Raw genomic sequence first — 57,307 nt, 5'->3', positions numbered from 1 at the left:
AACTCTATTATCCAACTAACCTGCCGTTGTTGTTAAATGTAAAGAGTCTGCATGCCCGCATTGTTAGCACCTTGCAACACTTTGATCCGGAGGGAAAGACTGCCGCCGCTTCGGAGATGGTGATTATCGGCCACAGTATGGGCGGTGTGCTGGCGCGATTGCTGGTGTCGGACTCCGGCGATCAGATCCTGCAATCAATAAGTCAGCAGCGGCATCTGGACTCGCGGCGACAGCAGCTGTTCTTTCAGCGCTTCCAGGAAGATCTGACCTTTAGCGCTTTACCTGGGGTGAGCCGGGCGATCTTTATTGCTGCACCACACCGGGGCACTACTGTGGCCGACTACCGGCTCGCCCGTTGGTTAGCTGGCTTGATAACCTTGCCGGTCACCGTGTTGGAACGTTTTGCTCAGGCCGCTGAGCTGCTGGCTGATCCGGATAATCAGGAACAGCAGCGCGCGGTGCGCTTTACCAGTATCGAAAACCTCAGTGAAAAAGACCTTTTTATCCGGGCGGCGGCTAAGCTGCCAATTAATCCGGCAGTACGTTATCACTCCATTATCGGTGTCGAGCAGCCAAATTTACCGCTGGAGCAACAAAGTGATGGTGTGGTGCCTTATCTTAGTGCCAGTCTGGCTGGTGCCGAGTCAGAAATGGTGATCCGTTCCGGCCACAGTGTGCAGGAAACCTCGGCGGCGATTCTGGAGATCCGCCGTATTCTGTATCAGCATTTAACAGAGCTACCCTAAGCGGTATTCAGGTGCGGGCTTTACTGGCTACCAGATAATAGGTCACCCCCAATGCCAAAACGACCACCCCGATAGCAAAGACATATTCGGCAGCAATAGTGGCAAAATCCAATACAATCACTTTACGGGCGATGGCCATTAGCGCTGTTGCGATCACCAGCTTAACGTGAATTACATCGTCACGCAGGTACAGGATAATATTTGCGAAGATTTCTATTGCGATCAGCACAGCCAGGAAGGAAGCAAATACCGCAAAAATATCGTTCAGCTCTAATAAAAAATGTGGCGGGTTGGAGAGTTTTTCATATAACACCAAGCCGACATCCAAAATACACAGGATGATTACAAGCACCATCATTATAGCCAGCAGCCGGATACAATGCCCAATCACGCCATTTAACTTGCTGATTAGCGGGTCGGCTTCCTTTGGGCGCAGATGATTATCGGTTTTTTGTTGCTCTTGCATGGACGTGGCTGCCGGTCATTACACTTGTACTTTAGTGTAGCGGGCCGGCAGCTGGTTGCTTTGCTCTGGCGCAAATAATGCAGGATTAAGCATCAGCTGTTGGGACTAATATGCCATGCACTATCAAAAATAAGACTGGCAGAGCGCTGCCGCTTAACCTGAAAGTGCAGTATAAGTCGGTGTTACGAAGCCCTGCGTAAGGCTATCGCGCTACTGACAGCTACCACAGCAGTGCTGATCACCATGGCCGGGGCGCTTGGGCTCAACAAACAAAATTTCGTTCTCCAGTAAAATATGCTGCATTAAATCCTCTTTCAGTTCGCGCAGCCCCAGATAGAGTGCGGTCCAGGTGTTGCAGGCACCGGGATGCAGTTGCTGGCCAAAACTCAGTTCGTCCAGTTTTCGCAGTGCCTCACCATGCTCCTGATGCTCTTCCAGCATCACACTGATGGGCCCATAGGGATAAACACCGCGCACCAGCATCGGAAACAGGATTTGCTCCTCTTTCAGCATATGGCTTTCCAGCTCCTGCTGCATCTCGGCCAGATGATTGGCCAGGCCATGCGGGCAATGCGGGCTGTCGCTGTGTACCGTTTCTACCCGCCGGGCCAGGCGAATCAGCTCCGGCAATTGTTCGCGATGGCGTTGATGGAAGCGGTTTAGTACATACTCGGCCAGCTTGGCAGTGGGTTCGCTATGCCAATCTACAGCAGGCTGCGGTTGTCGTTGTAATTTTTCCAGAGCGGCCAGTACCTCCTGTTGGTTTAAACCACGTTTGGCGATAGCGGCGCCCAGGCTTTGCTGACCGCCACAGCAAAAATCCAGTTTAAACTGATGAAAGACGGCAGTGGCACCGGCGATACGGGTGGCTAATTGGCCTAAGGGTTGTTCAAGTAGCATGATGTTCTCCTGAGTAAACAAAGGTTTGCCCCAAGCGGGCGTTAGCCCGGTACAGCAAGGCAGATGCCAGAACTACCACCTTTGATTTATATCTGTTTTTTTTGACCGATGGTAAATTAAACCCAGAAAAATTCGGGTGCTTTTCACCCTGTGGGTAAAATTAACCATGCTTGATGCCGTGTTATTTGCTGATCTGGTCACCGAGTTGCCTTCGGCTGTGCGCTTACAGCGGCTGGTCAATACACTGCGTAGCCATTTTGGTTGTGGTGCTGTGGCATTGTTGCAGTTACAGCAGGCGCAGTTAAAGCCAGTAGCGGTGCAGGGACTGCTACGGGAAACGCTGGGCCGGCGTTTTCAAGTGGCACAGCATCCACGTTTGGCGGCGATTTTAGCCAGCCGCCAACCCGTACGTTTTCCGCCGGGCAGTGAATTACCCGATCCCTATGATGGCTTGCTGGCTGAGCAACCAGGAGCAGTGGTGCCGGTGCATGATTGTATGGGCGTATCGTTATATGTGGAGGGGCGCTGCTGGGGCGTATTAACACTGGATGCCCTGTCGCCGGCTAACTTTGATGCCCTGGCGGTGTTGCAGTTACAACAATTAAGCTTGCTGGTAGAAGCCGCTATTCGTATTACCGAACTGGAGCAGGCGAACCGGGCGCTGCGGCAGGGTGGCTTGCCTACTGTTGGCACCAGTACAACAGCAGCGCAACAGTATGAAATTATTGGTCAAAGCCTGGCGCTGCAGCAGATTTTACAGGAGCTGGATGTGGTAGCCGGCTCGGAGCTACCGGTGCTGCTGTTGGGGGAAACCGGGGTCGGCAAGGAGCTGTTCGCCCGGCAACTGCATCGCCGCTCCGGCCGCGCCGAGCGCCCCATGATCTATGTTAACTGTGCAGCCTTACCGGAAAGTCTGGCAGAAAGTGAGCTATTCGGGCATAGCAAGGGCGCGTTTTCCGGCGCGTTAAGTGAGCGTGCCGGCCGCTTTGAGGCAGCAGATGGCGGAACCCTGTTTTTAGATGAAGTCGGGGAACTAGCATTATCCGTGCAGGCAAAGCTGCTCAGAGTGCTGCAGAACGGTGAAATTCAGCGTTTAGGATCGGATAAGCTGCGGCGGGTGAATGTACGGCTGGTTGCCGCGACCAATCGCGATTTACAGCAGCAGGTGAAACAGGGCGAATTTCGTGCTGATCTCTACCACCGTTTATCAGTGTATCCGATCCCGATACCGCCGCTGCGGGAGCGCAGCGAAGATTTACCCTTATTAGCCGGGCATTTTCTGGAGCAGAACCGCAGCCGTTTGGGGCTACGTAGCTTAAGGCTGGCACCAGCAGCAGAGCTGGCTTTACTGGGTTATCACTGGCCGGGGAATATCCGCGAGCTGGAGCATGTGATTAGCCGCGCGGCAATCAAGGCGCTAAGTCAGGGCGCCCAGCGCAGTGACATCGTGATCCTGCAGCCAGAATTGCTCGATTTGCCCGGTAGTCAGCCGCAAGCGCCGGCGCTTGAGCATATTGAGCTGCCGGTACAGGGGTTAAAGCAGGCAGTAAATCAGTTTCAGCAACAGCTGATCCGGCAGGCATTGCAGCAGCACCAACAATGTTGGTCGAAAGCGGCCCGCGCCCTGCAACTGGATGCCAGTAATTTGCATAAGCTGGCGCAGCGTTTAGGGCTGAAGTAACAACAGGAGATGGCTTATGAGTGAGATACTGAGCCCGCAGCAGGCGTTGCGTTATAGCAGGCAACTGATGTTACCGGCGCTGGATTTTCGTGGTCAGGAAGCCTTACTGGCCAGTAAGGTGTTATTGGTTGGTATGGGCGGGCTTGGTTGTGCTGCGGCGCCGTATCTGGTGGCTAGCGGTGTCGGGGCGCTGACGCTGGTTGATAATGATGTGATTGACCGTAGCAATCTGCAGCGCCAGATCCTGTATCGCGAACAGGATATTGGCCAGCCTAAAGTCGTTACGGCATTACAGCAACTGAAACAGCTAAATAGTGAGATCCAGCTCAGTGCGATCCAGCAGCGGCTGGATCACACTGCGCTGGCGCAACTGGTACCGCAATTTACACTGGTGCTGGACTGCACCGATAATCTGCTGACCCGTAATGCCATTAACAGCGCCTGTGTGCAGGCCGGCATACCGTTGGTGTCTGCCGCCGCTATCCGCTTTGAGGGGCAGTTACTGAGTTTACGGAATCAACCGGGCGATCCCTGCTATCAGTGTTTAAGCCGCTTCTTTGGTGAACAGCAGCTAAGCTGCATGGAAGCGGGTATTCTGTCGCCGGTTGTCGGCGTGCTGGGCGTGATGCAAGCACTTGCCGCGGTGAAGATCCTGGCAGCAGTGGGTGAACCTGAGTATCACCAGTTAAAGTTGTTTGATGCGCTAAGTGGTCAGTGGCAGCAGTTCCAATTGCCTGCCGATCCAAACTGCCCGGTATGTCGCAGTAGGAAATAGTACTGAGTTTGTGGGTTGTGTTGCCCCGCCCCGGTACTGTCAGTGTTTGGTATCTTGTACCCGGAACAGAACCTTAGCGCCAGCAGCTTCATTACCGGGCGTTTTGCCAAGTTGTGGCAGGATATCGCAGTGCACCTTTTGCAATAACTTATAGGCGTCGGCCAGATCGCAATTTTCGTGATCGCGCTTTTTATAACCCAGGCTGGTCAGCTCAAGATGCCAGGTTGGCACTACCTCAACCGTGGCCAGGGTTTGTTTAACACAATTAAGCGGGCAACCATCCACTGCCAGGATCGGCCGACCAGACTGTGCAACCTTTAGTAACTGCTTGACTCTACCGCCAACGCCGGCGATACATGACATCTCGGCCAGACCTTCCCGATCCAGGACCACAGCTAAATCATTGGCCAGCTGCGCCACATTGGAGCAGCCGGAGCAGGCATAAACCAGCGGTTTCGTTTCGTAATCGTGACTCATAACAGCTTCCTGAAACTGACGATATGTTCAGTTTAGAAGCCTGCTAGCCAGCCAGCTTGATGTAAATCAAAACGCCGGCAGCTTTACCCCATCAGGGGTAAGGGGTTAACCCGGCCGCCCATCTGCCCTAGGCGTGGTTAACACCGGAAAATACACCAGCACATAGCAGCCATAAGCCAGCACCCAGCTGCCAATCCCCAGCCATAACAGACTAAAGGTATGCTCCGGCAACCACCAGATCAGCAGGGTCCGGCTAATGCCGGCAACAGCAACCAGTAAAAAGGCCCAGCCCATAATGTGTTTCGGCTGCAGCAAGCGACCACTGTGGCCAAGCGAAACCCGCGCCATCATCGATAGGATCATCGAGCCCATGGCGCCGGCAGTCAGTGCATGTAGCGCAATGCTCTGGCTGACCGCAAAGCCGGCATAGCGTAGCGCAAACAAGGCCAGGCCCAGAGGAATAAACCAATAGGCCAGATGCAGCGACCACAGCAGCGGCACCCGTAGCGTGAGCCAGATTTTCCAGCGGGCGCAGCGGATGGCGGTTAGCAAAGCACTCAGGGCAAAGAGAGCACTTAGCGAACTGGCGGGTAGCAGAGGCACTAAACTAAAAAAGTGCAGCATAAAAATCAGCCATAGACTGGCCAGTGCCGCCCGATCCAGCCAGGGCCAAGCCTCGACCTTAGTGGTTTTAGTGCCATTGGCAGTAAACATCGGGATCACCCGGCCGCCGACAATTGCCATCAGCAGGGTAACAAGCCAGATCGCGTTCAGGCTACCAAGCTGTTGTATATCGTAGCGCTTAAGATAAAGCCCGAGATACATCATCAGGTTGCAGGCGGTTAGCAGCAGTAACACCGGCACAAAAAATAAATTGCGGTATTGTTGTACCGCCAGTAGCGGCTTCGCCAGTAACCAGGCGGCCAGTGGTAAAAAGCTCAGATCCACCAGGGCGACCAGCCACAGGGGCAGCGCCTCGCCAAAGAGCAGAAGCAGACGGGCGGCCAGCCAGAGCAGTGTTAGCAATAACAGCGTCGGGCCATGCGGTGCGCGTAGTGAGGTCCAATTTTGCACCGCAGTTAATAAAAAGCCGATGACGATGGCACAGGCAAAGCCAAAGATCATTTCATGGCTATGCCAGAATAATACCTGACCAACAGGTTGCAGCTGCAGCTGACCGCCCAAGATCAGCCCCCACAACAGCATGGCGATAGCGCTAAAGGCGGCGCCGAATAAAAACAGCGGCCGGAATGCCTGGCGCAATAGCGGCAACAGCTTTTGCTCGGTCGCCAGATCGGTAATTTGCATCATTCGTCGTCATCCAATAAAAAATTATTACTACGGGCATCCTGCAGGCGCTGTTGATATTGCGCTGCCTGATTGGCGAAAAACATGGTGATCATGCATAGCGCCAGCACGCCATACAGAATCATAAAGCAGCCGGTGACAATACCCAGTGCATCCTGCGCCAGGCCAAAGAGCACCGGCAGGGTACAACCGCCCAGACCGCCAATGGCGGCAACAAAGCCACCGACTGCGCCCATATGCTTAGGGTAGTAATCGTGAATCACTTTATACACGCTGGCGCGGCCAAAACCCTGAGCTACGCCAATGACAAAGATCAGGGCCGTAAACCACCAGACATTAACGGAGATCTCCAGTTGGACATCTTTTTCCAAGCCATGAATAATCAGGGTAGTGGGGGGGTAACTCAGAAAGAACAAGCACACCAGGCAGACCCAGAACACACTCCAGTTTACGGCCCGGCCACCATAGCGATCGGCAAACCAGCCACCTAATGCCCTGACCATACTGGAAGTCGCGACAAAAAACAGCGTAAAGGCCATTGCCTGCTGGGCGTTCATCGCATAGGCCTGCATATAATATTGTGGTAACCACAGCAACAGGGCTAAAAAGCCACCAAATACAAAGTAGTAATACAGTGAAAAGCGCCAGACCCGGGCATCTCTGACTAACTGACGTAGAGTCAGTGGTCTGGCGGTGGGGCCTGCAGTTTTTGGCGAGGGCGGTGACAACAACCAGAATAACACCAGCAATAAAGCCAGCCCAACGGCATACACAGGCCCAACCCACTGCCAGCCCCACCAGGCGACAATAATGGGCACCAGAATAAAGGTGATGGCGACGCCGGCATTGCCTACGCCAAACAGACCCATCGCCAGGCCTTGCTGGCGCGAGGCAAACCAGTCGGTCACATAGCGGATGCCGAAGGTAAAGGAAACGCCACTTAAACCAAACCAGAGGCCGGTGGTCAGATAACCATAAAAGCTGCTTACCAGTGGCAGCAATGCCAGCGCCGGAATGCAGCTGAGCATTAACCCCAGCCACAGCAGTCGGGCATTATAGCGATCGGCCAGCAAACCCAACGGAATACGTAGTAGCGCCCCGCTAAAAATGGGGGCTGCCAGTAAAATACCGTATTCGGTGGCGCTCAGGGCCAGCTGTTGTTGGATATCCAACCCCATCACCGCGTATAGCGTCCACACCGAAAAGCAGCCGGCAAAAGCCAGGGTAGCCAGTAGCAGCGCCCGGCGCGCCAGAGGATGGGTTGCCTGCATGCGTTACTCCCCAAATAAGCGCCTGTACCAGGCGCAAGACTCACTGCGCCTAGCATAGCGAAAAGCTTAGCGGCCTGCCCGGCCAAAAAGCAGTACCCCCTAAGTTCTGCGGCTAAGGCTGCGGCAAGGCAGGCTACCTCATAGGGGGTAGTGATGGCGTTGGGCTCGGCTTTTAGCGCTAAATTGCTGGCTACTCCAAAGGAGGTAGCGGCCCTCAGTGCAGGCCCGGCGCGGGCTGGCGGCTGTTGTGCCAGATCAATTTTTCCGGCCTAAAAACCCCTAGACTTGTACTGGAATATCATTCTATGACTCTTTCAGGAGGTCTGTATGGCTGGCGCAGCGTCTGCGGCAGGGCAAAGCAGTAAACTCAATCTGCTTAATTTTGCTGAACAAAAAATAAAAATGTTACACCTGACCTGGTTTGCGTTCTTTCTTACCTTTGTGATTTGGTTTGCTCATGCGCCCTTACTGATGCATATAAAAGAAGCGCTGGCGTTAACCGATGCCCAGATCCGGGCTTTGCTGATATTAAACGTGGCATTGACCATTCCGGCGCGCATCGTAGTGGGAATGATGGTGGATAAATATGGCCCGCGTATTATGTATTCGGTGTTGTTATTTATCTCGGCCTTGCTCTGTATCGGCTTTGCTTTTGCCAATACCTATGATGCCCTGGCCTTATTCCGCTTTTTACTGGGCTTTGTCGGCGCAGGTTTTGTGGTAGGGATCCGGCTGGTTGGTGAGTGGTTTCCGCATAACCAGGTTGGTACCGCTGAAGGTATCTACGGTGGCTGGGGTAATTTTGGCTCGGCGGCAGCCGCGATGACGCTGCCAACAGTGGCGCTGATGTTCGGTGGTGAAAATGGCTGGCGCTATGCGATTGCCTCAGTTGGGGTGATCAGTGCGGTCTATTCGCTGATTTTCTATAAATTTGCCCGCAATACGCCCAAAGGCTCGACTTATTTTAAACCGAAAAAAACCGGTGCCATGGTGGTTACCAGCTGGGGCGCATTGTGGGCCCTGATTCTGATGAATATCCCAATGCACCTGGCACTGGGGATCCTGGCCTGGCGTTTATCACCGGCTGGGGTGAATTTGTTCTCGGAAACTGCCATGTACGGCATCTGGGGCGCGCTGGTGGTATTGTTTATCTTCCAGACGCAACAAACCTGGAAAATCAACGCCGAACATTTACGCGAAGGTGTGCCGGAGCATGACAAATATAGCTTTAAGCAGGTCGGGATCTTAAATATTGCTTACTTTGCGACCTTTGGCTCTGAGCTGGCGGTGGTATCGATGCTGCCACTGTATTTCCTGGAAACCTTCGAGGGGATGACGGCGGTAAAAGCGGGTTTGCTAGCGTCTGCGTTCGCCTTTATGAATCTGGTGTCGCGGCCAATGGGAGGCTGGTTCTCTGATAAATTTGGCCGGCGTAAGAGTATGGTGATCCTGATTGGTGGTCTGGCTGCCGGCTATTTTCTGATGGGCTTGATGGACAGCCACTGGTGGATCCCGTTGGCCGTATTAGCGGTAATGGCCTGCTCCTTCTTTGTGCAAGCCGGCGAAGGTGCGGTGTTTGCGATAGTGCCACTGATCAAGCGCAGTATGACCGGCCAGATCGCCGGAATGGCAGGTGCTTACGGTAATGTGGGGGCTGTGGTGTACCTGACCGTACTAAGCTATGTCGATTTTAGTACCTTCTTCTATGTGATTGCCGCCTCAGCATTGATTGGCTTGGTTGCGGTGATGTTCCTCGACGATCCTAAGGGACATATTGTCGAGGTGGCGGAAGATGGTACAGTACATAGAATTAATGTCGGTTAAATAAGGGCGTGCCGCTGTGGCAGAGTTAGCACTGCAATTACAATATGGCGCTCAGACTGCGGCCGGCGTAAAAGCGGCCAATGAGGATGCGGTTGCCTGTCAGTTGCCTGACTCTGCCTACTTACTGCAACATAAGGGTGCCTGTTTTGTGCTGGCCGATGGCGTCAGTACCGCTGAAGCTGGCGCTCAGGCCAGTAAACTGGCTACCGAGCGTTTTTGTCAGGAATATCCGCAAACTCCGGATAGTTGGTCGGTGGCCTACAGTGCCGAGCAGTTACTGGCCACCATCAACAACCAGCTGTATCAATTCAGTCATAAGTTTGCCCATGAACAAAAAGGCTATTTATGTACCTTTAGTGCTTTGGTGCTGAAGTCGCGCACTGCGCATTTCTTCCATATAGGTGACAGCCGTATCTATCTGTTGCGTAAAGCCAGTTTGCAGCAGCTGACGCAGGATCATATTACGGTATTGTCGGAGCAGCGGCAGTTTTTAGGCCGGGCACTGGGCATGGATGCCAAGGTCGCAGCGCAGCAAGGTGCATTGGCGTTGCAAGCGGGTGATCGTTTTTTACTAACCTCGGATGGCATTCACGACTTTTTAAGTGAGGCCGAATTAACTCAGCTGCTGACGACAGTAACGGATCCGGAGCAATGTAGCCGGCAGTTACTGGAGCAGGCATTAGCGCATGGCAGCGATGATAATGTCAGCGCGATAGTGGTGGATGTGGCGCAGTTACCTGAGCAGAGCCTGGATGATTTAAGCTCCGAGCTGACCCGGTTACCCTTCCCGCCGGCGTTAAGCCCGGGTATGAAACTGGATGGTTATCGGGTAGTGCGTGAGCTCTATGCCAGTAGCCGCAGTCACCTGTATCTGGTGGAAGATGAAGCCACCGCAGAGCAGCTGGTGCTTAAGAGCCCATCGCAGAATTATGCCGATGATGTGCTTTATATCGATCGCTTTATCCGCGAAGAGTGGATTGGCCTGCGGATCCAGTCGCCGCGCGTAGTTAAGGTGATCCGACAAAGCCGGCCACGGACCTTTCTGTACTATTTAATGGAGCATTTGCAGGGCCAGAGTTTAGAGCACTGGCTGGCAGAGCAGCCACAGCCGCTTAAACCCGCGTTGGCAATTAAACTAGTGAAACAGATAGCCGAAGGCCTACAGGCGTTTCACCGCATGGGCGCCATTCATCAGGACCTGAAACCCGGCAATATTATGCGCCTGGCCGATGGCAGCCTGAAATTGGTGGATTTTGGTTCGGTGTTTGTTGCCGGTCTGGCGGAAATCTACAGCCCACTGCACCACGAAGGCGCTTTGGGCACCGCGACCTATTCCGATCCACACTATCTGCTGGGACATAATTCTGGCGTGCAGGGGGATGTGTATGCTTTGGCGACTATTGCCTATGAACTCTTTAGTGGCGGTCATTTACCCTATGGCCCGGCGGTAGAAGAATGCCGGGTGGCGAGCGATTATGACCGGCTGCGCTATCGCAGTGCCAGTCAGTTTAACCCGCTAATCCCGACCTGGTTTGACAGGGCCCTGCAAAAGGGAGTGAGTTTGGATCTGAGTTACCGCTATCAGAGTATCAGCCAGTTACTGACCGATTTGCAGCAACCCAACCCGGCGTTTTTGCATGAAGAGGTCAAACAGCAGAATAAATCCAATCCACTGCTATTCTGGCAACTGCTGTCCGGTTTCTGGTTTATTACCCTGTTATTGGTGATCTGGTTGTTTCTGCTACGCCGTTAACTTGCTTTTTCGCGGTTGCAGGGGTATAACTGCCTAAATTCTGAAAAGTCCGACGGCGTTAGCCGGCGGGCTTTTTTCTTTTTTTACTTGGGAGTGTCATATGTCAGCTACACCTATCGTCGTTTCCAGTTTAGATATGGATCGGATTGAAGCCTTACTTGAGAAGATGCCCCGGCTGACGCCGGAGCTGGAAAAGCTGGAGTCAGAGTTGGATCGGGCTACCGTGGTTGAGCCTACTGCGTTACCTGCGAATGTGGTCAGTATGAACTCGACGGTGCGCTTTAAGTTTGCCGGCGATAACAAGGTGTTTGAGAAAACCCTGGTTTATCCGCATGACCTGAAAAACGATGAGCAAATTTCGATTTTTGCTCCGGTTGGCAGTGCTCTGCTCGGGTTAGCGGTGGGTCAAGCACTGGAATGGCCGATGCCACATGGCCAAAGCCGCACCGTTGAAATTCTTGACGTGCTATATCAACCAGAACGCGCCGGCGAATACCAGCGTTAACCGCTAAGCCTGCAGCGACTCTGCGCTTCGGCTCCGGTAGTCTTGCCTAACGGAGTCGAAGCCTGGGGTAGAGGCTGGCACTAACTTTTGGGTCTAAAGGCCTGCATCACTGCTTCGTTACACTGCAGATAAGGGCCGTCCATCAGATCGATGCAGTAAGGCACCGCCGGGAACACCGCATCCAGACACTGGCGGATTGCCTTGGGTTTGCCCGGTAAGTTAATAATCAGGCAGCTGCCACGTAAGCCAGCGGTTTGCCGTGACAAAATAGCGGTTGGCACATACTTTAACGACTCCTGACGCATCAGCTCACCAAAGCCCGGCATCAACCTGTCACAGACGGCCTCTGTGGCTTCTGGCGTGACATCGCGTTTAGCAGGCCCGGTACCGCCGGTGGTGACAATTAAACAGCAACCTTGTTGCTCGGCCAGTTCTATCAGGGTTTGTTCAATCAGAGGTTGTTCATCCGGGATCAAACGGTACTCGGCGTGCCAGTCGCTGCTTAGATACTCTGTTAAGGTATCGATTATCGCCTTGCCGGATAAATCTTCATATATACCGGCACTGGCGCGGTCGCTTACCGTAACAATGCCAATTTTTGCCTGTTGCTGCGTCATCTGCGCTCCGGATTAAAATTCAACATTCAACATTCAACATTCAACATTCAACATTCAACATTCAACATTCAACATTCAACATTCAACACTTAACCTCACCCCGTCGCCATCCCTGCCAGCTTTAGCCAATAACCATTACTGTCGGTATCACTCAGTTGTTGTGGCGCGGCGCCATGCTGGTTCGCCTTAAATCTATTCAACCAGGCAAAGGTCCCCTCGGGCTCTGGGCTTAACCGTACTACATCAACCAACCCCTGCATAGCCGGTAGCTGATTAATCAGGTTATACCGATAGCCAGATTGGGTTTGAATACCGTTCAGCACAAAAACCTGGGTACCGTCCTGGCTATGCACTGTGCGCCCCTGCGGATATTTAATGCAACAGAGCTCGCACTGATCTTTAGCGCGATTCTCGGAGCGGGCGGTAAAGCAGCGACCGCTCCAGGCCAGTGGTAAATGGCCAAAGGCAAATACCTCGGTTTGAAAGCAATCGCGGATATCCTGAATAATGCCCTCGTTTAACACCTGTTGTAGCCAGTCGCCGGATAGTTCAACCGGCATTACCCAGCGTAATAAACCCATACCTACTAAGCGGCGCAGGCTATGCTGGTTATAGCAGTTAATGGCGGCTCCGGCGACAAAGGGCAGACCCTGTTCGTACAGCATAGCAATAGCGCCAACATCATTAGCTTCCAGCATAAAGTCGCCGTTATCGACGTACTTGCGCAGCTCGCGCAGTTCAGACGGTGACTCCAACAGTGTCATGCCAGATAAACACACCTGTTTGCCGGCTTCGCGCAGCATATGCGCCAGCTTAAGATAGTCTTCCAGTTTTAGCTCGCGTCTTTTGCTGCAAACGGTTTCGCCCAGATAAACAATATCCACGGCTGAGTCGGCGGCCTGGCGGTAAAACTCCAGCATCTGTGCTTTGGGCCAGAAATACAGTACCGGGCCAAGTGAGAATTGCATAGGTTATTTCCATTTCCGATGATAGGCACCGAGGGTGGTTTGGTTGCCCTCGGCCAGATTATTCAGTACCTGCTGCCAGTGTTGTTGCACCAGAAAATGCGCTGGATCCTGCATTACCGCATCAATAGCCGCCCGCCAAACCTGGGTGATCTGGGTAACATAAGCCGGGCTGCGCTGCCGGCCTTCAATTTTCAGTGAGCTAATGCCCTCGGCATAGAGCTGTGGCAGTAAATCCAGGGTGTTCAGGCTGGTTGGCTCTTCCAGCACATGGTAGGTATCGGCATCGACTCTGAAACGTCCTTTACAGAGGGTCGGGTAGCCGGCGGTTTCATCCGCGGCGAAGCGGTCAATCAACACCTCATTTAAGCGCGACTCCAGTACGCCGTCTTGCTCTTGCCAGCGAACAAAGGCCGCCGGTGAGCAGGCGCCGGCGGTATTCGGTGACTGCCCGGTTAAGTAAGAACTCAGATAGCAACGCCCCTCAGCCATAATGCATAAGCTGCCAAAGGCAAAGACTTCCAAATCGATATCACAGCTGCGGGCCAGCGCGCGCACCTGTTGCATCGAAAGCACCCGTGGTAACACCACCCGGCGGATATTAAATTGCCGGTAAAACTCAATGGCGGCGGCATTGGTGGCCGAAGCCTGCACCGACAGATGTAATTCAACCTGCGGATAGCGTTCGGCGGCATAGGCCAGCACTGCCATATCGGCCAGAATCAGTACATCGGTGCCAGCCCGTACTGCACTGTCGACCGCCTGCTGCCAGCGCGACCAAGCCGCGGGGTGAGCAAAGGTATTAATGGCCACATGCAATTTACGCCCCGCCTGATGCACATAGCGGGCAACCTCAGTCAGTTGCGACTCAGTAAAGTTTAAGCCGGCAAAGTGCCGGGCATTGGTGTCATCTTTTAAGCCGACATAGATCGCATCGGCCCCCTGACTAATTGCTGCTTTGACTGCCGGCATACTGCCAGCCGGACAGAGTAACTCCATATCAGCCTCATTACTGTGACCCTGCCTGCTGTACCCCGGAAAGGCTATAGGCAGCGCCGTAGAACTATGCTTTTATTATAGGGAATTTAGCGGGTGGGTGGCTTCTATATGTTTGATATTAAAAGGGTTAGTCATAAATTGGTAGCGCTGCTACCTACTTTGGCGCAGCGGGTGCAACAGCTGACGCCCAAGCGTGTGCAGCAGCAGGGCTTAACGCTGCTGCTAAATAAGTTTTTTCAGCCAGAGCTAACTGCCGGCAGTCTGGATTTTCTGGCACAGCGATACTTAGTGTTACAGGTAAGCGACTGGCAGCTAAGCTTTGCCATAACTTTAAAAAACAAAAAATTACAGGTTGAACTGGCACCTGTGCAGCAGGATCTGCTGATTAAAGCCAGCAGTCAGGATTTTCTGGATCTGATCTGCGGCAAAGTCGATCCGGATACCTTATTTTTCCGACGTCGCCTCAGTATGTTAGGGGATACCGAGCTGGGACTGTACTGCAAGAATCTACTCGATACTATTGAGTTAAGCCGCTTGCCGCCGCCACTGCCGGCCTTGCTGCTAAGCTGGCAAAGTCTGTTGGCAACGGCAGAGGTTGCGGCAGATCAAACTGCTACAGTACCTGGCAGCTTATAATTGTCCTGAGTTTTCCGGAGACAGCAGATGCAAAGCATACAGTGGGACGCGGCGTTAATCGCCAAATACAATATTAACGGGCCGCGTTATACCTCTTATCCAACCGCGCTGGCGCTTAACACTGCCTTTCCGCAGACAGCGTTGTTTCAGGCGCTGGCCAGCAGTGGCCGTGAGTTAAGCCTGTATCTGCATATCCCGTTCTGTCATAAGCTGTGTTACTACTGCGGCTGCAATAAAGTTGTCACCCGCCATCAGCATAAAGCCGATGCCTATCTCGATGCCCTGGCTGCAGAAATGGCACTGTATAGCCCGCATCTGCGGCAGAAAGTGATTAATCAGCTGCATCTGGGCGGTGGTACCCCAACCTTTTTAACCGAAGCACAGCTCAGCCGCTTAATGGCGTTGTTACACCAGCACTTTACGATTTTGCCGGCTGCCGAAATCAGTATTGAAATTGACCCGCGCAGCTGCAGCGACGACAAACTGCGGCATTTAAAACAACTGGGTTTTAACCGCGTTAGCTTTGGCGTGCAGGATCTGGACGAAAAAGTCCAGATTGCGATTAACCGGGTGCAGGACACTGAGTTGATCCGGCATCAGGTGGCATTATGTCGCGAGCTGGGGTTTAGTTCGGTCAATCTGGACCTGATCTATGGTTTACCCTATCAGCAGCCGGCCAGCTTTACCGAGACGGTCGCTGAAATTATCCGGCTTGATCCGGATCGAATTTCATTATTTAGCTATGCCCATTTACCGGAGCGCTTTGCCGCGCAGCGCAAAATTCCGGATAGCAGTTTGCCGGATGCGCCAGCGAAGCTGGCGCTGATGCAGCTGGCGATCACACAACTGGTGGCAGCCGGTTATCAGTTTATCGGTATGGATCACTTTGCCAAGCCAGATGATGCACTGGCCAAAGCCCAGCAAGCCGGCAAATTACAGCGTAATTTTCAGGGCTATACCACGGCAGGGCAGGACGCGCTACTCGGTCTGGGCGTATCCAGTATCAGCCAGGTAAACGGCGTGCTGTGGCAAAATAGCAAAGACGTTGCCAGCTACTATGCGGCTATTGCACAACAGCAGCTAGCGGTTGAGCGAGGCTTTGTGTTATCGGCAGATGATCGGCTACGTGCGGCGCTGATTAGCCAGTTAATCTGCCATTTTGAGCTGGATATTGCCGCCTTTAGCCAGCAGTGGCAGTTGCAGAGCTTCTGGCAGTACTTTGACAGTGCGCTGAGCTTACTGCAGCCCTTTATGGAAGATGGCCTGGTGGAGATCTACGCCGAACGGATCCGGGTTACGGATGCCGGCCGGCTCTGGGTGCGCAGTATCTGTGCCTGTTTTGATGCCTATCTGCAGCAAGGGCAGCAAAGATACTCGAAAGTTGTATAATTCTTTGGTACTATATCCGGTGCGCTAAGCTAATGTTTAGCTGTATATAATTACCATAGCGCTCAGTTACTTTCTGTACTGAGGCTGCCATCGTGTTTTCGGCCGGATTATTCCGGCAAACTCGCAATTTAGCATATATACTCACTTCCAAGGATAGCTGCCGACAGGTAGCGCTATAGTCTGACACCGCGAGTCGATTTGTCTGGACAGGGAATGACACCTCTATATGCTACTGAAAAACTTTAACGTCCTGGTTTTAGATGACGTTGTTCTGATGTGCGACTTTTTGTATGGCGTGGCCAACAAAGTGCCGGGCTGCAAAGCTTTTAAAGCACTGGATGCCAAAACTGCCAGCGAGATCCTTGAACACGAAACCATCGATTTATTAATCACTGATATTGAGTTGAGAGGCACCAGTGGCCTGGACTTGTTGTCCAGAGTGCGCGCTGGGGTTTTTAGTGCTACAGCACATGATATTCCAATTATTGTATTTTCCGGCAATGCCTACCGCGAATTGATTCAGCAATGCATCCTATTCGATGTAAACGACTTTCTGGCCAAGCCGCTGTCCGCAGAGCAACTAACCCGGAAAATTCAGCACCATCTGGCCCATGAAAAGCTTATTTTGCCTGCTGCGCATTACCAGGAAATGAAAGCACGTTTAGAGGCACCCAAGGCAACTGATGACGAGGTCGGGCAGCAGCGATTAAGGGTTGCGATAGTGCGCGAACTAGAGCAAAAAGCTGAACAACAACAGCAAGAGCTTGATGATTCAAGACCTGAAGTTGAACGCCGTGATTTTCTGTATTGGCCGGAGGATGCCACCAGCGGGTATTTCCAGTTAGATCGCCGGTTACGCAATTTAGCTTATAACCTTAGCTGTTTTCATAATGTATTTATTAATAATTGCAGAACCGTCGCGATTGATGCCGAACGCAAACGCGCATGCGCCGCAGCGGATTATTTAATCCATATCGCTAAAACGATGCAGCAGCGTGAACAACGCCCGGAATTTTGGGCTATGTTGCAGCAGCGCTTGCAAAAATTGCAGCCACTTATTGCAGAGTTGGCAGAAGTGAATGTGAAGCACCATAAGCAAGTACTGGCATTACTAAAAAAACTGGCCTATTGGTGGATGCAAACCTGTAACCGACCGTTAATCAACAGAACGGAAACAGAAGATGAGTCCAGTTTGCACTGAACATCCCATTCTGGATTTGACGGTGCTGATCGAGATGTACGGTGATGACAGCAGGGAGACTATTCACAATGCCCTTAGCGGTTTTATGCAGTCCGCACCGAAGTATATCAATACTATTCTTGATGCCAGTGCTATCCAGCAACTGGCGGCACTGGCCAGCGCCGCGCACAGCTTAAAAAGTATCGCAGCATTAATTGGCGCCAATCAGCTAGCTGAAATTTGCCGGCAATTAGAAGAGTCGGCCAGGATGGCTGAGTGGCAAAGATTAGCTTCAGTACTGCAAACCTTACCTGAAAGTTGGTTGCGGCTACAACAGCAGCTTGGTGAACAGCTACAGCAGTTGGAGAGAAGCGATGGCTAAGGTGCTGCTTGTTGATGATGAACCACTGCTGCTTGATGCCTATCAACGGATGTTGCGGCAGACAGCTTTTGACTGTCAGACTCTCAGTGATAGCACCCAGGTGCTAGATTACCTAAACCAACATCAGGTGCAGATTGTCGTTGTTGATCAATTGATGCCGGGTTTGCAAGGCAGTGATTTATTGTTGCTGTTGGCGAAAGAACACCCAGCGATTAAGCGCGTATTAATCAGTGGCAACCTTAACTTGGTGGAACCGGTTGCCAAGGCGGCAGCCCACAGTTTGCTGGAAAAACCCTGTAGTAAGGCAGTATTACTCTCGACATTACAGGCGTTAATAGAGCAAGCATGAGAGGACTAATGCAAAACCGATCTGCCCGCTTCTTTGGCCCGATGCTGGGTTACAGCTTATTTTATGCCAGTACCGGTGTACTACTAATCAGTGTCTTGTTGGTAAGTCTGGATTTGCTGTTTCATTTTGATGCCTATAACTACAGCGTGATTTTACCGTTTTCATCAATTCTTCTGTTCGCCTATGCGGTATTCATCTTATTGGCGATGATCGCAAAGAAACGGCAACTGGTTGCGGTGTTTACGTTACTTTTTTGGGGCTCTTTATTCAGCCAGTGGCTGTTGCTGGGAGCCGAGCGACAGGCAGAGATTCCGGTTTTACAGCTGTTCGCCTGGGGACTGTTGTTGTTCGGGTGGTTGGGTTGGCTTGCTAAACCATCTATCTGGGGTCGTTATCTGGCGCTGACCAGCAATACGTTATTATTGCTATTAACTCTGGTTATTATTTGGCAGGACACTGGCAATTTATTTGGCTATGCCTTTGGTATTTCGCCTTCGGTGGCGATAAACACCGCTATTTTACTGCTATTTTGTGCCACTGCCGGACTAAGCGCCCGCTATATCGGCAACTTTCGTCTTGGTGAATATCGCGGCAACTTCGGTAGTTGGTTAGCGTTAATGCTGGCGACTGCAGCGATCTTACTGTGGCTGAGTTTTATGCATCAGGTCGCACAGGTTAAAAAGGAGGTTATTGCCACGACGTTATCTGCAATTCAGCAGCAGCTGAATCAAATCTTCAATGAGCAGCAAGGGCTGATGTATCGTCTTGCCGACCGGTTGGCTCACTCGGAAAATCGCTATAACAGGACCCTACTTGAACTTGAACTGCAAAGTTACTTGCGGGACTTTGCCTACCTTGATTATCTGTCCGTTATCAATAGCAGTGGTGAAATTATGTATTCGGTGAGCGGTACAGAGAAAGTAAGACAATGGTTTGACCATTATCTGTTGGTCGCGAATCCCTTACCTGTGGTCGGAAGAGAAAGCAATAACCGCCCCGAAGTCAGTTTTTACTATGATGGAAAGGTTGATCATGCGTTTATCCGTGCTGCTTTGCCGCACCCAAACGCCTCTGAAATTGTGCTGGTGGTTGCCAGTTTGAATTTCCGGGATGTGATTACCAAATTGTTACCTGTCATAGTCGCACCTGGTTACGCTGTGAAAGTCTCCTATCAAGATATGACCGCGCCACTGGTTGATCAGAGGCGTAGTGGTTTAGAGTATTTTATGTTGGGGGACTACCCCATCAACTTATTTGGCGATTTGCAGTGGCGGCTACGACTGTACCGCGATCTGGAAAGTGAGCTGGATTTTGTGCGTCAGATTGCCGAAGTCGTGTTATTAGCCGGTTGGCTGGCGGTTGTGCTGGCTTTGCTGAGCCAGCAATTTCAGCGCCAACTGCAGCGACAGCAACGACGTTTAGAGATATCAAACCGGCGCATCCAGCATAGCTTGGGCGTGCAAAGAAAACTGCAGCTGCAACATCAACAAATTATGGAGCATTCCGGCGATATCCTCTGCATGGTGGATGGGCAAGGACGTTTTTTGGAAGTCAGCCGGTCAGCCGAGTGGGTACTCGGTTATGCGCCGGCCGAGCTAACTGGTCGGGCCTTTATGGACTTTGTGCATCCTGAAGATAGGCTAATTACTGAGCGGGAAGCCGAAAATATTCTGGATGGCCAGCATACACAGTATTTTCGTAACAGGTATCTTCGTAAAGATGGCAAAATTGTCTATCTGATGTGGTCGTCGCGTTATGTAAAAAGCGTTGGCATTATGTATGCCGTGGCGCGCGATGTGACGGAGCAGGTTAAAGCTGAGCAGTTACAGCAGGCACAGCAGCAAGTATTGCGAATGATTTCGAGCGAACAACCCTTGGCGGAAATTATCCGGCAAATTTGTTTGCTGGCCGAGCTACAAAATTCGGCCTTGCTTACCAGTATGATGTTAAAAGTGGGCGAGCACTTAGAGCTGCTCGCCGCGCCATCCTTTAGTGAAGCCTACCGCGAGTTTTTTGCGACCTTAGCTATAGCCGATAATGCTGGGTCCTGCGGCACGGCAGCCTTTCAAAAAAGCCTGGTACTCGTCGACAATATCGCTACCGATCCTAAGTGGCAGCATGGGGCAGCAATAGTACTGGCCGAACAGGTACAAGCCTGCTGGTCGATCCCGATGGTGTCGTTACAGGATGAAGTCCTGGGTACCTTCGCCATTTATTGCACTGAAGCCAGAGTACCAACTCATCGAGAGCTGGAGTTGTTAATTAGCTGCAGCCGGTTTGCGGCTATGGCAATTGAGCGTTCACAGCAAAAACGGCAATTAACTGAGAGTGAGCAACGCTTCCGCTCACTTTACCAATACAATCCTGATCCAGTTTATGTATTGACTGAGAATGGCTACTTTCAGCAGATTAACGCGGCCGGTTGTCGATTACTGGAGTGGACACAAGCCGAGTTAAAACAAATGCATTTCGGCCGTGTTATTTTGCCTGAGCAACTACCTCAGGTATCCCATTATTTTCAGCGGGCACTGGCTGGTGAGTCAGTGAGCTTTGAGGCCAGTATTCTCAATCGAAGTGGTTTGCAACTGGAGCTGCAAATTACCATAGTACCTACCCACATCGACGGTCAGATTGCCGGGGTAATTGGTATGGCTAAGGACGTAACGCAGCGTTTGCAAACTGAGAAGCAGCTGCGCTTATTTAAGCGTGCCGTCGATGCCAGTTCCAGCGGTGTCATTATCGCGGATATTACCTGGCCGGATATGCCTATCACCTATGTGAATGCAGCCTTTGAGCGCTTAACCGGCTATACCAGTGAAGAGGCGATCGGCCGAAACTGTCGCTTTCTACAGGGCACAGAGCGGGATAGTCTGGCCATTCAGCAAATTCGTAATGCGATATCAGGCCGGCAGGAATGCGGTGTGGTGCTAAAAAACTACCGCAAGGATGGTAGCATTTTCTGGAATAATTTGTTTTTAGCGCCAGTACCGGATGAACAAGGCGTTATTACCCACTATATTGGCATTCAGACTGATATTACGGCGCAAAAAAATTATGAGCAGGAACTCGCCTATAACGCCTCCTACGATTTACTGACTGGTCTGCCCAACCGCACCCTGCTTAAAGATCGTCTGACCCAAAGCTGTAAAATCAGTGCCCGGCATCAGGAAAAGGTGGCAGTGCTCTTTATTGATTTGGACGGTTTTAAGCTGATTAACGACAGCAAAGGCCATGCCGTCGGCGATGAGGTATTACGGCAAATCAGTAATCGCATACAGAACGAATTGCGTGCCGGTGATACCTTGGCGCGTTTGGGTGGCGACGAGTTTGTGTTAATGGTACCGGATCTACGGGAAAAAGCCGTATTGGGTGTGTTGGCGCAGCATTTACTAACCGTTATCGCGCAGCCAATCTTCGTTGAGGAACATGAATTACAAGTTACCGCCAGTATTGGCATCAGCCTGACCGATAATGTTTTTGATGAACCAATGCAGCTGGTGCAACAGGCCGACCTAGCGATGTATCAGGCTAAATTACAAGGCCGCAATAACTATCAATGGTATCAGGCGGAAATGGAAACCAGCCTGAACAAGCGCTTGAATTTACGGACTATGCTGAAAAAAGCGGTCGCTAATCAGGAGTTTGTGCTGTATTACCAACCGCAGGTTGAAGCGGGTAGCGGCCGTTTAATTGGTTTAGAAGCACTGCTGCGCTGGCCCCATCCCGAGCATGGCATGATAGGCCCGGATGAGTTTATTCCGGTAGCCGAAGAAACCGGGCTAATTGTCGATATTGGGCAGTGGGTAATTGCACAGGCCGCAGCCTTTAATGCCTCATTACAACAGCGTGGTATTGCGCATCTGGTGATGGCAGTGAATCTATCCTCACTGCAATTCCAGCGCCCTGGCTTTGTTGAACAGCTGCAGCAGACTCTGCAACAGCAGCAGTTGGCACCGCGCTGGTTTGAGCTGGAGTTAACCGAGTCTTTGTTGCTACAAAATATCGAACAGGTCGTTACCAAGTTACAGCAACTAAAGAAATTGGCGGTAAGTATTGCCATTGATGACTTTGGTACCGGTTACTCCAGCCTCAGTTATCTAAAGCGGCTACCGATTAATAAACTGAAGATTGACCGCAGCTTTATTCGCGAGCTAGTAACAGATCAGCGCGATGCCGCCATCAGCCGCGCCATCATTGCTATGGCGCATCAGCTGGGCGTCAGGGTAGTAGCAGAAGGCGTTGAAACCGAAGCCCAGGCCAGCTTCCTGGCCAAAAGTTTATGCGACGAGCTACAAGGTTACTACTTTGCCCGGCCAATGCCGGGGCCGCAGTTAGAACAGTTTCTGATCCGCTATGCCCCGGTGAGTCATAATACTGCTGCAACGCAACAAACCTTGTTGCTGGTTGATGATGAAGAAAATATTTTGCACTCGCTAAAACGGTTGCTGCGCAAAGAGCCCTATCTGGTATTGAGTTGCAGCAGTGCCGCAGAAGCCCTGGAATTGCTGGCAATACATCAGGTGCAGGTGATTATTTCGGACCAGCGGATGCCCGAGATGAATGGCACTGAGTTTTTAAGCCGGGTCAAAGAAATGTATCCGGATACCGTGCGTATTGTACTCTCTGGTTATACCGATTTACGTTCGGTTACCGAAGCAATTAACCGCGGGGCTATCTATAAGTTTATGACCAAACCCTGGCAGGATGACGAGTTAAAAACGGAGATTGCTGCCGCGTTCCGGCGCTATCGTGAGCAGCACTTGCAGAGTGCTGGTGAGTAGCGGAGCAGGCAAAGTGGCAGAGCAGGATATTACTTTATTAAAGCAGCAGCTGGCTGAGCTTACCGAGCAATTGGTGCGCTCAGAAAAGCTGGCTTCTATTGGCCAACTGGCGGCGGGAGTGGCGCATGAAATCAATAATCCAATCGGCTATGTGGCTTCTAATTTATCGGTACTAAAGGAGTATACCAACAGCCTGACTCTTCTGGTGCAGCGTTTAAGTGCTCTGTTGCCGCCGGCGCAAAGTCAGCTGCTAAAAAGCCAGTTTGATTTCGACTATATCTGTGAAGATTTGCCAAAGCTATTGCAGCAATCCGAGCAGGGGTTGCTGCGGGTAATTGAAATTATCCGCGATTTAAAAGACTTTTCGCATATCGATCAGGCTGAGTTTGTCATGGCCGATCTGCATCAGGGGATCCAGAGTACTCTGAATATCGTTGCCAATGAAATCAAATATAAGGTTGAAGTGGTGAAGCAGTTTGCCGAATTGCCGCTGGTATTTTGTATTCCATCACAGCTAAATCAGGTATTGCTTAATTTGCTTTTGAATGCCGCCCAGGCAATTGTTGAGCGTGGCATTATTACTATCAGCACCGGCTGCGATGCGCAGTGGGTGTGGTTTAGTGTTGCCGATACCGGGCCCGGCATAGCTCCAGAGCAATTGGAGCAAATTTTTCAGCCTTTCTATACGACTAAGCCTAAAGATCAGGGAACTGGCCTTGGGCTAGCCTTGTCGCGCAGTATTGTGGAAAAACACAAAGGGCTATTAGAGGTGCAGAGTACGCCCGGCGTGGGCAGTTGCTTTAAGGTTAAGATTCCGCGCAGCATGGCGAGTGCATGAATGACTCTTTACTCTGTAGTGTGCGCCAGCCGGGCAAAGGCCGACCGCAGCGCTGAGCTATTCGCTAATACAGTGCCACCAGGTCGCCATTTTTATCAAAGGTCAGAAAGTCGGCAATCATGCCGCCCTGAATTTTCTGCATCATCATTTGTAATGGCTGTACGGCCTCGTCGCTATTCGGCGGAAAGCCGCCACGGCCACCCATGGCCGAGACAAAGGCGATATCCCAGTCGATGCCGGTGTGAGCCGATTCAGTTACCAATTGCTGAAAGGCGCTAACCTCTTCCGGTAATTTATCGACACAGAGTACCGGCGCCAGAGCGCCGCCCTGACCCTGCTCAAAGTTTTGTTTTTGGCTATCGGTATAGCCATTAGGCAGTTCAGCTTTAGCAAACACAAATAACAGCCGTTGTGGCTCGGGTTGCATTGCTGCGGCCTGCAGTAAGTCCTGGTATGACTGAATATTCATGCTGTTGGCTCCAAGCGGATGATCTGGTCGCTATGCTAACAACAGTGGGGCAGTGCCGCTATCCGGCAAAGGAGGGGGCGCCTTACCTCTGATGGGGTAGCCTACTTTGCATCGAACGAAAGTGGGTACCTTTCACCTATAAAGCAGTGGGTAGGATTCTATTTCGCACCAAATTACGATGCACGCTTTGGCATAGCTTGCCAAAGCGGCGCAATTCATCAAACTTAGGGATGCGACCTTGTTTTAGCGCGCTTTCCCAAAAGCAGAGTTCAGAATCGACCAGTTCCAGCATTTTCTTCGGACAGCCCTGACAATCGCTATTGGTAATGCCGCAAACATAGGTTGCCGGTTCGTAGAGCGGCAGGGTGGCTTTAACTTCGCTAATCAGCTGCTGCATGGCGGTTTGCAGCTTGGGTTTGTTACTCATTGCGCTTCCGCTGGGACTGATAAAGCAGTTTACGGTGGGTAAGGCCTGCGCGCTATGCCTCCACAGTAGTAGCTAAGCTAAGAAAAAAGGGGGCCAGCAAGCCCCCAAACCGCCTCCGCTTAATTGCGCAAGGGGCCAGGAACGCCTTAACCGGTTTTCTGTAAGCGGGTACTGGCCTGGCGGTGATAATGCCGCAGGCTATGTTCTTGCCGGCGGCCGGCGCTAAAGGCGGAGATACGTTTTAAATAGCCAATGACCCGGGTGCCGTAATCAATATCCTGACTACCACATTGGGTACAGCGGCATAGAGTGCGCTTATCTATGGCGTCACACTGATTACAGATAGTGATTTTGACGTTAACACAAAAATAATTACAGCCGGTATGAGCAGCAATATTCAGCAGTTGCAGATAGCCCTGCAGATCCAGCTTTTCTTCCAGGTTCAGGTGCAGCGCTGAGCCACCATCCAGATAATCCAAGAGCTGACGGCCATGTAGTTGAAACTTGTCCAGCGTGTTGCTTTGCTCGTCTTCTACCACGTAAAAATAGGAGTTATAGCAATCACGCGGCACAACATAGCCATCTTCGCGATCCCACTTAGCGTTCTTTACCCCCAGATTTTCCGCTGGCACAAACTCGGTATTAAACAGATAACCGTATTCGGCTTTTGCCGCCTTATTAGCCTCAAAAATCACTTTTAGCTGTTGCTGCACAAAGTTGATATAGGCGGCATTATTGCCAGCGCTTAGGCCCTGGGATTCGGCGGCTTCAACCATGCCGTTAATGCCAATGGTCAGAAATTGTTTATCCAGGCTGATAAAGCCGGCATTGTATACGGTGAGCAAGCCGGCCGCTTTATACTCTTCCAGGAGTTTGCGGTAGGCAACCTGATATTTATGGATTTTGCTGACCTCTGTTGCTAAATCACGGCCATCCTGGACCAGCCGGTTCATATTGAGAGTAATCACATTAATGGAGCCGGTCGCTACTCCGCCAGCGCCTAACGAATAAGAAAAGGTATTATCGCTGATTTCACTACGCAGCCGGCAGCAGCTTGCCAGTGAGTCGGCATTATCAGACTGATAAATAAAAAACGAATTCCCGGCTGCCATTTCGCGGGCGATGTCGATCGCGAACAGCTGATCTTTGCAGCGGCCGTTCTCAGTCAGCATGGCGACGGTGACCACCGGGAAGGTGAGGATAGTTTTCTCGCGCTCTTGATTAAACCAGCTTAGGAAAAATTGCTGTAACGCTGACACCGAAGACCATTCTGGTTTTGCAAAGTCCGGAAACACAAAGTTGCCAAACATGCTGGCAAAATAGTGCTGGTCATACACTGAGATATTCCAGAATACACTCTGATAACCGCGTGCTGCTGCCGGCTGATTTAGTGCATATACCACATGCTGCAGATGGTTTTCGATTTGTTTGCGATGGGTTTGCAGATAATTATCGCCATAATCTTTACGGGCAAAATAATCAAAATAGGTCAGAAACTCGACCGTGGCCACAGCGCCGGCAAACTGACTGGACACGGCGAATACAAAGTTAACAAAGCAGCCGCAAAAGGACTCCAGATGTTTCGGAGCCTGCGACTCGCCCCCCAGTTTCGTCAGACCATCGCGTAAGAACGGATACATGGTAACCGATACACAATAGGGCTTCAGGCTGGTTTCGTCATGCACATAAATTTCATGTTGCTCAATTTGGCGCAGATACTCCTTCGCCAGCTTAGCATCAAATAATTCGCGGATCTTATTGCTGACCAGAGCGCGATTAACCTGAATAAACTGATCTTTCATCAGCTCAGCCTCCAGGGTCGCAATATTTTTCTGGGTGACATTGGCATTGGCATCCAGTTTCGAACCATCGGCAGCATTAGGTGCCAGTAAATATTGCTCAATAAAACTCAGTTTCTTTTGTAGTTGTTCGGTGTTAAGCGCCGCCATAGCCATTCCCTCTTGCATTGTGTTAGTTGCGTTGTTGAAAGTGCGAATTCAGACACTGGCCTGTTCGCAAATCGATAAATCTTTGATTGGTGGTTGGGCTTTGCAAACCGCCGCGCGCGGCAAACCAGCGCCCGGTTTTCACAAAAGTCAGCTCACTGCGGATGGATGGGCTTAGCTCAGCCAGTTCCAGCCCGGTATAGAGGCAGCGTTTTAAGCCTGCGGTTTTACTCAGCGTCAGCAGTTTTAGTAATGCTGGCGCTGCCCATTCGCCGCCTAAAAACAGCACACAGCTAATCAACCCCTGATAATCCTGCAAACGTTGCTGAAAATGCTCCGGGCTAAGGGGGCGTCCTTGTTTGGGATCCCAGCTATCGGCGCTATGGCAACCTTTACAGCCCAGCTGGCAGCCACTGAAGGTGTATGCCAGCGACACTTCGCCGGGTACTTCTTGCCAGACAACTTGTTCAGCGGTGTAATACAGCATAAAACCCTCTATCTTGTGTTGGTATTGTTAATTATCACTAGATATTGTGGTTTAGCTTAGATGCTTAGCGCGGTGAAAGGTTGATCCAGATCAAATTTTGCTAACTGTAACCGCCAGGCTGGCTTGCCAGGTCGCGTCATTACAGCAGTTGTTACCCCATCGGTGGTACAGGGGAAATTGCTTCAGCGTCGGTTAAGGCCGGTGGGCCACAATCAACAGGTGTTTAGCCAGAAATGGAGCCTGCTATGAAAACAGGTATCAATAAAAGCTTGGTAATTGCCACCCTATTAACCTTAACGGCCTGGCCGCTGAGTGCGCATCAGCAGCGCTATGATCCGGTCGAGCAGGTGGCACAGGATGTGGTCGCCTTTACGCTGCAACGGGCGGCAGACGAGTTGTTAAGGGTGGCGCGGATTGATCCGGTGTACCAGGGTTATAGCCGGCATTATGAAATCCGGCATGCCCCACCACGTCTTGACGATCGTACCCGTCAGCAACTACGTCGTTTAGCGGCTGAGCATCAGCGTAAACTGGCCAGTTATGAGCGTGAGCTGGATCGGGAGCTGGACAAACTGGCCCGTGAATACCGGCACGATACCCGCAAAGGGAAAGGCCGGCCACATCATAAAGAGCGGGAGAAATTTCAGCGCAAGGTGGATCGGGCTTACGACAAATTTGCGGTAAAAGTGGAACGCGAGCATGACCGCTTTGATCGCCAGCGCGATCGCATTCTGCGCGATGCCTATGCATATCTACCCAGACGCTAATTAACGGTTTGCACTTAAACCAGGCCGTATTCCGGTAAGAAAAAACCGCCAGCTGAACACCAGTGGCGGCGCGGAGAGACCAGCACGGATGCTGGTTGTGGAGCCAGGAATGCCTGTTACTGCATCAGTGGTGAGTCAGATAACTGGAAGTCATAGCCATCAATGTTGGCCTGAACGATCAGTTGATGAATGTACTGGGCAATGGCTTTACGCCTTACCTTTTCATTTAAGTAATCGGCAATTTTTTGCTTAACGGCGCTATAAGGCAGGGGTTGACCTGGTACCTTACGCATCACTTCGACCACATGCACCCCATACCGACTTTCGACGCCCTGCGGCATTAAACCGGGTTCAGCACTAAAAATCTGCCGCTCAAACTCCGGCACGGTCTGACCACGACTGATTTGTCCAAGACTGCCGCCAGTTTCTTTCGACGGGCAGGCCGAGTAGGTGCGGGCGGCCTCGACAAAGGGTGTGCCTTGGTGCAACTGTTGGATCAGTATCTCCGATAGGGTTTTAGCTTCAACCCGGGCAGCATCATCTTCCGGCGCCGCGGCCAACAGGATATGCCGTACCTCTAACAGCGGTGAGCTGGTAAAGCGTTGCGGATTCAGTTTGTAATACTGCTCACATTCGGCATCTGTGGCCGTGGGGATCACCACCTCGTGCGCCAGTAACGCATCCAGATAGTTATTTTCGGTAACCACATTATTTTCGGTGCTGATTTCCAGCCCCAGCGCGGTCGCACGCTGGCGCAGCAGTTCGCCAATCACCAGCGACTCGGCGGCTTTTAACATCGCCGTACGTTTGCTGTCTGCCGGATGGTACTGCATTTCCGCCATAATGGCGGCTTCGCTAATTGGGATGTTATTTACTTGAATCATATTAACCTCGGAAGCCAAATACTGTTGGCGAACTTAACCTCAGTCTGAAACGAGGTGGTCAGCGCGCAGTACACTTTGGCCGGGGACGTCTTTCGCATGGATGCGAAAGGGGAGCCTACAGGGATGTATTTACGGCGTGCCCCGGCAAAGTTGTACGGAGTGCTTACCACCGGATGAATGGTCGCAAGCACTGCCGCAAACACGATTAAACCATCCCACCTTTACCGCACAAACCGCTGCCGCACTATCTGGTGCTGCCGGCGCATATACTGTACCGGCACACTTAACATATGCACTAAGCGGCTGAACGGGAATACTACAAACAAGCTTAAGCCAAGGAACACATGCAGCTTAAAGATCCAATGCACGCTGCTAATTGACTCTGCCGCGGCAACGGAATTAAAGGTGACAGTGTTTTGTGCCCAAGCCATTAATTTCAGCATTTCAGTACCGTCCAAATGCCCCATCGAGACAAAGATAGACAGTAAGCCCAGGATTAATTGCGCGTACAGTAACAGCAGGATAGCGATATCCATCGGGTTACTGGTAGCTCGGATGCGTGGGTTAAACAGCCGGCGTTTAATCAGGATAGTCAGGCCGTAGAAACAGATCAGGCCAAAGATACCACCGGCAACGATAGCGATCATTTGCTTCATTGAGCTGGTAATACCAAACAGATACCAAAGCTCTTTTGGTAGCAGCAGGCCGGCAAAGTGACCTAAAAAGATCCCCAGAATACCGATATGAAAAGCAATACTGCCTTTACGCAGTTGTTTGCTTTCCAACAGCTGGGATGAGCTGGTTTTCCAGCTGTATTGTTCGCGGTCGTAACGGATCCAGCTGCCAATCACCATAATGGCGATGGCAATATAGGGGTAGATCCCAAAGGCAAACAGGTTTAAGTGTGCCATGTAAATGCTCCTTAAGCGCGCTTCGCGGCGGCTTCGTGAAATAGTTCTTGTGCCAGGGCGTCGGTATGCAATAAATCCGTGCTCAGCGGTACAAATTGATCGCGCCGTTGTGATTCACTCGGTTTATTGCCGGTGCCGCAGGCGCTGTTGGATTGCTCAGCGCTCATAAAGGTCACCATTTCCTCTTCCCAGACTTTATCCAGCGCCTTAGGGCTGTCGTCGCGTTTTTCGTTAGCGATCTGTGCCTTGATATCGGCCAGGTCGACCTCTGCTGCCGATAGCGCCAGCAGGGCCTGGAACAAAGCGGCGTAATTCGAGTCGCGCTGTTCCAGCCGGCAGGTCAATACCGCCAGGATAGGCGCAATTTCTTCCAGCCCAATTTGCGCATTTTCCGCGCCCTGGGTAGATAAAAACTCCAGATAGAGTGGCAGGTAGTCGGGTAATTCTTTGACCCCGATATCTAAACCGGCTGCTTTGTACTGCGCCTGTAAATCAACCATGGCCTGACCACGGGCACGTGATTCGCCATGCACATGCTCAAAAATCAGTAGCGATAAGGAGCGACCACGTTCAAACAGACCATCGTATTCAGATTGCCAGTCCATCAGCTCAGCGCCGCAGCGCTGACTGATAAAGGCACTGAGACTGTCTTTCTTGCTCTGCGGTAACTCACTGGCCGCAACCACGGCCAGTAACTCATCCTGTGCGGCAACCAACTCGGGCCTGGGGTAATCCAAAAGCACGGAAATTAACTGTAGAATTTGCATAAAACCCCCTTAATCCTTTAGCTCAACCGGAATAACCTGGCGTACACCTTTGGCCTTAGTGCCAAACAGGTTAACGTCGTTATTGCCATCGCCACAGCCATTACCAAAGGTAAAGCCACAGCTGGATTTCAGGTCATAGGCATTTTCGGCATAGGCACGGTGGCTGGTTGGGATCACAAAGCGATCTTCATAATTGGCCAGCGCCATATAGCGATACATTTCTTCTACCTGCAGCGCATTGAGACCCACTTGCTTCAGCACATCCAGATCCTCGACGCCATCAACCTGTTGCGAACGTTTAAAGGCGCGCATCGCAATCATCCGCTCTAGGGCGCGAACTACCGGTGCTTCGTCGCCAGCGGTCAGCATATTGGCCAGGTAACGCAGCGGAATACGCAGCGACTTCAGATCCGGAATTTCGCCATTCATGCCGACATGACCGGCCTGCACTGCGCTTTGGATCGGTGACAGTGGTGGTACATACCAGACCATCGGCAGGGTACGGTACTCAGGGTGCAGTGGCAGCGCCACTTTCCAGTCCATCGCCATCATATACACCGGTGAACGCTGGGCTGCTTTAATCCAGTTATCGCTGATGCCTTCAGCACGCGCCGCAGCAATTACCGCCGGGTCGTTCGGATCGAGGAAGATATCCAGCTGTGCCCGATACAGATCTTTTTCGTTGGCGACACTGGCGGCTGACTCGATGCGGTCGGCATCGTACAGCAGTACGCCTAAGTAGCGGATCCGGCCGACACAGGTTTCCGAACAGGTGGTCGGCTGACCGGCTTCAATCCGTGGGAAGCAGAACGTACATTTTTCGGATTTGCCGGACTTCCAGTTGTAGTAGATTTTTTTGTACGGACAAGCCGAGACACACATCCGCCAGCCGCGGCATTTGTCCTGATCGATCAGCACTATGCCGTCTTCTTCCCGTTTATAGATGGCACCAGACGGGCAGGCCGCCACGCAAGCCGGGTTTAAACAGTGCTCGCACAACCGGGGTAAGTACATCATAAAGGTCTTTTCAAACTGACCGTAGATGTCCTTCTGCACTACTTCGTTGAAGTTATTATCTTTTTTCCGTTTCTCGAACTCGGTGCCGAGGATTTCCTCCCAGTTTGGACCCCATTCGATTTTCTCCATCCGCTGGCCGCTAATCAGCGAACGCGGGCGGGCCACCGGCTGGTGCTTGGTATCACCCACATTATGTAAATGCTGGTAATCGAAATCGAACGGCTCGTAATAGTCGTCAATTTCCGGTAAGTCCGGGTTGGCGAAAATATTTGCCAGGATGCGGCGTTTACCACCGATTTTTAGTTGCAGTTTGCCGTTTTCGCGGACCCAGCCGCCATTCCATTTTTGCTGGTTTTCCCACTCTTTCGGAAAGCCGATACCAGGCTTGGTCTCGACGTTGTTAAACCAGGCATATTCGACCCCTTCACGTGAGGTCCAGACGTTTTTGCAGGTGATGGAGCAAGTGTGGCAACCTATGCACTTGTCTAAATTCAGCACCATGCCAATTTGGGCTCTAACTTTCATCTTACTTACTCCAACCTTATTTAGTATCAAGCCAGTCGACTTTGCTCATCTTGCGCACAATGACAAACTCGTCCCGGTTACAGCCAACGGTACCGTAGTAGTTAAAACCGTAAGCCTGCTGGGCATAACCACCAATCATATGCGTCGGCTTCATCACGGCGCGGGTGACTGAGTTATGGATACCGCCACGGGTACCGGTTAACTCACTGCCGGGCACGTTAACGATCCGCTCCTGGGCGTGATACATCATGCTCATACCTTCTGGTACCCGCTGTGACACCACGGCGCGGGCCGCAATAGCGCCGTTGACGTTAAAGATTTCAATCCAGTCGTTATCTTCAATACCGGCTGCTTTGGCATCAATTTCACTGAGCCAGACAATGGGACCGCCACGCGATAAGGTCAGCATTAACAGGTTGTCAGAGTAAGTACTGTGAATCCCCCACTTCTGATGTGGCGTGATCCAGTTCAGCACAATTTCTTTGTTACCATTCGACTTCTTGTTCAGCACCGGCTGCACTGTTTTCAGGTTAATCGGCGGCTTGTAGCTACACAGCTGCTCACCGAAGTCGCGCATCCACTCATGGTCCTGATAGAACTGCTGACGGCCGGTAATGGTGCGCCAAGGGATCAGTTCATGCACGTTGGTATAGCCAGCGTTGTAAGACACATGCTCATCTTCCAGCCCTGACCAGGTGGGTGAGCTGATGATCTTGCGTGGCTGGGCCACGATGTCATGGAAGCGGATTTTCTCTTCTTCCTTTTTGGTCGCCAGATGGGTATGGTCGCGGCCGGTGATTTTACTCAGTGCGCCCCAGGCTTTTACCGCCACGTGGCCGTTGGTTTCCGGTGCCAGCGTCAGGATCATTTCTGCGGCATCGATAGCGCTATCGATTTTCGCCATACCTTTATTCACGCCGTCAGCGGTATGTACCCGGTTCAGCTTACGCAGAAACTCCACTTCATCCTTGGTATCCCAGCTAATGCCTTTACCGCCGTTACCGATTTTCTCCAGCAGTGGACCCACTGAAGTAAAGCGGGCATAGGTATTAGGGTAGTCGCGTTCTACAATATTAATGTGTGGCATAGTGATGCCCGGAATGGCCTCACATTCCCCTTTCCACCAGGCTTTTACGCCATAAGGCTGTGCCAGCTCGGCAGGCGTATCGTGGTGCATCGGTGTGGTTACAACATCGGTTTCCACGCCTAAGTGACCAACGGCAGCTTTAGAGAACGCCTGAGCGATGCCTTTAAAGATTTCCCAGTCACTGCGGGCTTCCCACACCGGATCAATGGCCGCGGTTAACGGGTGAATAAAAGGATGCATATCCGAGGTATTCATATCGTCTTTTTCATACCAGGTGGCGGTAGGCAGTACGATGTCGGAATACAGACAGGTGGTAGACATGCGGAAATCCAGCGTCACCCACAGATCGACCTTACCTTCAGCCGGCTGATCGGTCCATTCCACATCTTCCGGCTTTTTACCGCCAAAACCGCCTAAATCTTTGCCAAGCAGGCCGTGTTTGGTGCCCAGTAAGTGCCGCAGCATATATTCATGGCCTTTACCGCTGGAACCCAGCAGGTTAGAGCGCCAGATAAACATATTGCGTGGGAAGTTTTGTGGGTTTTCCGGTTGCTCACAGGCAAATTTAATATTGCGCGAGGTTAATTGCTCCACCACATAGTCTTTCAGCTCTTTGCCGGCAGCTTTGGCTGCGGCCGCCAGTTTTAGCGGATTCGTGCCCAGCTGTGGTGCTGAAGGTAACCAGCCCATGCGTTCGGCGCGGCTGTTATAGTCGACAATACTGCCAGACCATTTGTCTTTATTGGCCAGTGGCGAAATGACTTCCGTCATATCCAGCTTTTCGTAACGCCATTGGCTGGAATGATTGTAGAAGAACGAGGTACCGTTCATATGGCGTGGTGGCCGTTGCCAATCCAGCGCAAAGGCCAGTGGGGTCCAGCCGGTTTGTGGCCGTAGTTTTTCCTGACCGACATAGTGCGCCCAGCCGCCGCCACTTTGACCGATACAGCCACACATCATCAGCATATTGATCAGGCCACGGTAGTTCATATCCATGTGGTACCAGTGGTTCAGCGCGGCGCCGACGATGACCATGGAGCGGCCTCGGGTTTTATCGGCATTACGGGCAAACTCACGCGCGACCCGAATCACATCATCCGGCTTCACGCCGGTAATAGCTTCTTGCCAGCCCGGGGTGTAAGGCACGTTATCGGTATAGGATTTCGCCCGGCTTTCATCACCAATACCATTATCCACACCATATTGCGCCAGCATCAGGTCAAATACGGTAGCGACCAGCGCGGTACCGCCACTGGCCAGTTCGACGCGTTTAGCAGGAATTTTGCGCATTTGTACATCAGCATGATCGGTATGCTGGAAGTATTGGTACTCGTGTGGTGCACCACCAAAATACGGGAAGCCAACATCCACCAGCTCGTCGCGGTTGTCTTTTAAACTCAGCTGCAGCTGCAGCTCCAGCTCACCGTCTTTGTCTTTTTGCTCCAGGTTCCATTTGCCGGCCTGGCCCCAACGATAACCAATGGCACCATTCGGGCTGGTCAGGCGACCATCTTTGTTAACAGCAATGGTTTTCCAATCCGGGTTATTGTCTTCACCCAGGTTATTCACCAGATCGGCCGCGCGCAGGAAGCGGCCGGTGGTTAGCACCCCGTTTTGCTCCTCTAACATTACCAACATCGGCATATCGGTAGTACGACGCACGTAGTCAGTAAAGTAAGCACTCGGATTATCAACGTGGAATTCTTTTAAAATCACATGGCCAAAGGCCATGGCCAGGGCAGCATCGGTACCCTGACGCGGTGCTAACCAGGTATCACCAAACTTAGAGGCTTCTGAGTAGTCCGAGGTAATGACACAGGTCTTAGTACCTTTGTAACGGACTTCGGTCAGGAAGTGTGCGTCCGGGGTGCGGGTTTGCGGCACGTTCGAGCCCCAAACGATAATGTAGTTCGAGTTATACCAGTCGGCGGATTCTGGTACGTCGGTTTGCTCGCCCCAAATTTGCGGTGAGGCCGGGGGTAAGTCGCAGTACCAGTCGTAAAAGCTTAAACAGTTACCGCCAATCAGCGACAGATAACGGGCACCGGCGGCGTAGGACACCATCGACATAGCCGGAATAGGCGAGAAACCGGTTACCCGGTCCGGGCCATAGGTTTTAGTGGTGTAAACGTTAGAAGCGGCAATCAGCTCGTTCACCTCATCCCAACTGGCACGGACAAAGCCACCCAAACCGCGGCGTTCTTTGTAGCTTTTGGCTTTTAGTGGATCGCTGACGATTGATTCCCAGGCTTTCACCGGATCTTTATGCTGCACCCGGGCTTCACGCCACAGCTTCATCAGTTGCTGCCGCACTTTCGGATATTTCAGCCGGTTGGCACTGTAGATATACCAGGAATAGCTGGCGCCACGCGGACAGCCACGGGGTTCATGGTTTGGCAGATCCGGACGGGTACGCGGATAGTCGGTTTGCTGGGTTTCCCAGGTGACCAGGCCGTCTTTGACATAGATTTTCCAACTACAAGAGCCGGTACAGTTTACACCGTGCGTGGAACGTACCACCTTATCGTGCTGCCAGCGTTGCCGGTAGCCTTGCTCCCAGGTCCGGTCCTCATTGGTGGTCACCCCGTGGCCATTGGCGAAGGGGGTTTTGCGGGTTCTAAAAAACCGCAGTTTATCTAACAGATGACTCATACTTGACTCCTGGTCCTGTCCTGCATGAACAGAGGTTTTTGCTTTTTCAGTAAGCACACTATAGAAACTACCACTCAATTCTGCTTGATTCAGATCAAGGTTGCCATGCTGCTAAATTGCTGAAAATTAAGAAAAATACCCCAAAGGTGGTAGTGCGCTAATTGGCTAAATGCTTGAAAATGCAGGCCTTGGCTGCAGGCGTCTACTCACTTTGTCTGAAGGTGTACTCTGGCTGGGGAAAAGGGGGTAGCCCAAGTATCCCCGTAGATTTGGTAAGCGGATTTTTCTGCAGGAAAGGCGCTGGCGGGTTAAGCTTAGAACAGACAGTAGTGGGAGTTTCAGATGCGCACCTTTTCAATTGTTACCCGGATCAATATCGCTCTGGCCTGTATCGTGACGTTGGCGTTATCAACGATGATGGTGTCGTATTGGTTGTCGGATAAGGCTGACAGCGATGCGCATGCAGTTAATGTTGCCGGCTCGCTGCGGATGCAAAGCTATCGCCTGGCCTGGTTAACGCTGCAACAGGACGTCACTAAACTGCAAAGAGCCAATGAGCAATTTGCCAGCAGTTGGCAGCATCCCGTTTTTCAGCGTTTTTTGCATCAGCCAGACATTCTGCAAAAATACCAGAGTGCTTTTCAGCACTGGCAACAGTTGGCGCCTGCGCTGGAGTCTGGCGCCGTCCCTCCAGCCGAATTGGAAGCCGGCTTGGCCGAGCAGGTCAGATTGTTGGATGAGCTGGTGCTGGTGATCCAGCAGGATGCAGAGCAAAAGGTTAAGGCATTTCGCTCGGTGCAGGTTATTGCGGTGATGGCCACCATCTTGCTGTCGATCATCGTCATGTATTGGCTGAAGGTGATGGTGGAGGAGCCGTTAAAAGAGTTGATCCGCGGTGCCCGGCGTATTGCGCAGGGCGACTTTACTCACCGTATCACGCCGCAGCATCAGGATGAGCTCGGGATGTTGGCCACCAGCTTTAATAAGATGAATACGGCCATTGGTTATATGTACGGCAATCTGGAAAAGCGGGTGGAAGAGCAAACGGCAGAGCTGACCCAAACCAATACGACCCTGAAATTTCTATATAACACCGCGCAGCGGATCAGCGAACATACCTCAGAGTATCAGGACTTTTCCGAGATCATCAGCCAACTGCGCAGTATTACCGGTCTGGCAGATATCGAGCTCTGTCTGTTTACCGAGCAAGGAAATCAACCTTACCTGCAAATTCATGCCGATAGCCTGGCGGATCCCTGTGCGGCTGAAAACTGTGGCGACTGTTTAACTGAGACATTGAGCCGGCAGCAGTGTCAGGTGCACAACTTTGTGTTGCAGCGGGAGAGACATAAATATGGCGTTCTGGTCGTACGGCTGAACGCCTCAGAGAAGATGTTGTTATGGCAACAACAGCTGGTGATGGCCATTGCCGATCAACTGGCTTTGGCGCTGAGTTTAAAATCAGAAGAGGAGCAGGTGCGGCGGTTGGCGCTGATGCAGGAGCGTACGGTCATAGCGCGCGAGTTACATGATTCACTGGCGCAGGCCTTGTCCTATCTGAAAATTCAGGTGACCCGGCTCAATAAAGCCATTAACAAGGATGACCGTCTGGTGATGCAGGATGTGTCAGCAGAGCTGAAAAGTGGCCTCGATGCCGCTTACCGGCAGTTACGCGAGCTGTTAACCACTTTCCGTCTGAAAGTCGATGGAGCTGGCTTGCTCAGTGCGCTGCAGACCACAGTCAGCCAGTTAAGCGAACAGTCGGGCTTACAGATCCGGTTGGATTATCAGCTGGCGAATGTGCCGCTGGCGCCGCATGAAGAAATTCATTTACTGCAGATTATCCGCGAAGCCAGCCAGAATGCGGTGCACCACAGTCAGGGGCAGAACCTGACCATTAGCCTGCAGCAGGATGGGCAAAAGTATATTTTACTGGCGGTGGAGGATGATGGTGTCGGGATCCCGGATAAAGCCGAAAAACTTAATCATTATGGTTTAGCCATTATTCAGGAACGAAGCAAACATCTGGCCGGGGAGATCAGTATCCGACGCCGGTCAGAGGGCGGCACTGGGGTATACTTCCGCTTCTTACCGGAATACCTGCAGCAACCGAAAACAGCCTGAAAAAAAGCGCAGCCCTGTTGAGGGCTGCGCCTTGCATGCTCGCAGACAAGCTTAAGGGTTATAAAACTCGCCGCTTTTCCGCAGGTAGAAGAACCAGTTTAATACCAGACACAGCGCATAGAAGATGGCAAAGCCGATCATCGCATATTCTGGGGTTGCGGCTTTGATCTGCTCACCAAATACCTGTGGAATATAGAAAGCACCGTAGGCGGCGACGGCAGAGGTCCAGCCCAGCACCGGCCCGGCTTGTTCTTTTGGAAACACCACGGCAATGGTTTTAAAGGTTGATGCATTACCAATGCCGCTGGCGGCGAATAACAGCAGGAAGATCAGGAAGAACGGCATAAAGTACTGCTCTGGTGTTGCCGATTGATAAGCCTGCTGCATAAAGAAGGCGGCACCTAAGGCTGCCAGTACCATCACCACGGCACAGATCTGGGTAACCAGAGCACCACCTAAACGGTCTGAGATCCAACCACCCACCGGCCGGATTAAGGCGCCGATAAAGGGGGCGATCCAGGCATAGGTCAGGGCGCTGGGACCATTCGGATTCGGAGTGTTGTGGGTCATCACGCCATCTACCATCAGGTGGCTGTAGCCAAAGATCACCTGGATCGACAACGGCAGCGCGGCGGCAAAACCGATAAAGGAACCAAAGGTCATAACATACAGAATGCTCATGACCCAGGTGTGCTTATTATTGAAAATCTTATACTGCCGGTCCAGACTGGCACGGATGGCGCCCGGCAATACTTTCAGCGCCAGTACTGTGGCCATTGGCACCAGCACTAATACCAGTTCTTTCGGAATACTAAAGCCGGAGCCATTGGCACTGGCCGGTAGAATCAGCCATAAACCAATTACCGAGGCGATCAAGCCAATGCCATACATCGCCAGCTGAATGGAGAAGGAACCGACGGCGCTCGGTAGCTTAGGTGTTACCTCTTCAGTATTGATGTTATTCATGCCAAACCAGATGGCAAAGGCCAGCGGGATTAACAGCAATAGCCATAAGAAACCACCATTCTGGATCCAGGTTTCACGTCCAGCCGGGATACTCCCAATCAGGGTACCACTGGCCTTTTGCAGGATCATTGGCTCACCGCCACCGACCAGGGTAAAGGCACCAAAGGTCATAAATAGCGGGATCAGGATCTGCATGGTGGTGACACCAAAGTTACCCAGGCCGGCATTCATGCCCAGCGCTAAACCTTGCTGTTTTTTCGGGAAGAAGAAGCTGATATTCGACATTGAAGCGGCAAAGTTACCACCACCGATGCCGGATAATAAGGCCATCAACTGAAACACCCAGAACGGTGTATTGGGATCCTGTAATGCGATGCCGGTGCCAAACGCTGGGATCATCAATAAGCTGGTGGTAAGGAAAATGGTATAGCGCCCACCACAGAGCCGGACAAAGAAGCTGGCAGGAATGCGCAAGGTCGCGCCACTTAAGCCAGCGATTGCTGCCAGGGTAAAGAGCTCCGAGGCGGAATACGGAAACCCAAGATTTAGCATCTGAACACTAATGATGCTCCACATCATCCAGACCGCGAACCCGCAGAGCAGGCTGGGTATAGAGATCCATAGATTGCGGGTAGCGATGCCACGCCCGCTTTGTTGCCAGAAGTTTTCATCTTCCGGTTGCCACCTTTTTAAATCTGACATCAGTTAACTCCTGTTTTTCGGCAGAGTGCTTACTGTTGCAAGTGTGATTGGCGACGGCGACTGACACAATGTGCCTAAGGAGTTAGCCAGGCAGCTGTGCCAGCTTAATGGGGGTACCTCAAAAGTGGTAGTGCGGTGGAAATCAATACAGTTATCTGATTAAAAACAATAATATAGATAGAGTTTTGCCAGGGGCTACTCCACTAGTACCAACCTTGGCTACAGGTGGTAGCCGCCATTAGTATGATGTACATCAAAGTATCAAGCCGTTGGATCTAGGCTAATATGGGTAGAGCCGCAGGGCCGGCAGTCAGGAGCTAGTTATGTCAGAGCAAATTTCCAGCGTAATGCTGGTTGATGATCACCCTTTATTACGCAAAGGCTTAAAGCAGTTGCTGGCGTTGGAAGACGAATTAGAGGTGATAGCGGAAGCCAGTAATGGTCAGGATGCAATTAAACTGGCGGCAGAACTGGATCCGGACCTGATTATTCTTGATCTGAATATGCAAGGTATGGATGGGCTGGAAACCCTGAAGCGGATGCGCGATGAGGGCGTGACGTCACGCATTGTGATGCTGACGGTATCAGATGCCGATGAAGATATTGTCAAAGCCATCAGTAATGGCGCCGATGGCTATTTATTAAAAGATACCGATCCGGAAGTGTTACTGGATCAAATTAAAAAAGCACTGGAAGGTAAGATGGTATTAAGTGAAGCCATTACCCAGGTGCTGGCCACCGCCTTGCGTCGGCCACAGGCGAAAACGCCGGCTGAGCTAAACAGTTTGACCAACCGCGAATATGAGATTTTGCATCTGATTGCCAAAGGTATGAGCAATAAAGTGATTGCCCGCGAACTGAATATCTCTGATGGTACCGTGAAGGTACATGTTAAACATCTGCTGAAAAAGCTGGGCTTGCGCTCACGGGTTGAGGCCGCAGTCTGGATGGTTAACCAGCAGGGCGGCAAGCTATGACAGCAAGCCTTTTGCTGCCGGTGGCGGATGCCCTGGCGCAGATGTTGGCACAGGTCAGCCCCGTCAGTGAGACTGAGCAGGTGCCACTGACGCAGGCGCTGGACCGGGTACTGGCAGAGCCGGTGCTGGCCAGTTTTGATGTGCCGGGCTACGACAACTCAGCGATGGATGGCTATGCGGTGCGGGCGGCTGAGGTCAAAGCCGGGCAAGCGTTAACACTGCAAGGTTCGGCGCTGGCTGGCCATGCCTTTGCTGCTGCGTTAGCGCCACAAAGCTGCGTGCGGATTATGACCGGTGCCGTACTGCCGGCGGGTGCCGATACGGTCATTATGCAGGAGCAGGTACGGCTGCAAGATGGCAAAGTTATCGCAGATTTTGTGCCGAAAGTGGGTGAAAATGTACGGAAAGCTGGCGAAAATCTAAAAAATGGGCAGCAGGTGCTTAGTGCTGGTTGCCGGTTAACCGCGCCACAATTAGGCCTATTGGCGTCGCTGGGTATTGCTAATGTGGCGGTCAGGCGTAAGCTTAAGATTGCCATCTTCTCCACAGGTGATGAACTGGTATTACCGGGACAGCGGTTACCGGAAGGTCATATCTATGACAGCAACCGGGTAGTATTGCGCGCCATGCTGCAACGCCTTGGGGTCGAGGTGTTGGATCTGGGCTTATTGCCCGATCAGCCAGCAGCAATTCGTTCTGCGTTTCAAAGCGCGATGCGCGATGCCGATGTGCTGATTACCAGTGCCGGCGTCTCGGTTGGCGATGCCGACTATACGCGGCAAATGCTGTCTGAACTGGGCCAGGTGAATTTCTGGAAAGTGGCGATTAAACCCGGCAAACCTTTTGCCTTTGGTAAATTGGAAAACTGTTGGTTTTTTGGTTTGCCCGGTAATCCGGTGGCGGCTGTGGTGACGCTGGATCAACTGGTTCAGCCGGTGCTGCTAAAGCTGGCCGGTGCTGCCGTCTCGCCGGCCAACCAACTCACAGCAGTGACGACTGTGACCTTAAAAAAACAGCCAGGTCGCGCGGATTATCAGCGTGGTTACTATTGGGCCACTGCCGAGGGGCTGTTCGTAAAAACCTTGGGTAGCCAAAGCTCAGGTATGCTGAGCTCCATCGCCAATGCCAATTGCTATATCGTGCTGCCGCAAGACAGCGGCAGTGTTGCCAGCGGTGAAGCCGTAACCATTCAGCCCTTTGGTCAGTTGTTACAGTAGATCCAATCTGGCATTAGTGCACAGCTGCGCTAAGCTTTAAAGCGTTTTAGTCAGTAAGCCGTTTTAGTGGCGTCGCCGCTGTTTAATCCAGTTAATCCAGTGCGACGGCTTTAATCTGCGCATAGAGCGCCTGGCCAGGCGTTAAGGCCAGCCGCTGTGCCGATTGCCGGGTTAGTAGCGCTTGCAGCGGCTGACCCGCCACCTCAAGCTGCACTAGAACTTCTGCCGGGTGCGCAGCAGCCTGAATAGCGATGATCCTGACGGCCAGCTGATTAGTGACCGAGCTGTCTGCCAGTGGCTTAAGGCTTAAGGCGACATCGCGTGCCAGGATCCGCAGCCGGTAACTGCCGTTCGCAGTCGGCGAGCTAACAGGCGCAGGCACTTGCAGTAATTGGCCACCCACAATGAGCTGTAGCATAAAGTGCTGACAGCTCTGATAGACTGCCGTTAATACCGACATGGCACCACAGGCGGCGAACTCCGGCTGCAGCAGTTGCTGTGCCAGCGGGCCACGGCTGATTACCCGCCCATCCTGCAGTAACAGCAAGTGATCGGCCAGTTTTACCACATCTTCTAATTGATGACTTACCAGTAGCATCGGCATCTTCAGCTCACGGGCCACTTTTTGTAAAAAAGGTAAGATTTCCTGCCGGCTTTGCTGGTCCAGCGACGCCAGCGGTTCATCCAACAGCAGCAGCTGCGGCTGGCTGAGTAAGGCCCGCCCCAATGCTACCCGCTGCCGCTGGCCGCCGGAGAGTTGGCCTGGCGTTTGCGTCAGCAATGGGGCTAATTCCAGTAAGTCGATAACATCAGCCGGCGGCAGCTGCACTCGCAGGCGGCTGGCTCGCCGCTGATAGCCAAACAGCAGGTTTTGCTGCACATTTAAATGCGGCAGCAAACTGCTTTCCTGAAACACCATGCCAATCCGCCTTTGATGCACTGGCATAAAGGTGTCTGCGGTTTGCCAGGGCCGCTCAGCAAAATGGATCCGGGCTGTCGGGTGGCGATCCAGCCCGGCGATTGCGCGCAGCAGCGTGGTTTTACCGCAGCCGGAGCGGCCAAATAGCGCAGTGACGCCTTGCAGCGGGATCTGCTCATGCAGCTGTAGACTAAAGTTCTGCTGCTGCACCGTCAAATCGACAGTCAGCATGCCGGCATCTTGCTTGCTTAGCGCCTTGGCAGGCGCGGCTGAGGCAGGGGAACACCAGCGCGTTGGCCAGAACGACATCACAGGCTTACCTCGCGTTCCAGGCGGCGGTTCAGGCCATAGACAATAAACAGCACTACAAAGGCGGTGACTAACAGACCGAGTGATAACTGGTGGGCCTGGCTGTAGTTCATCGCTTCGGTATGATCGTAAATTAACACCGATAACACCTGGGTTTCGCCGGGAATACTGCCGCCGAGCATCAGGATCACGCCAAATTCGCCCAGCGTATGGGCAAAGGTCAGGGTCGCAGCAACGACAAAGCCGCCGCGGCAAAGTGGCAGTACCACATTAAAAAACTGATCCCATTGATTGGCACCCAGAGTAGCGGCAACCTCCAGTGGTCGTTGTCCCATGCGGCGAAACGCTTCCAACAGTGGCTGCACTGTAAAAGGCAGGGAGTAAATCACTGAGCCAATTAAAATACCGCTAAAACTAAAGGCCAGATGGCGCAGCCCTAGAGCTTCCAGCGTGCTGCCGATAGCGCCGTGCGGCCCCAGTAATAGCAACAGATAAAAGCCCAGTACCGTTGGTGGCAGCACCAACGGCAAGGCAACCAGAGCCTGAATAGCCGTGCGCCAGCGGCTTTGTGCCTGTGCCAGCCAGAACGCCAACGGCGTGCCGATAAGCAGTAAGATCAGCGTGGTATAAAAACACAGTTTTAGGGTGACCTGAATGGCCAGCCAGTCCTCAGGTGCCAGGTTAAGCATCGCCAGGCTCCGTTGTAGTGCTGAGCCCGGGTTGTTCAAAACCATACTGCTGCAGGATAGCCAGTACCGCGGCGCTTTGCATAAAGGCGACAAAGTGCCAGGCGCTGGTTTTGGCCTCACCAGTGCGGGTGATGGTGTAAGCCTGGGTCAGGGGTTGATGCAACTCTGCCGGGATCAGCTGATAGCCATGCTGGGCCAGCTCGGGAAACTTCGCCAGCGATAAAGCAATAATGGCGACCTCTGCGCCGCCGCTTTGTGCCAGCTGCGCGGTTTGCGCAATATTTTCGCCATAAACTAATTTGGCTTGCAGCGTCTGCCAAACGCCGGCGGCGATTAATGCCTCCTGAGCACGCTGACCATAAGGGGCATGGCTGGGCTGGGCAATCGCCAATCGGCGTAGCGCTAGTTGTGGCAGCTCGGTTAAGCTGATGCCGCTCATATTCTGGCGTGGACTCCACAGCACAATCCGCCCCTGGGCATAAAGTTGCGGCGCCAGTACGGCCAGCCCTTCCTGATACAATTGCTGCGGAAACTGGATATCGGCAGAGAAGAACACATCATAGGGTGCGCCATGGCGGATCTGGGTGGTCATCTTGCCACTGGAGCCATAAATCACCCGGATCTCTGTCTGCGGCTGTTGTTGGCGATACAGGCTTAAGATCTCGTCCAGTGCATAACGCAGATCGGAGGCGGCGGCTATGGTCAGCCGTTCACTGGCATAAAGTGGCAAGGCGAAACACAAACAAAGCAAGCACAGGACTTTTAACATCGGTTACTCCCAACGCTGTAATGCGGCTTGATCGCTGACTTTCGCCGCAACCCAGTATTCGCCGCTGGACGTGTGTTCTTTTTTCCAGAACGGTGCGCGGTTTTTCAGGTAATCCATGATAAATTCGCCAGCCGCAAAGCCGGCGGCCCGATGCGCACTGGCGACGCCGACAAACACGATTTGCTCGTTGGGTAACAGGGTACCGATCCGATGGATAATGCTGACCGCGCCCAGTTGCCAGCGCTGCTGCGCCTCTATTGCGATCTGGGTTAACGCCTGTTCGGTCATGCCCGGATAATGTTCCAGTGTCATGCCAAGCAGCTCTGCCTCTGCCAACTCCCTTACCAGACCCGTAAAAGTGACGACGGCGCCACAGCGGACATCCTGTCGCAGCAGTTCGTATTCACGGCTTAGCGAAAAATCCTGCTGTTGTACTTTAATCCGCAGCGTCATGCTAGCCTCCGGTCACCGGCGGAAAGAATGCCAGTTCATCGCCGGCAGCAACCGGATGCGATAACGTTACCAGTTGTTGATTCACTGCACAGAGCAGCTCAGCGTCTGCCAGGTGTTGCTGCCAAAGTGCGGATTGACCGGCCAGCCTGTCCAGCACCTGGCGCGCTGTGAGTACCTGCCCCTGCAGATCCAGGCTGGTATTGGCGCAAGCCAAACGTTCACGCAGGGCGGCAAAAAATAAAATTTTAAGCATCGGTGCTCTCCCATGCAGATTGGTACTGCTGTAACTCAGGTTGATATTGGTAGTGACCGGATTTACCCCCGGTTTTTTCCAGCAAGCGCAAATCACCAATGGTCATTGTTTTATCTACCGCTTTACACATATCGTAAATCGTCAGGGCGGCGACACTGGCGGCGGTCAGGGCTTCCATCTCGACCCCGGTACTGCCGCTAAGCTGACAGCTGGCTTCGATACGGATCTGACCGGCGGCCGCATCCAGCTGAAAATCGACACTGACTTTGCTTAACAGCAGCGGATGACAGAGCGGGATCAGGTCGCTGGTTTTTTTTGCCGCCATAATGCCAGCAATGCGGGCAGTGGCCAGCACATCGCCTTTTTTTAGCAGTGCCTGTTCAATCAGTCGGATTACCTCGGGGCGGGTTTGCACCAGGGCGCCGGCTCGGGCCAGGCGTTGGCTGTCGGCTTTAGTGCTAATATCAACCATGGCCGCCGCACCTTGTGGATCGAGATGGGTTAGGGTATTCATGCGCCGGTCTCCGCAGTAGTACAGCCGCAGGCCGGACTATTTTTCAGGTGAGGAATAAAATTACAGGGGCCGGTATGGCCATCCAGCTGTGGCAAAATCAGTTGTTGCATCGCCAGGGTGCAGGCGGAACCTGAACCCGGCATCGCGAACACTAAGGTGCCATTGGCCAGCCCAGCCAAAGCACCGGATTGCATCGCCGCTGAGCCGAGTTGCTGCCAGGATAATTGCCGAAACAGCTCGCCAAAGCCCGGTACCGTTTGATCCAATAACGGTGTGACAGCAGCAACGGTGCAATTATCGGCGGCATAGCCGGTACCACCATTGATCAGGACAACCTGCACCTCGGTACTGGCGATCCAGCGGCTTAGCAGCGCCCTGAGCTGATAACGGTTATTCGGTAGCAGCGCGCGCTCAGCCAGTTGATGACCGGCCTGGGTTAGCAACTGGCATAGCAGCTCACCACTGCTGTCATTTGCTGCGGTACGGCTGTCGGAGACGGTCAATACCGCCAGTTGTAGCGGATAAAATTGTCGCGCAATTTTAGTCATGGCATGGTTCCTCCAAAATGGCAGCCTGCTGTAGTGTGCTCAGGCACTGCTGCCATTCTGCCGGGGTATTGGTATTGAATAGTTCAGCGTCGGGCGCCGGGCGCACTGTGCAGCGCAGTTTTGCCAGCAGGGCCTTAACTGAGCGTTCACCGGCATCCAATTGTTGTTCGATCAGGTGCACCAGCTTGGGGTCTGGTCGCAGTGCCAGTGGCAGTGGCCAATCGCGAAAACAGACCGCTTGTTCGTTGTCACCGGGCACTAATAGTTGCAGGCTGCCGGCGCTCAGCAGCGGTAAATCAATCGGCAGTACCAGCAACACCGGCTCAGTACAATAGCGCAGTGCAGCCGCGATACCGGCCAGTGGCCCCTGACCAGGCCTGAGATCCTGAATATAAGTCGTGCCGGGCTGATTGCGACTAAGCAGAATCTGGCTGGCGCCGGCTTGCTTCGCCAGTTGCTGCATATGTTGCAGCAAGCTTAGCTTACCCAGGCGCAGTTCGGCTTTATCCTGTCCCATCCGACGGGATTGGCCACCAGCTAAAATCAGGGCGCTAAATGACATTGGTTACTCCAGCATGCTGTTGTAGACAAGACTGCGTCTTAGCCGCCAATTTGCGCTAAATGCCGGGTGCTGCCACTGTGCTGCTGTTGCAGTTGATGGCTCTCAGCTTTACCGGTTAGCGCTTGCTGCAGAAAGCGCTCCAAGGGTGCACTGTGCTCACTTTGTAGCAAGCTGCGTAGATCCTGATAGCTGTCGGTAAACAGACAGAGATACAGCTGCCCTTTGCTGGAAACCCGCAGGCGATTGCAATCGGCACAGAAATCTTTGCTGTAGGGCATAATCAGGCCGATGCGGCCCTGATAGTGCGGATGGGCGTATTCCAATGCCGGGCCATCACTGATGCCTTTTGGCAATAACTGCCAGCCTTGGGTTTCCAACTGTTGCTGAATACTGGCGCCACTTAAATGCTGACGCTGATAGAAGCTGAGGTTGTCGTTGGTGCGCATCAGCTCAATAAAGCGCAGCGACAAGTCCTGCTGTTTTACAAAGCTAAGAAAATCCGGCAACGCCAGCGCATTATGCTGCTTTAACAGCACCGTATTGATTTTGACTTGCTTAATGCCAACGGCTTTGGCTGTGGCGACACCGGCCAGGATGTCGGCCAGTTTGTCCTGCCCTGTGACCAGATGAAAGGTCGCCGCGTCCAGGCTATCGACACTGACATTAACCGCATCCAGCCCTGCGGCTTGCCAGGCAGCGGCATCACGCTGTAAGCGATAGCCATTAGTCGTCAGGGCGACTTTTTCGATGCCGGGTACTGCCTTACAGGTGGCGATAATCTCCGTTAAATCTTTACGCAGCGAAGGTTCACCACCGGTGATCCGCACTTTGCGGGTGCCGAGGCGGGCAAAGGCAGTGACCAGACGGCGGATTTCCGGCAGCGTCAGCTCGCCGGCCCGGGAGTCGCAATCAGTGCCATCGGGCAGGCAGTAAGTGCAGCGAAAGTTACAGCTTTCGGTTACGGAGAGCCGTAAATAGCTAAAACGGCGCTGATACGCATCAATAAGCATACTAATGACACCTTTCCAGGTTGGGAGGTGAGGCCGTTTCCCGCCACACCCGGTGGTATTATTACCACGGCACACCGTTCATACCTGCAGGCAGGGTTAGAGCCGGTGGCTTCGGCGTTGTGTAGTAAGCTTAAAGTAGTGAAGCAGCTTTTGTTATTGCCATGAAGGAGCGTTTGGCTACCCCTTAGGGGGTAGGCGGTCAGTATTCAGCCGTAGTGTTACGCTTTGCCAAGAATAGCGTTAGCTCCGCAGCCGGCAGCGCCGGCGAAACCAGAAAACCCTGACCCGTGTCGCAGCCGGCCGCCAGCAGAAAATCACGTTGCGCCTGTTGTTCGATACCCTCGGCAATCACTTCTAAGCCCAGTGCCTTGGCCATGGCGATAATGGCCAGGGTGATCTGACTATCACTCTCACTTTGCGGTAAATCGCGGATAAAGCTGCGGTCAATTTTTAGCGCATCCAGCGGTAAGCGGCGCAGGTAAGACAGTGACGAGTAACCGGTACCAAAATCATCAATCGACAGCCTTAAACCCAGAGCTTTAAGTTCCGTTAGTACCCCCAGCGTATAGTCCGCATGCTCCGGGATTAAGCAGCTTTCGGTAAGCTCCAGCTCCAGCAGGGACGCGTTGATATCACTTTGCTGCAAAATCGCTCGTAGCCGGGGCAGAAAATCGGCTTCCGCCAGCTGTAATGCCGAAATATTGACTGCCACCGGCAGCGCCCGTTCACCCCAGCGCCTGAGTTGATGGCAAACCTGACGTAATACCTGTTCGCCCAATTGGTGAATGAGCCCAAGCTTTTCCGCCAGCGGAATAAACAGCGCCGGTGAAATCATCCCCAGCTCCGTATCCTGCCAGCGCACCAGCGCTTCCAGGCCGATAATATCGCCGCTCTGTAACGCAAATTTGGGCTGATAATAGACCTGCAGCAGTTGCTGACGCAGTGCCAGGCGTAGCGCTTGCTCCAGCTTTAGCTCCTCTTCATTTTGCAGCCCGCTGCTGGCCTGATAAAAACTAAACTGATTACGGCCAGCACTTTTCGCCTGATACATGGCAACATCAGCATGTTTGACTAATAGCTCAGCATTATGGCCATCTTTCGGATAGACACTGATGCCGATACTGGTGGTTAAAAAGAACTCCTGCTCCAATAGCTTTACCGGCCGTTCGAATTGCGAAATCAGCCGCTGCGCCAGGTTTTCCAGTGATTTCACACAACTGACTTCCGGGATCAGAATAGTAAATTCATCGCCGCCAATACGGGCCACAGATTCGCCCTCACGCACTGTCGCCTGTAAGCGCTTTGCGACTTCTTTTAATGCCTGATCGCCGGCCAGATGCCCCAGCGTATCGTTAATCCGTTTAAACAAGTCTAAATCAAGAAACATCACCGCCAGCGTGTGCTTATGGCGATGAGCATTCGCCAGCGCCAATTGCAGCCGATCGAAAAACATCCGCCGGTTTGCCAGCCCGGTTAGCTCATCCATATAGGCCAGTTGATGGATTTTCTCTTCCTGCTGTTTGCGTTCGGTAATATCACTGAAGATAGACGCATACTGGGTAATCCGGCCATCTTCAGCGCGAATGGCAGTAATGCTTAGCCACTGTGGGTAGAGCTCACCGTTTTTGCGTTTATTCCAGATTTCACCCTGCCAGTGGCCTTGTTCGAGCAGGGTTTGCCACATCCGGCGGTAAAAATCTGCGGTATGTAAACCGGAGCTGAGCAGACGCGGGGTTTGGCCAATCGCCTCTTCCTGACTATAACCGGTGAGCTTACTAAAGCTGGGGTTAACAGATTGAATAAAACCATGTTGGTCAGTGATCATAATGCCGTCCATAGAGGCATCAATCACCTTATGTGCCAGCCGTAAATAGTCGGCCGAGGTACGCAGTGCGTTATCACGATCGCGTAGCGCCGTTTTTAGCTGTTCAATATAGGCATATTCGACATTGCGCAAAATATCACTAAAGGATAACAAGCCACAGATATTGTCATCTTTGGCGACCCCCAGATGGCGAATGCCATGCTCGGTTAACAGCTCCACCGCCTGTAGTAACGTCAGGTCTGGCGCAACCGTTAATAGCGGCCGGCTTGCCAGCTCACCGATCGACTTTACTGCGCAATCCTCAGCCAGTAAGCGCACCAAATCCCGTTCCGTTACCAGGCCGTAGTCATCGGCCGCAAAGCAGACAATGGCCGCATCGGTCGCAAAATGACGCATAGCGGCAACGGCTTCAGCCAGTGGTAAGGCCGCCGCCAGATGCAGTGGTGCTTTATCAATACAGCTGCCGACTTCGCGAAACCGCAGGTAAAACTCAATCTTTTGCTGGCGGATAATATCGCTCTGGGTCAGCAGCCCAAGCGGCTTTTGCTGATTATCGACCACCAGCAGGCGCCGGATATTATGGTTTAGCATCAAACTGGCCGCACCACTTAAGCGCGTCAGGCCACTGGCACTGATCACTGGTGATGACATCACTGAGCCCACTTTGATGTCAGCGGGTTTACTGCCGGCGAAATCCAGCTTGCGGGTATCGGCTTCTGACCAGATACCAGTAATTTGACCTTGCTCTTCCACCAGAATGCAGCTGACATTATGGCTGCGCATTAGCTTGGCCGCCTGCTGTAAGCTGGTGTCAGGCGGGCAGGTTAGTAATGGCTTTTTAATCAGCTCGGCCAGGGTAGGTTCGGCTTCGGTATTTTCAGTTCCCAGTAACAGCTCAGACATGGGGTTCTCAACATCGCAGTCAGATGGTGGCTAGTATAAAAGTATAGGTCGGACGTATCTTGATCTGGAACAAGGTTGCTTAAGAAGTGAGCGCGCTGATTGGACTGACCAGTATATGAAGAAAGTGTGATTTAGTCAGCCGGCGAAGCTTGCGCTGGATCAATGCAAGGTGCAAATAGCCGGTTAAAATCGGCGCCCCAGATCTTGATTGAGACCCAGCCTATGTTTAAACCTGAACTCTTGTCTCCTGCCGGTAGCTTAAAAGCGATGCGACTGGCCTTTGCTTACGGTGCCGATGCCGTTTACGCCGGCCAGCCGCGCTATAGTTTGCGGGTACGCAATAATGAGTTTGACTTAGCCGCGCTGGAGACAGGGATCAACGAAGCTCATGCCTTGGGTAAGCGCTTTTATGTGGTCGTTAATATCGCACCACATAATAGCAAGTTGACCACCTTTGTCCGCGATATGCAGCCGGTGGTGGCGTTAAAGCCGGATGCGCTGATTGTGTCTGATCCTGGTGTGATTTATTTGTTGCGGCAGCATTTCCCGGAGCAGCCATTACATCTATCGGTGCAGGCCAATACCGTTAACTGGGCGGCGGTAAAGTTCTGGCAAACGCAGGGCGTGGAGCGGGTGATTCTGTCACGCGAATTATCTGTCGAGGAAATTGCTGAAATCCGCCGTGAAGTGCCAGAGATGGAGCTGGAAGTCTTTGTGCATGGCGCGCTCTGTATGGCTTATTCCGGGCGTTGTTTGCTCTCGGGTTATATTAATAAGCGGGATCCGAATCAGGGCACCTGCACTAATTCCTGCCGCTGGCCCTATCAGGTGCATGCCGCAGTAGAAGATGAAGTCGGGCAATTTAAGCCGATCAGTACCCCGGCGCTGCTGGAAGAGCAGGGGCGGCCGGGTGAACTGATGACCATCGACGAAGATCTGCATGGCACCTATATTCTGAATTCAAAAGACTTACGCGCGGTTGAGCATGTGCCGGCGTTAACCGCTATGGGCGTGCATTCCCTGAAAATTGAGGGCCGCACCAAGTCACCTTATTATGTTGCCCGTACCGCTCAGGTGTATCGTCAGGCGATTGATGATGCCGTTGCTGGCAAGGCTTTTGATAGCAAGCTGTTAAATGAATTGGAAGGCATGGCTAATCGTGGTTTTACTGAGGGCTTTTTACGTCGCCATAAGCCGCAGGATACGCAAAATTATGATACCAGTCACAGTGTGGGTGAGCAGTTACTGGTTGGCGAATTTATCGCTGAGCAGGATAGCGAAGGTTTTGCCTTACTGGAGGTAAAAAACCAGTTTGCGGTTGGCGATCAATTGATCCTAATGACGCCCCAGGGTAATCAAAGCTTTCGGTTACAGGCGCTGCGTAATCAGCAGGATCAGGATTTACTACTGGCACCCGGCGCCTGTTATCAGCTTAAGGTAAAGCTGCCGGCACAGGTTCTATTGCAGCATGCGATGTTGCTAAAACAGCTACCCGTTGCCAGTGCGGCAGCAGCCGGTTTAGCAACAGAGATTGTCTGAGATGACGGCCGTTATCGAGGTAAGTTGCATCAATTGTGATATGTGTGTGCCGGAGTGTCCGAACGAGGCCATTAGCATGGGGCCTCTGCATTATCAGGTGGACCCGGCGCGTTGTACCGAGTGTGTCGGCTTTTATGAAAAGCCGACCTGTATTGAAGTCTGTCCAATTGATTGTATTGAATTAATTGACCTTAGCTGACGCTTGCTTTGCTGTAGCCGCCCATCTAAGATGGGGTCATCCTGTGCTCGCTGTTAGATAAGATGATGCCATCCCCACTCAGTATTGAGGAAACGTTCCGGCAACTCGCTGATGTGCTGACCCAGAGCGGCTATCCGGATTTTTTACCCACCTTAGTGCAACGTATCGCCCATCTGCTTGATGTTGAATTTTGTCTGATTGCTGATGCAACACTGAACACTGTCGAGGCCAAGACCATCGCCTTATATGGCAAAGGACAGTTACTGGACAATATCAGCTACCCGCTAAAAGGGACGCCCTGTGAAACCGTGCCAGAGCGGGAACCCTGTTTGTATCAGCAGGGCGTGTGTCAGGCCTTTCCGGATGATAAGTTGCTGGTAGACCTGGGGGTTGAGAGTTACCTTGGCATGCCTATTCTGAATACCAGTGGCCAGAAGCTGGGTATCTTAAGCATTATGGCAACCAAGGCTTTACCGCGGCCGGATATTAGCCGTGAGGTATTGCGCATAGCGGCAGCTCAGGTCGGTGCCGAACTGGAGCGCAGCCAGAGTGAGCGCTTTATCCGCAAACTTACCTATCGCGATGCGGTAACCCAGTTGCCAAACCGCGCGCATTTGCTGGAAAAGTTGCAAAACTGGCCAAGAGTCGATGGCAGCAGGGCCGGTTTGGGCGTAGCGCTGATTGATATCAGCCGCTTTAAAGAATTAAACGATCTCTTTAGTTTTAAAGTGGGCGATGAAATCCTGGCTGCTGCCGCCAAACGGATGCGCGACGATTTACCAGAGAGCTGTTACCTGGCGCGTTATTCTGCCGATCAGTTTGCGCTATTAAGCCCGGTGTATTCGGTACGCGAACTGGAGCAACTGTGCCGGCAGGTACAAAAGCTGTTTATGTGGCCCTTTCATTGTGCCGGCAGAGATTTTGCGCTGAATGTGAATCTGGGATGCGCTCTGGTCACCGCCGAAGAGCTGAATGGTCCGGAATTGCTGCGTTTTGCCAGTATTGCGCTGGCCGAAGCCAAAAGTAGTGGTAGTGGCCTAAAGGTGTTTGAGCCTTCAATGAGCCAGGCGCTTAGCGAGCGGCAAAAGGTTTTAGAAAAGTTTATGCTGGCGCTACGCAGTGGCAAGCTCAGTTTAAACTATCAACCGCAACTGGATTTGGCGAGCGGCCAGTTGTCAGGCGCAGAAGCACTCTGCCGTTGGTACGACGATGAATGGGGTTGGGTGCGACCTGATACCTTTATTCCGCTGGCGGAAGAGCGCGGCCTGATGCCGGAGTTGGGGAACTGGGTGATGCAAACCGCCTGCCGGCAACTGAATTTATGGCAGCAAAAAGGTTATCGTTTACCGGGCCGGTTATCGGTCAATGTCTCGGCCCGCCAGCTTGACAATGAGCAACTTGTCAGTGATTTTGCTACCTGTAGCAGTGGTATTAAGCCCACTCAGATTGAACTGGAAGTGACGGAATCGTTGATTATGCGCAATCCGGAGCAGTCACTGCGGCAAATGGCTGAGCTGGAAGGTATGGGCTTTAGCTGGGCCATTGATGACTTTGGTACCGGTTACTCCTCGCTGGCTTATCTGACTCGCTTTCGCGCCTCTACGTTAAAAATTGACCGCGCTTTTATCAATAATATCCCCGGTGATCACCATCATAATATGGTGGTTAAAACCATTCTGGCGATGGCGAAAAGTCTGGATATGCTGACCATTGCCGAAGGGGTGGAAACGGCAGAGCAGGCGGCTTATCTGTTGCAGCTCGGCTGTGCCAGGGCGCAGGGCTACCATTTTGGTAAACCGGTACCGGCAGAAGAGTTTGCTGAGCGTTGGTTAAAGCCTCTTGCGGCAAAGACCTTTGCGTAACGCCTTACCGAAGCTAAGTTATTTTCAAAGCGCACTACTCTGGCTACAGAGCTGTTGCAGTACCGGCAAGGCCGGATGGGCGTTGTCACTACGATAGGCCAGGGCAATGGTGCGCTCCAGCTGCAGGCCAGCAATCGGTTTTAACGCCACATCACTACGCTGCAGTAAGCTGTCAAAATCCGGTACCAGCGCACAACCCACGCCGGCCGACACCAGGCCCAGCGCATACTCTATGGTTTGAATATCAGCACGGATCGCCGGCTGAATATTGCGCCGGCTTAGCTGCGGATACAGTAAATCCCAGGCATCACAGGGGGTGCGTTTAATCAGTGGCAGGTCCTGAAAATCGTCCAGCGTCAGCTGCGATTGCAGGCTGAGCGGCCAGGCCGGCGGCAATGCCAATAAATAGCGGTCACGCCAGATCGGTTGTAATACTTCCCCCCCTTGTTGCTGCGCCGGGGTAATAATCCGCGCGTCGCAAGGCGCATCCGGCTCGACCAGGTGCAGCTCCAGCCCCGGTACCTGCTGGCTAAATTCACGCAGCAGTGCACTCATCCGCTCGACGCCTAAGGCGCGAATTAAACCGAGGCGAAAGCGCACCTTTGCGGCCGGTGCCTGAAACGAGGCTTTCAGCGAGGCCAGCTGTGCCAGTAACTTACCGGCATGGCCATACAGCTTATCGCCTTCCTCCGTTGGGGTAACCCCTTTGGGCAGGCGCAGAAATAAGCTCACTCCCAGCTCCTGCTCTAACTGCAACAGGGCCGCCGATAACGAGGGTTGGGCGACACAGCATTGGCGCGCTGCGGCGCTGATACTGCGCTGTTCATAGACCGCAACAAAGTATTTGAGTTGGCGAATATCCATAGTTAAGAGCTATAGCATCTACAGAATTAATATATTTTAACTTTATATCAGGCCGCAGTAGAGTGAGCAACAGAGTAAGACGTTTTGGCGTTAACTGTCGGTTATTACAGCGAATGTCAGGCGTTTCCCATGACATAATGAGGTGTAAGATGGCGCGTCCACAATTTGACTGGCAAGATCCGTTTCAATTTTCCCAACTGTTAACCGAAGAGGAGCGGCTGATCCGTGATACCGCCCATCAGTATTGTCAGGAGCGTTTACAAACCCGGGTGTTAATGGCCAACCGCGAAGAGCATTTTCACCGTGAAATTATGAATGAGCTGGGCGAACTGGGTTTGCTTGGCGCGACCTTACCGGAAAAATATGGCTGCTCAGCTGTTAACTACGTCAGCTATGGCCTGGTCGCGCGCGAAGTGGAGCGGGTTGATAGCGGTTATCGCAGCGCCATGAGTGTGCAATCCTCGCTGGTGATGCATCCGATCCATGAATACGGTACCGAAGCGCAGCGCATGAAATATCTGCCCAGGCTGGCGACAGGTGAGTGGGTAGGCTGCTTTGGTTTAACCGAACCGGATGCCGGCTCCGATCCGGCCAGTATGCGCACTACCGCCAAACGGATTGACGGCGGTTATCTGCTTAACGGCAGCAAGATGTGGATCACCAATAGCCCGATCGCCGATGTGTTTGTGGTTTGGGCTAAGCTGGACGGTGAAATTCGCGGCTTTGTGCTGGAAAAAGGCATGGCCGGTTTGTCGGCACCAAAAATTGAAGGCAAGTTCTCACTGCGCGCCTCCATTACCGGTGAAATTGTGATGGATAATGTCGCCGTGCCGGAAGACGCCTTACTACCTAATGTCAGTGGCCTGAAGGGCCCCTTTGGCTGTTTGAACAAAGCCCGTTACGGCATTGCCTGGGGGGCACTGGGTGCGGCGGAGTTCTGCTGGCATGCGGCGCGGCAATATACGCTGGATCGGATCCAGTTTGGTCGGCCACTGGCGCAAACCCAACTGGTACAAAAGAAACTGGCCGATATGCAAACCGAGATTAGTATTGGCTTACTGGCCTGCTTACAGGCCGGCCGCTTAATGGATGCCGGTTTGCTGCCACCCGAGACCATTTCGCTGATTAAACGTAATTCCTGTGGTAAGGCATTGGAGATTGCCCGCATCGCCCGCGATATGCACGGCGGTAATGGCATTGCCGATGAATACCATGTTATTCGCCATGTGATGAACCTCGAGGCGGTGAATACCTACGAAGGTACCCATGATGTGCATGCGCTGATTCTGGGCCGTGCCCAGACCGGCTTGCAAGCCTTTAGCTAAGCCGGAGGCCAGCATGACCGAAGCCTTGCACCCCTGGTTGCAGGGGTTTTTGGCGCGCATCGAACAAGGCGCCTTACCCACACCACACTGGCCGGACAGCCTGAGCGATAGCGATCTGTACCGGCTGTGGCACAGCCAGCTTTGTAGCCGGCTGCTGGATTTACAGTCGCGCTTACTGCAAGCCAAAGGCCAAAGTTTTTATACCATTGGCAGTGCGGGCCATGAGGCTAATGCTGCGGTGGCCGCTGCGCTGCGCCTGAGCGATCCGGCATTTTTACATTACCGTAGCGGCGCCTTTTTTATTGAGCGTAGCAAGCAGCTATCTGGCAGTACGCCGCTGTACGATATGTTATTGTCGTTTTGTGCTTCCAGTGAAGACCCGATCTCCGGCGGCCGGCATAAGGTGCTGGGTAGCCTGGCACTGAATATTCCGCCGCAAACCAGTACCATTGCTTCGCAATTACCGAAAGCGGTCGGCACTGCCTTTGCCATTGATCTTAGTAAGCGGCTTGGCCAGCCCGGTAACTGGCCGGAAGATGCGATAGTGGTTTGTAGCTTTGGTGATGCTTCGGCCAACCACTCGACGGCACAGGGCGCCATTAACTCAGCCTGTTGGGCGGCCTATCAGCATGTGCCGCTGCCGATTTTGCTGGTCTGTGAAGACAATGGCCTGGGGATTTCCACCCCGACACCGCAAGGCTGGATCGAACAAAGCCTGGCTGAGCGGCCAGAGCTGCGCTACTTTGCTGCTGATGGCAGTGATTTAGCCGAAACACTGCGCGTCGCCAAGGCGGCCGCACACTATGTCCGCAGCAAACGCGCACCGGCGCTGCTGCATCTATCGACGGTACGCTTATTTGGTCATGCCGGCGCCGATGCGGAAGTGGCCTATCGCAGCAAACAGCAAATTGAAACCGAGCTGGAGCAGGACCCGTTATTAGCCAGCAGCGGCATGCTACTCAGTCGTGGTATCTTATCGCAGGCCGCGCTGTTACAA

51 protein-coding genes and 1 riboswitch (2 of these 52 only partly in view) are annotated in these 57,307 nt (G+C 52.6%); of the genes, 22 read left to right on the top strand and 29 right to left on the bottom strand.

The window, feature by feature from the left end; translation table 11 throughout:
- Nucleotides 1–746, top strand: the 3' end of a protein-coding gene (locus H1D31_RS02920; protein WP_261255858.1) for an esterase/lipase family protein. Its footprint begins 1,147 nt before the window's first position; only the last 746 of its 1,893 coding nucleotides appear in the window; its start codon lies off the left edge, out of view; the stop codon is at nt 744–746.
- Between the two features lie 7 nt (nt 747–753).
- Here the strand turns inward: H1D31_RS02920 and H1D31_RS02915 are convergent, their stop codons facing one another.
- Both H1D31_RS02915 and ytfE read right to left on the bottom strand, forming a co-directional pair.
- Complete coding sequence (locus tag H1D31_RS02915) at nt 754–1,212, bottom strand: phosphate-starvation-inducible PsiE family protein (protein WP_261255856.1); 459 nt, start codon at nt 1,210–1,212, stop codon at nt 754–756.
- 210 nt (nt 1,213–1,422) lie between these two features.
- Nucleotides 1,423–2,112: an iron-sulfur cluster repair protein YtfE gene (gene ytfE / locus H1D31_RS02910; RefSeq protein WP_008609428.1), complete on the bottom strand. Its 690-nt coding sequence runs from the start codon at nt 2,110–2,112 to the stop codon at nt 1,423–1,425.
- Between the two features lie 166 nt (nt 2,113–2,278).
- Between ytfE and norR the strand changes: the two genes are divergently transcribed.
- Nucleotides 2,279–3,793: a nitric oxide reductase transcriptional regulator NorR gene (gene norR / locus H1D31_RS02905; protein WP_261255853.1), complete on the top strand. Its 1,515-nt coding sequence runs from the start codon at nt 2,279–2,281 to the stop codon at nt 3,791–3,793.
- Between the two features lie 16 nt (nt 3,794–3,809).
- Nucleotides 3,810–4,568 carry a molybdopterin-synthase adenylyltransferase MoeB gene (gene moeB / locus H1D31_RS02900; protein ID WP_261255851.1) on the top strand — a complete coding sequence of 253 codons (759 nt, stop codon included), beginning with the start codon at nt 3,810–3,812 and terminating at the stop codon, nt 4,566–4,568.
- 39 nt (nt 4,569–4,607) lie between these two features.
- Here the strand turns inward: moeB and H1D31_RS02895 are convergent, their stop codons facing one another.
- The 3 genes from H1D31_RS02895 to H1D31_RS02885 all read right to left on the bottom strand — a co-directional run bounded on the left by H1D31_RS02895 (nt 4,608) and on the right by H1D31_RS02885 (nt 7,624).
- Nucleotides 4,608–5,045 (bottom strand): putative zinc-binding protein, encoded by a 438-nt coding sequence (locus tag H1D31_RS02895; protein ID WP_261255849.1) that lies wholly within the window; start codon nt 5,043–5,045, stop codon nt 4,608–4,610.
- Nucleotides 5,046–5,150: 105 nt separating this feature from the next.
- Entirely contained in the window at nt 5,151–6,356 is a 1,206-nt protein-coding gene (locus H1D31_RS02890) for an NnrS family protein (protein ID WP_261255846.1), read from the bottom strand.
- The gene (locus H1D31_RS02885) at nt 6,353–7,624 is read right to left on the bottom strand and encodes an MFS transporter (protein ID WP_261255843.1); all 1,272 of its coding nucleotides are present in this window, start codon (nt 7,622–7,624) and stop codon (nt 6,353–6,355) included. The genes H1D31_RS02890 and H1D31_RS02885 overlap by 4 nt, the downstream gene beginning before the upstream one ends.
- Before the next feature lie 327 nt (nt 7,625–7,951).
- On the opposite strand from H1D31_RS02885, the gene H1D31_RS02880 reads away from it, so the two are divergent.
- The 3 genes from H1D31_RS02880 to rnk all read left to right on the top strand — a co-directional run bounded on the left by H1D31_RS02880 (nt 7,952) and on the right by rnk (nt 11,706).
- Nucleotides 7,952–9,448, top strand: coding sequence for a NarK family nitrate/nitrite MFS transporter (locus H1D31_RS02880; RefSeq protein WP_008950898.1), 1,497 nt, complete (start codon nt 7,952–7,954; stop codon nt 9,446–9,448).
- Nucleotides 9,449–9,464: 16 nt separating this feature from the next.
- A complete protein-coding gene (locus tag H1D31_RS02875) occupies nt 9,465–11,201 on the top strand; it encodes a bifunctional protein-serine/threonine kinase/phosphatase (RefSeq protein WP_261255839.1) in 1,737 nt (578 codons plus the stop codon).
- A 100-nt stretch (nt 11,202–11,301) separates the two neighbouring features.
- Nucleotides 11,302–11,706 (top strand): nucleoside diphosphate kinase regulator, encoded by a 405-nt coding sequence (gene rnk, locus H1D31_RS02870; protein WP_065954701.1) that lies wholly within the window; start codon nt 11,302–11,304, stop codon nt 11,704–11,706.
- Between the two features lie 80 nt (nt 11,707–11,786).
- On the opposite strand, the gene mog is transcribed toward rnk, so the two are convergent.
- From mog to H1D31_RS02855, 3 genes are all read right to left on the bottom strand, one after another.
- Nucleotides 11,787–12,323 carry a molybdopterin adenylyltransferase gene (mog, locus tag H1D31_RS02865; RefSeq protein ID WP_008950899.1) on the bottom strand — a complete coding sequence of 179 codons (537 nt, stop codon included), beginning with the start codon at nt 12,321–12,323 and terminating at the stop codon, nt 11,787–11,789.
- Nucleotides 12,324–12,418: 95 nt separating this feature from the next.
- Nucleotides 12,419–13,291, bottom strand: a complete 873-nt coding sequence (locus H1D31_RS02860) for a U32 family peptidase (protein ID WP_008950900.1) — start codon at nt 13,289–13,291, stop codon at nt 12,419–12,421.
- A 3-nt stretch (nt 13,292–13,294) separates the two neighbouring features.
- A complete protein-coding gene (locus tag H1D31_RS02855; protein WP_008609414.1) occupies nt 13,295–14,287 on the bottom strand; it encodes a peptidase U32 family protein in 993 nt (330 codons plus the stop codon).
- Nucleotides 14,288–14,395: 108 nt separating this feature from the next.
- On the opposite strand from H1D31_RS02855, the gene H1D31_RS02850 reads away from it, so the two are divergent.
- The 7 genes from H1D31_RS02850 to H1D31_RS02820 all read left to right on the top strand — a co-directional run bounded on the left by H1D31_RS02850 (nt 14,396) and on the right by H1D31_RS02820 (nt 23,842).
- On the top strand, nt 14,396–14,923 hold the full coding sequence (locus H1D31_RS02850) for an SCP2 domain-containing protein (protein WP_261255834.1): 528 nt from the start codon (nt 14,396–14,398) through the stop codon (nt 14,921–14,923).
- Nucleotides 14,924–14,950: 27 nt separating this feature from the next.
- Nucleotides 14,951–16,312: an oxygen-independent coproporphyrinogen III oxidase gene (gene hemN / locus H1D31_RS02845; protein WP_261255832.1), complete on the top strand. Its 1,362-nt coding sequence runs from the start codon at nt 14,951–14,953 to the stop codon at nt 16,310–16,312.
- Between the two features lie 226 nt (nt 16,313–16,538).
- Nucleotides 16,539–17,513 carry a response regulator gene (locus H1D31_RS02840; RefSeq protein WP_261255830.1) on the top strand — a complete coding sequence of 325 codons (975 nt, stop codon included), beginning with the start codon at nt 16,539–16,541 and terminating at the stop codon, nt 17,511–17,513.
- Nucleotides 17,494–17,874, top strand: coding sequence for an Hpt domain-containing protein (locus tag H1D31_RS02835; protein WP_261255828.1), 381 nt, complete (start codon nt 17,494–17,496; stop codon nt 17,872–17,874). The genes H1D31_RS02840 and H1D31_RS02835 overlap by 20 nt, the downstream gene beginning before the upstream one ends.
- Nucleotides 17,867–18,223 carry a response regulator gene (locus H1D31_RS02830; RefSeq protein WP_261255826.1) on the top strand — a complete coding sequence of 119 codons (357 nt, stop codon included), beginning with the start codon at nt 17,867–17,869 and terminating at the stop codon, nt 18,221–18,223. Before H1D31_RS02835 ends, H1D31_RS02830 begins: the two co-directional genes overlap by 8 nt.
- Nucleotides 18,224–18,231: 8 nt before the next feature.
- Entirely contained in the window at nt 18,232–23,004 is a 4,773-nt protein-coding gene (locus H1D31_RS02825; RefSeq protein ID WP_261255824.1) for an EAL domain-containing protein, read from the top strand.
- Nucleotides 22,997–23,842 carry an ATP-binding protein gene (locus tag H1D31_RS02820; protein ID WP_261255822.1) on the top strand — a complete coding sequence of 282 codons (846 nt, stop codon included), beginning with the start codon at nt 22,997–22,999 and terminating at the stop codon, nt 23,840–23,842. The genes H1D31_RS02825 and H1D31_RS02820 overlap by 8 nt, the downstream gene beginning before the upstream one ends.
- A gap of 64 nt (nt 23,843–23,906) precedes the next feature.
- Here H1D31_RS02820 and H1D31_RS02815 read toward each other — a convergent pair whose 3' ends face one another.
- The 4 genes from H1D31_RS02815 to nrdG form a co-directional block, all read right to left on the bottom strand.
- The gene (locus tag H1D31_RS02815) at nt 23,907–24,311 is read right to left on the bottom strand and encodes a ribonucleotide reductase subunit alpha (protein WP_261255821.1); all 405 of its coding nucleotides are present in this window, start codon (nt 24,309–24,311) and stop codon (nt 23,907–23,909) included.
- Between the two features lie 136 nt (nt 24,312–24,447).
- Nucleotides 24,448–24,738 (bottom strand): hypothetical protein, encoded by a 291-nt coding sequence (locus H1D31_RS02810; protein ID WP_065954691.1) that lies wholly within the window; start codon nt 24,736–24,738, stop codon nt 24,448–24,450.
- 146 nt (nt 24,739–24,884) lie between these two features.
- Nucleotides 24,885–26,687 (bottom strand): anaerobic ribonucleoside-triphosphate reductase, encoded by a 1,803-nt coding sequence (nrdD, locus tag H1D31_RS02805; protein ID WP_261255819.1) that lies wholly within the window; start codon nt 26,685–26,687, stop codon nt 24,885–24,887.
- Between the two features lie 22 nt (nt 26,688–26,709).
- Entirely contained in the window at nt 26,710–27,171 is a 462-nt protein-coding gene (gene nrdG / locus H1D31_RS02800) for an anaerobic ribonucleoside-triphosphate reductase activating protein (protein WP_261255817.1), read from the bottom strand.
- A 245-nt stretch (nt 27,172–27,416) separates the two neighbouring features.
- On the opposite strand from nrdG, the gene H1D31_RS02795 reads away from it, so the two are divergent.
- Nucleotides 27,417–27,938: a hypothetical protein gene (locus tag H1D31_RS02795; RefSeq protein ID WP_237709347.1), complete on the top strand. Its 522-nt coding sequence runs from the start codon at nt 27,417–27,419 to the stop codon at nt 27,936–27,938.
- 116 nt (nt 27,939–28,054) lie between these two features.
- Here the strand turns inward: H1D31_RS02795 and H1D31_RS02790 are convergent, their stop codons facing one another.
- The 5 genes from H1D31_RS02790 to H1D31_RS02770 form a co-directional block, all read right to left on the bottom strand.
- Nucleotides 28,055–28,822 (bottom strand): peptidylprolyl isomerase, encoded by a 768-nt coding sequence (locus H1D31_RS02790; protein WP_065954690.1) that lies wholly within the window; start codon nt 28,820–28,822, stop codon nt 28,055–28,057.
- A gap of 221 nt (nt 28,823–29,043) precedes the next feature.
- Nucleotides 29,044–29,733, bottom strand: coding sequence for a respiratory nitrate reductase subunit gamma (gene narI, locus H1D31_RS02785; protein ID WP_261255813.1), 690 nt, complete (start codon nt 29,731–29,733; stop codon nt 29,044–29,046).
- A gap of 11 nt (nt 29,734–29,744) precedes the next feature.
- The gene (gene narJ / locus H1D31_RS02780; RefSeq protein ID WP_065954688.1) at nt 29,745–30,500 is read right to left on the bottom strand and encodes a nitrate reductase molybdenum cofactor assembly chaperone; all 756 of its coding nucleotides are present in this window, start codon (nt 30,498–30,500) and stop codon (nt 29,745–29,747) included.
- Between the two features lie 9 nt (nt 30,501–30,509).
- Complete coding sequence (narH, locus tag H1D31_RS02775; protein ID WP_261255810.1) at nt 30,510–32,042, bottom strand: nitrate reductase subunit beta; 1,533 nt, start codon at nt 32,040–32,042, stop codon at nt 30,510–30,512.
- Nucleotides 32,043–32,058: 16 nt separating this feature from the next.
- Entirely contained in the window at nt 32,059–35,781 is a 3,723-nt protein-coding gene (locus H1D31_RS02770; RefSeq protein WP_261255809.1) for a nitrate reductase subunit alpha, read from the bottom strand.
- A 342-nt stretch (nt 35,782–36,123) separates the two neighbouring features.
- On the opposite strand from H1D31_RS02770, the gene H1D31_RS02765 reads away from it, so the two are divergent.
- The gene (locus tag H1D31_RS02765) at nt 36,124–37,905 is read left to right on the top strand and encodes an ATP-binding protein (RefSeq protein ID WP_261255808.1); all 1,782 of its coding nucleotides are present in this window, start codon (nt 36,124–36,126) and stop codon (nt 37,903–37,905) included.
- Nucleotides 37,906–37,956: 51 nt separating this feature from the next.
- Here H1D31_RS02765 and H1D31_RS02760 read toward each other — a convergent pair whose 3' ends face one another.
- Nucleotides 37,957–39,573 (bottom strand): MFS transporter, encoded by a 1,617-nt coding sequence (locus H1D31_RS02760; RefSeq protein WP_261255807.1) that lies wholly within the window; start codon nt 39,571–39,573, stop codon nt 37,957–37,959.
- Between the two features lie 323 nt (nt 39,574–39,896).
- Between H1D31_RS02760 and narL the strand changes: the two genes are divergently transcribed.
- Together narL and moeA are read left to right on the top strand one after the other, a co-directional pair.
- On the top strand, nt 39,897–40,550 hold the full coding sequence (narL, locus tag H1D31_RS02755; protein WP_065954683.1) for a two-component system response regulator NarL: 654 nt from the start codon (nt 39,897–39,899) through the stop codon (nt 40,548–40,550).
- Nucleotides 40,547–41,767 carry a molybdopterin molybdotransferase MoeA gene (moeA, locus tag H1D31_RS02750; RefSeq protein WP_261255806.1) on the top strand — a complete coding sequence of 407 codons (1,221 nt, stop codon included), beginning with the start codon at nt 40,547–40,549 and terminating at the stop codon, nt 41,765–41,767. Before narL ends, moeA begins: the two co-directional genes overlap by 4 nt.
- A gap of 91 nt (nt 41,768–41,858) precedes the next feature.
- Here moeA and modC read toward each other — a convergent pair whose 3' ends face one another.
- The 10 genes from modC to H1D31_RS02700 all read right to left on the bottom strand — a co-directional run bounded on the left by modC (nt 41,859) and on the right by H1D31_RS02700 (nt 50,521).
- Entirely contained in the window at nt 41,859–42,995 is a 1,137-nt protein-coding gene (gene modC, locus H1D31_RS02745) for a molybdenum ABC transporter ATP-binding protein (RefSeq protein WP_261255805.1), read from the bottom strand.
- The gene (modB, locus tag H1D31_RS02740) at nt 42,995–43,684 is read right to left on the bottom strand and encodes a molybdate ABC transporter permease subunit (RefSeq protein ID WP_008985366.1); all 690 of its coding nucleotides are present in this window, start codon (nt 43,682–43,684) and stop codon (nt 42,995–42,997) included. Before modB ends, modC begins: the two co-directional genes overlap by 1 nt.
- Nucleotides 43,677–44,453, bottom strand: coding sequence for a molybdate ABC transporter substrate-binding protein (gene modA / locus H1D31_RS02735; protein ID WP_261255804.1), 777 nt, complete (start codon nt 44,451–44,453; stop codon nt 43,677–43,679). Before modA ends, modB begins: the two co-directional genes overlap by 8 nt.
- 3 nt (nt 44,454–44,456) lie before the next feature.
- The gene (moaE, locus tag H1D31_RS02730; protein WP_261255803.1) at nt 44,457–44,906 is read right to left on the bottom strand and encodes a molybdopterin synthase catalytic subunit MoaE; all 450 of its coding nucleotides are present in this window, start codon (nt 44,904–44,906) and stop codon (nt 44,457–44,459) included.
- 1 nt (nt 44,907) lies between these two features.
- On the bottom strand, nt 44,908–45,159 hold the full coding sequence (locus tag H1D31_RS02725) for a MoaD/ThiS family protein (protein WP_008950932.1): 252 nt from the start codon (nt 45,157–45,159) through the stop codon (nt 44,908–44,910).
- Nucleotides 45,152–45,673, bottom strand: a complete 522-nt coding sequence (gene moaC, locus H1D31_RS02720; protein WP_008950933.1) for a cyclic pyranopterin monophosphate synthase MoaC — start codon at nt 45,671–45,673, stop codon at nt 45,152–45,154. The genes H1D31_RS02725 and moaC overlap by 8 nt, the downstream gene beginning before the upstream one ends.
- Nucleotides 45,670–46,221: a molybdenum cofactor synthesis domain-containing protein gene (locus H1D31_RS02715; RefSeq protein ID WP_008950934.1), complete on the bottom strand. Its 552-nt coding sequence runs from the start codon at nt 46,219–46,221 to the stop codon at nt 45,670–45,672. Before H1D31_RS02715 ends, moaC begins: the two co-directional genes overlap by 4 nt.
- On the bottom strand, nt 46,214–46,783 hold the full coding sequence (locus H1D31_RS02710) for a molybdenum cofactor guanylyltransferase (protein WP_261255800.1): 570 nt from the start codon (nt 46,781–46,783) through the stop codon (nt 46,214–46,216). Before H1D31_RS02710 ends, H1D31_RS02715 begins: the two co-directional genes overlap by 8 nt.
- 38 nt (nt 46,784–46,821) lie before the next feature.
- Nucleotides 46,822–47,793: a GTP 3',8-cyclase MoaA gene (gene moaA, locus H1D31_RS02705; protein ID WP_261255798.1), complete on the bottom strand. Its 972-nt coding sequence runs from the start codon at nt 47,791–47,793 to the stop codon at nt 46,822–46,824.
- A riboswitch (molybdenum cofactor riboswitch) is annotated at nt 47,786–47,922 on the bottom strand. (Overlaps the previous gene by 8 nt.)
- A 70-nt stretch (nt 47,923–47,992) precedes the next feature.
- Nucleotides 47,993–50,521: an EAL domain-containing protein gene (locus H1D31_RS02700; protein WP_261255796.1), complete on the bottom strand. Its 2,529-nt coding sequence runs from the start codon at nt 50,519–50,521 to the stop codon at nt 47,993–47,995.
- Between the two features lie 222 nt (nt 50,522–50,743).
- Here H1D31_RS02700 and yegQ point away from each other — a divergent pair, with 222 nt between their 5' ends.
- The 3 genes from yegQ to H1D31_RS02685 all read left to right on the top strand — a co-directional run bounded on the left by yegQ (nt 50,744) and on the right by H1D31_RS02685 (nt 54,121).
- A complete protein-coding gene (gene yegQ, locus H1D31_RS02695) occupies nt 50,744–52,060 on the top strand; it encodes a tRNA 5-hydroxyuridine modification protein YegQ (RefSeq protein ID WP_261255794.1) in 1,317 nt (438 codons plus the stop codon).
- Nucleotide 52,061: 1 nt separating this feature from the next.
- Nucleotides 52,062–52,259: a YfhL family 4Fe-4S dicluster ferredoxin gene (locus H1D31_RS02690; protein WP_261255792.1), complete on the top strand. Its 198-nt coding sequence runs from the start codon at nt 52,062–52,064 to the stop codon at nt 52,257–52,259.
- 62 nt (nt 52,260–52,321) lie between these two features.
- Nucleotides 52,322–54,121 (top strand): sensor domain-containing phosphodiesterase, encoded by a 1,800-nt coding sequence (locus tag H1D31_RS02685; RefSeq protein ID WP_261255791.1) that lies wholly within the window; start codon nt 52,322–52,324, stop codon nt 54,119–54,121.
- Between the two features lie 24 nt (nt 54,122–54,145).
- On the opposite strand, the gene H1D31_RS02680 is transcribed toward H1D31_RS02685, so the two are convergent.
- Nucleotides 54,146–54,985 carry a LysR family transcriptional regulator gene (locus H1D31_RS02680; protein ID WP_065954674.1) on the bottom strand — a complete coding sequence of 280 codons (840 nt, stop codon included), beginning with the start codon at nt 54,983–54,985 and terminating at the stop codon, nt 54,146–54,148.
- A gap of 149 nt (nt 54,986–55,134) precedes the next feature.
- Here H1D31_RS02680 and H1D31_RS02675 point away from each other — a divergent pair, with 149 nt between their 5' ends.
- A complete protein-coding gene (locus H1D31_RS02675) occupies nt 55,135–56,310 on the top strand; it encodes an acyl-CoA dehydrogenase (protein ID WP_008950942.1) in 1,176 nt (391 codons plus the stop codon).
- 13 nt (nt 56,311–56,323) lie between these two features.
- Nucleotides 56,324–57,307, top strand: the beginning of a protein-coding gene (locus tag H1D31_RS02670; RefSeq protein ID WP_261255787.1) for a thiamine pyrophosphate-dependent enzyme. It continues 1,218 nt past the right edge of the window; the window shows 984 of its 2,202 coding nt (coding positions 1–984); it begins with the start codon at nt 56,324–56,326; its stop codon lies beyond the right edge, outside the window.

Source organism: Alishewanella sp. BS5-314 (genome assembly GCF_025377695.1).
Classification (GTDB): domain Bacteria; phylum Pseudomonadota; class Gammaproteobacteria; order Enterobacterales; family Alteromonadaceae; genus Alishewanella; species Alishewanella aestuarii.
Note: the sequence above shows the minus strand (reverse complement) of the source record. Positions and strands in the feature narration are given on the sequence as shown.

Excerpts from the sequence above, each read along its gene's own strand:
- H1D31_RS02915 (WP_261255856.1), bottom strand. The coding sequence starts at position 1,212 with ATGCAAGAGCAACAAAAAACCGATAATCATCTGCGCCCAAAGGAAGCC.
- ytfE (WP_008609428.1), bottom strand. The coding sequence starts at position 2,112 with ATGCTACTTGAACAACCCTTAGGCCAATTAGCCACCCGTATCGCCGGT.
- norR (WP_261255853.1), top strand. The coding sequence starts at position 2,279 with ATGCTTGATGCCGTGTTATTTGCTGATCTGGTCACCGAGTTGCCTTCG.
- moeB (WP_261255851.1), top strand. The coding sequence starts at position 3,810 with ATGAGTGAGATACTGAGCCCGCAGCAGGCGTTGCGTTATAGCAGGCAA.
- H1D31_RS02895 (WP_261255849.1), bottom strand. The coding sequence starts at position 5,045 with ATGAGTCACGATTACGAAACGAAACCGCTGGTTTATGCCTGCTCCGGC.
- H1D31_RS02890 (WP_261255846.1), bottom strand. The coding sequence starts at position 6,356 with ATGATGCAAATTACCGATCTGGCGACCGAGCAAAAGCTGTTGCCGCTA.
- H1D31_RS02885 (WP_261255843.1), bottom strand. The coding sequence starts at position 7,624 with ATGCAGGCAACCCATCCTCTGGCGCGCCGGGCGCTGCTACTGGCTACC.
- H1D31_RS02880 (WP_008950898.1), top strand. The coding sequence starts at position 7,952 with ATGGCTGGCGCAGCGTCTGCGGCAGGGCAAAGCAGTAAACTCAATCTG.
- rnk (WP_065954701.1), top strand. The coding sequence starts at position 11,302 with ATGTCAGCTACACCTATCGTCGTTTCCAGTTTAGATATGGATCGGATT.
- mog (WP_008950899.1), bottom strand. The coding sequence starts at position 12,323 with ATGACGCAGCAACAGGCAAAAATTGGCATTGTTACGGTAAGCGACCGC.
- H1D31_RS02860 (WP_008950900.1), bottom strand. The coding sequence starts at position 13,291 with ATGCAATTCTCACTTGGCCCGGTACTGTATTTCTGGCCCAAAGCACAG.
- H1D31_RS02855 (WP_008609414.1), bottom strand. The coding sequence starts at position 14,287 with ATGGAGTTACTCTGTCCGGCTGGCAGTATGCCGGCAGTCAAAGCAGCA.
- H1D31_RS02850 (WP_261255834.1), top strand. The coding sequence starts at position 14,396 with ATGTTTGATATTAAAAGGGTTAGTCATAAATTGGTAGCGCTGCTACCT.
- hemN (WP_261255832.1), top strand. The coding sequence starts at position 14,951 with ATGCAAAGCATACAGTGGGACGCGGCGTTAATCGCCAAATACAATATT.
- H1D31_RS02840 (WP_261255830.1), top strand. The coding sequence starts at position 16,539 with ATGCTACTGAAAAACTTTAACGTCCTGGTTTTAGATGACGTTGTTCTG.
- H1D31_RS02835 (WP_261255828.1), top strand. The coding sequence starts at position 17,494 with ATGAGTCCAGTTTGCACTGAACATCCCATTCTGGATTTGACGGTGCTG.
- H1D31_RS02830 (WP_261255826.1), top strand. The coding sequence starts at position 17,867 with ATGGCTAAGGTGCTGCTTGTTGATGATGAACCACTGCTGCTTGATGCC.
- H1D31_RS02825 (WP_261255824.1), top strand. The coding sequence starts at position 18,232 with ATGCAAAACCGATCTGCCCGCTTCTTTGGCCCGATGCTGGGTTACAGC.
- H1D31_RS02815 (WP_261255821.1), bottom strand. The coding sequence starts at position 24,311 with ATGAATATTCAGTCATACCAGGACTTACTGCAGGCCGCAGCAATGCAA.
- H1D31_RS02810 (WP_065954691.1), bottom strand. The coding sequence starts at position 24,738 with ATGAGTAACAAACCCAAGCTGCAAACCGCCATGCAGCAGCTGATTAGC.
- nrdD (WP_261255819.1), bottom strand. The coding sequence starts at position 26,687 with ATGGCGGCGCTTAACACCGAACAACTACAAAAGAAACTGAGTTTTATT.
- nrdG (WP_261255817.1), bottom strand. The coding sequence starts at position 27,171 with ATGCTGTATTACACCGCTGAACAAGTTGTCTGGCAAGAAGTACCCGGC.
- H1D31_RS02795 (WP_237709347.1), top strand. The coding sequence starts at position 27,417 with ATGAAAACAGGTATCAATAAAAGCTTGGTAATTGCCACCCTATTAACC.
- H1D31_RS02790 (WP_065954690.1), bottom strand. The coding sequence starts at position 28,822 with ATGATTCAAGTAAATAACATCCCAATTAGCGAAGCCGCCATTATGGCG.
- narI (WP_261255813.1), bottom strand. The coding sequence starts at position 29,733 with ATGGCACACTTAAACCTGTTTGCCTTTGGGATCTACCCCTATATTGCC.
- narJ (WP_065954688.1), bottom strand. The coding sequence starts at position 30,500 with ATGCAAATTCTACAGTTAATTTCCGTGCTTTTGGATTACCCCAGGCCC.
- narH (WP_261255810.1), bottom strand. The coding sequence starts at position 32,042 with ATGAAAGTTAGAGCCCAAATTGGCATGGTGCTGAATTTAGACAAGTGC.
- H1D31_RS02770 (WP_261255809.1), bottom strand. The coding sequence starts at position 35,781 with ATGAGTCATCTGTTAGATAAACTGCGGTTTTTTAGAACCCGCAAAACC.
- H1D31_RS02765 (WP_261255808.1), top strand. The coding sequence starts at position 36,124 with ATGCGCACCTTTTCAATTGTTACCCGGATCAATATCGCTCTGGCCTGT.
- H1D31_RS02760 (WP_261255807.1), bottom strand. The coding sequence starts at position 39,573 with ATGTCAGATTTAAAAAGGTGGCAACCGGAAGATGAAAACTTCTGGCAA.
- narL (WP_065954683.1), top strand. The coding sequence starts at position 39,897 with ATGTCAGAGCAAATTTCCAGCGTAATGCTGGTTGATGATCACCCTTTA.
- moeA (WP_261255806.1), top strand. The coding sequence starts at position 40,547 with ATGACAGCAAGCCTTTTGCTGCCGGTGGCGGATGCCCTGGCGCAGATG.
- modC (WP_261255805.1), bottom strand. The coding sequence starts at position 42,995 with ATGTCGTTCTGGCCAACGCGCTGGTGTTCCCCTGCCTCAGCCGCGCCT.
- modB (WP_008985366.1), bottom strand. The coding sequence starts at position 43,684 with ATGCTTAACCTGGCACCTGAGGACTGGCTGGCCATTCAGGTCACCCTA.
- modA (WP_261255804.1), bottom strand. The coding sequence starts at position 44,453 with ATGTTAAAAGTCCTGTGCTTGCTTTGTTTGTGTTTCGCCTTGCCACTT.
- moaE (WP_261255803.1), bottom strand. The coding sequence starts at position 44,906 with ATGACGCTGCGGATTAAAGTACAACAGCAGGATTTTTCGCTAAGCCGT.
- H1D31_RS02725 (WP_008950932.1), bottom strand. The coding sequence starts at position 45,159 with ATGCTTAAAATTTTATTTTTTGCCGCCCTGCGTGAACGTTTGGCTTGC.
- moaC (WP_008950933.1), bottom strand. The coding sequence starts at position 45,673 with ATGAATACCCTAACCCATCTCGATCCACAAGGTGCGGCGGCCATGGTT.
- H1D31_RS02715 (WP_008950934.1), bottom strand. The coding sequence starts at position 46,221 with ATGACTAAAATTGCGCGACAATTTTATCCGCTACAACTGGCGGTATTG.
- H1D31_RS02710 (WP_261255800.1), bottom strand. The coding sequence starts at position 46,783 with ATGTCATTTAGCGCCCTGATTTTAGCTGGTGGCCAATCCCGTCGGATG.
- moaA (WP_261255798.1), bottom strand. The coding sequence starts at position 47,793 with ATGCTTATTGATGCGTATCAGCGCCGTTTTAGCTATTTACGGCTCTCC.
- H1D31_RS02700 (WP_261255796.1), bottom strand. The coding sequence starts at position 50,521 with ATGTCTGAGCTGTTACTGGGAACTGAAAATACCGAAGCCGAACCTACC.
- yegQ (WP_261255794.1), top strand. The coding sequence starts at position 50,744 with ATGTTTAAACCTGAACTCTTGTCTCCTGCCGGTAGCTTAAAAGCGATG.
- H1D31_RS02690 (WP_261255792.1), top strand. The coding sequence starts at position 52,062 with ATGACGGCCGTTATCGAGGTAAGTTGCATCAATTGTGATATGTGTGTG.
- H1D31_RS02685 (WP_261255791.1), top strand. The coding sequence starts at position 52,322 with ATGATGCCATCCCCACTCAGTATTGAGGAAACGTTCCGGCAACTCGCT.
- H1D31_RS02680 (WP_065954674.1), bottom strand. The coding sequence starts at position 54,985 with ATGGATATTCGCCAACTCAAATACTTTGTTGCGGTCTATGAACAGCGC.
- H1D31_RS02675 (WP_008950942.1), top strand. The coding sequence starts at position 55,135 with ATGGCGCGTCCACAATTTGACTGGCAAGATCCGTTTCAATTTTCCCAA.